48 protein-coding genes and 2 tRNA genes (1 of these 50 cut by a window edge) are annotated in these 57671 nt (G+C 60.3%); 25 read left to right on the forward strand and 25 right to left on the reverse strand.

What is annotated here, in order from left to right; genetic code table 11:
• Nucleotides 1–4: 4 nt before the first annotated feature.
• Nucleotides 5–79 (forward strand) — tRNA-Gly (locus JK202_RS05540).
• A gap of 164 nt (nucleotides 80–243) precedes the next feature.
• Nucleotides 244–1620 (forward strand): FAD/NAD(P)-binding protein, encoded by a 1377-nt coding sequence (locus tag JK202_RS05545; RefSeq protein WP_211559009.1) that lies wholly within the window; start codon nucleotides 244–246, stop codon nucleotides 1618–1620.
• Nucleotides 1621–1629: 9 nt separating this feature from the next.
• Here the strand turns inward: JK202_RS05545 and JK202_RS05550 are convergent, their stop codons facing one another.
• The 4 genes from JK202_RS05550 to JK202_RS05565 all read right to left on the reverse strand — a co-directional run bounded on the left by JK202_RS05550 (nucleotide 1630) and on the right by JK202_RS05565 (nucleotide 6916).
• On the reverse strand, nucleotides 1630–3081 hold the full coding sequence (locus JK202_RS05550) for a carbohydrate porin (protein WP_408872143.1): 1452 nt from the start codon (nucleotides 3079–3081) through the stop codon (nucleotides 1630–1632).
• Between the two features lie 376 nt (nucleotides 3082–3457).
• Nucleotides 3458–3979: an inorganic diphosphatase gene (gene ppa / locus JK202_RS05555; protein WP_062030065.1), complete on the reverse strand. Its 522-nt coding sequence runs from the start codon at nucleotides 3977–3979 to the stop codon at nucleotides 3458–3460.
• A gap of 173 nt (nucleotides 3980–4152) precedes the next feature.
• Nucleotides 4153–4554 carry an alcohol dehydrogenase subunit III gene (adhS, locus tag JK202_RS05560; RefSeq protein WP_211559014.1) on the reverse strand — a complete coding sequence of 134 codons (402 nt, stop codon included), beginning with the start codon at nucleotides 4552–4554 and terminating at the stop codon, nucleotides 4153–4155.
• A 142-nt stretch (nucleotides 4555–4696) separates the two neighbouring features.
• On the reverse strand, nucleotides 4697–6916 hold the full coding sequence (locus tag JK202_RS05565; protein ID WP_249199693.1) for an FUSC family protein: 2220 nt from the start codon (nucleotides 6914–6916) through the stop codon (nucleotides 4697–4699).
• A gap of 167 nt (nucleotides 6917–7083) precedes the next feature.
• Between JK202_RS05565 and JK202_RS05570 the strand changes: the two genes are divergently transcribed.
• From JK202_RS05570 to JK202_RS05585, 4 genes are all read left to right on the forward strand, one after another.
• Nucleotides 7084–7157: transfer RNA gene (locus JK202_RS05570), tRNA-Ile, on the forward strand.
• Nucleotides 7158–7233: 76 nt separating this feature from the next.
• Nucleotides 7234–8913 (forward strand): energy-dependent translational throttle protein EttA, encoded by a 1680-nt coding sequence (ettA, locus tag JK202_RS05575; RefSeq protein ID WP_211559016.1) that lies wholly within the window; start codon nucleotides 7234–7236, stop codon nucleotides 8911–8913.
• 77 nt (nucleotides 8914–8990) lie between these two features.
• On the forward strand, nucleotides 8991–9488 hold the full coding sequence (locus tag JK202_RS05580; RefSeq protein ID WP_211559018.1) for a GNAT family N-acetyltransferase: 498 nt from the start codon (nucleotides 8991–8993) through the stop codon (nucleotides 9486–9488).
• Nucleotides 9489–9588: 100 nt separating this feature from the next.
• Entirely contained in the window at nucleotides 9589–9930 is a 342-nt protein-coding gene (locus JK202_RS05585; protein ID WP_349291827.1) for a pilus assembly protein N-terminal domain-containing protein, read from the forward strand.
• Nucleotides 9931–9975: 45 nt separating this feature from the next.
• On the opposite strand, the gene JK202_RS05590 is transcribed toward JK202_RS05585, so the two are convergent.
• Together JK202_RS05590 and JK202_RS05595 are read right to left on the reverse strand one after the other, a co-directional pair.
• Nucleotides 9976–10569, reverse strand: a complete 594-nt coding sequence (locus JK202_RS05590; RefSeq protein ID WP_211559020.1) for a phospholipid-binding protein MlaC — start codon at nucleotides 10567–10569, stop codon at nucleotides 9976–9978.
• A gap of 10 nt (nucleotides 10570–10579) precedes the next feature.
• The gene (locus tag JK202_RS05595) at nucleotides 10580–11398 is read right to left on the reverse strand and encodes a VacJ family lipoprotein (RefSeq protein ID WP_211559022.1); all 819 of its coding nucleotides are present in this window, start codon (nucleotides 11396–11398) and stop codon (nucleotides 10580–10582) included.
• 316 nt (nucleotides 11399–11714) lie between these two features.
• Between JK202_RS05595 and JK202_RS05600 the strand changes: the two genes are divergently transcribed.
• Nucleotides 11715–12875 (forward strand): aldose epimerase family protein, encoded by a 1161-nt coding sequence (locus JK202_RS05600; RefSeq protein WP_211559024.1) that lies wholly within the window; start codon nucleotides 11715–11717, stop codon nucleotides 12873–12875.
• A 58-nt stretch (nucleotides 12876–12933) separates the two neighbouring features.
• Here JK202_RS05600 and cysE read toward each other — a convergent pair whose 3' ends face one another.
• From cysE to JK202_RS05615, 3 genes are read right to left on the reverse strand one after another with little or no spacing between them, the layout of a single operon-like run.
• Complete coding sequence (gene cysE, locus JK202_RS05605; RefSeq protein ID WP_211559026.1) at nucleotides 12934–13686, reverse strand: serine O-acetyltransferase; 753 nt, start codon at nucleotides 13684–13686, stop codon at nucleotides 12934–12936.
• Between the two features lie 26 nt (nucleotides 13687–13712).
• Nucleotides 13713–14930, reverse strand: a complete 1218-nt coding sequence (locus tag JK202_RS05610) for a UbiH/UbiF/VisC/COQ6 family ubiquinone biosynthesis hydroxylase (protein WP_211559028.1) — start codon at nucleotides 14928–14930, stop codon at nucleotides 13713–13715.
• A 54-nt stretch (nucleotides 14931–14984) separates the two neighbouring features.
• Nucleotides 14985–15662: a hypothetical protein gene (locus tag JK202_RS05615; protein WP_211559030.1), complete on the reverse strand. Its 678-nt coding sequence runs from the start codon at nucleotides 15660–15662 to the stop codon at nucleotides 14985–14987.
• Nucleotides 15663–15953: 291 nt separating this feature from the next.
• Here JK202_RS05615 and JK202_RS05620 point away from each other — a divergent pair, with 291 nt between their 5' ends.
• The 4 genes from JK202_RS05620 (at nucleotide 15954) to JK202_RS05635 (ending at nucleotide 19628) form a co-directional block, all read left to right on the forward strand.
• Complete coding sequence (locus JK202_RS05620) at nucleotides 15954–17189, forward strand: mechanosensitive ion channel family protein (RefSeq protein ID WP_249199694.1); 1236 nt, start codon at nucleotides 15954–15956, stop codon at nucleotides 17187–17189.
• Between the two features lie 147 nt (nucleotides 17190–17336).
• Nucleotides 17337–17675 carry a P-II family nitrogen regulator gene (locus JK202_RS05625; RefSeq protein ID WP_024716650.1) on the forward strand — a complete coding sequence of 113 codons (339 nt, stop codon included), beginning with the start codon at nucleotides 17337–17339 and terminating at the stop codon, nucleotides 17673–17675.
• Complete coding sequence (locus JK202_RS05630; protein WP_283091780.1) at nucleotides 17675–19033, forward strand: ammonium transporter; 1359 nt, start codon at nucleotides 17675–17677, stop codon at nucleotides 19031–19033. Before JK202_RS05625 ends, JK202_RS05630 begins: the two co-directional genes overlap by 1 nt.
• A gap of 73 nt (nucleotides 19034–19106) precedes the next feature.
• On the forward strand, nucleotides 19107–19628 hold the full coding sequence (locus JK202_RS05635; RefSeq protein WP_211559032.1) for a hypothetical protein: 522 nt from the start codon (nucleotides 19107–19109) through the stop codon (nucleotides 19626–19628).
• Nucleotides 19629–19753: 125 nt separating this feature from the next.
• Here JK202_RS05635 and JK202_RS05640 read toward each other — a convergent pair whose 3' ends face one another.
• The 3 genes from JK202_RS05640 to JK202_RS05650 form a co-directional block, all read right to left on the reverse strand.
• Entirely contained in the window at nucleotides 19754–21622 is a 1869-nt protein-coding gene (locus JK202_RS05640) for a DUF6119 family protein (protein WP_211559034.1), read from the reverse strand.
• Nucleotides 21623–21872: 250 nt separating this feature from the next.
• Complete coding sequence (locus JK202_RS05645; RefSeq protein WP_349291828.1) at nucleotides 21873–22787, reverse strand: retroviral-like aspartic protease family protein; 915 nt, start codon at nucleotides 22785–22787, stop codon at nucleotides 21873–21875.
• Nucleotides 22784–23737 carry a tyrosine recombinase XerC gene (locus JK202_RS05650; RefSeq protein WP_211559200.1) on the reverse strand — a complete coding sequence of 318 codons (954 nt, stop codon included), beginning with the start codon at nucleotides 23735–23737 and terminating at the stop codon, nucleotides 22784–22786. The genes JK202_RS05645 and JK202_RS05650 overlap by 4 nt, the downstream gene beginning before the upstream one ends.
• Before the next feature lie 48 nt (nucleotides 23738–23785).
• Between JK202_RS05650 and JK202_RS05655 the strand changes: the two genes are divergently transcribed.
• Nucleotides 23786–26026 carry a primosomal protein N' gene (locus JK202_RS05655; RefSeq protein WP_211559036.1) on the forward strand — a complete coding sequence of 747 codons (2241 nt, stop codon included), beginning with the start codon at nucleotides 23786–23788 and terminating at the stop codon, nucleotides 26024–26026.
• Between the two features lie 10 nt (nucleotides 26027–26036).
• Here JK202_RS05655 and JK202_RS05660 read toward each other — a convergent pair whose 3' ends face one another.
• The 3 genes from JK202_RS05660 to ykgO form a co-directional block, all read right to left on the reverse strand.
• The gene (locus tag JK202_RS05660) at nucleotides 26037–26279 is read right to left on the reverse strand and encodes a hypothetical protein (RefSeq protein WP_211559038.1); all 243 of its coding nucleotides are present in this window, start codon (nucleotides 26277–26279) and stop codon (nucleotides 26037–26039) included.
• 91 nt (nucleotides 26280–26370) lie between these two features.
• The gene (locus JK202_RS05665; protein ID WP_211559040.1) at nucleotides 26371–27033 is read right to left on the reverse strand and encodes a hypothetical protein; all 663 of its coding nucleotides are present in this window, start codon (nucleotides 27031–27033) and stop codon (nucleotides 26371–26373) included.
• Nucleotides 27034–27074: 41 nt separating this feature from the next.
• Nucleotides 27075–27200: a type B 50S ribosomal protein L36 gene (gene ykgO, locus JK202_RS05670; RefSeq protein WP_194253867.1), complete on the reverse strand. Its 126-nt coding sequence runs from the start codon at nucleotides 27198–27200 to the stop codon at nucleotides 27075–27077.
• Nucleotides 27201–27314: 114 nt separating this feature from the next.
• On the opposite strand from ykgO, the gene JK202_RS05675 reads away from it, so the two are divergent.
• The 4 genes from JK202_RS05675 (at nucleotide 27315) to JK202_RS05690 (ending at nucleotide 31212) form a co-directional block, all read left to right on the forward strand.
• A complete protein-coding gene (locus tag JK202_RS05675; RefSeq protein WP_249199696.1) occupies nucleotides 27315–27854 on the forward strand; it encodes a hypothetical protein in 540 nt (179 codons plus the stop codon).
• Between the two features lie 168 nt (nucleotides 27855–28022).
• On the forward strand, nucleotides 28023–30032 hold the full coding sequence (locus tag JK202_RS05680; RefSeq protein ID WP_211559042.1) for an FUSC family protein: 2010 nt from the start codon (nucleotides 28023–28025) through the stop codon (nucleotides 30030–30032).
• Nucleotides 30026–30226 carry a DUF1656 domain-containing protein gene (locus tag JK202_RS05685; RefSeq protein ID WP_211559044.1) on the forward strand — a complete coding sequence of 67 codons (201 nt, stop codon included), beginning with the start codon at nucleotides 30026–30028 and terminating at the stop codon, nucleotides 30224–30226. Before JK202_RS05680 ends, JK202_RS05685 begins: the two co-directional genes overlap by 7 nt.
• 35 nt (nucleotides 30227–30261) lie before the next feature.
• Nucleotides 30262–31212 carry an efflux RND transporter periplasmic adaptor subunit gene (locus JK202_RS05690; RefSeq protein WP_211559046.1) on the forward strand — a complete coding sequence of 317 codons (951 nt, stop codon included), beginning with the start codon at nucleotides 30262–30264 and terminating at the stop codon, nucleotides 31210–31212.
• Nucleotides 31213–31320: 108 nt separating this feature from the next.
• Here the strand turns inward: JK202_RS05690 and JK202_RS05695 are convergent, their stop codons facing one another.
• Nucleotides 31321–33432 carry a S9 family peptidase gene (locus JK202_RS05695; RefSeq protein ID WP_211559048.1) on the reverse strand — a complete coding sequence of 704 codons (2112 nt, stop codon included), beginning with the start codon at nucleotides 33430–33432 and terminating at the stop codon, nucleotides 31321–31323.
• Nucleotides 33433–33699: 267 nt separating this feature from the next.
• Here JK202_RS05695 and JK202_RS05700 point away from each other — a divergent pair, with 267 nt between their 5' ends.
• Nucleotides 33700–34194, forward strand: coding sequence for a DUF2501 domain-containing protein (locus JK202_RS05700; protein WP_211559050.1), 495 nt, complete (start codon nucleotides 33700–33702; stop codon nucleotides 34192–34194).
• Nucleotides 34195–34275: 81 nt separating this feature from the next.
• Here the strand turns inward: JK202_RS05700 and mdoH are convergent, their stop codons facing one another.
• From mdoH to JK202_RS05735, 7 genes are all read right to left on the reverse strand, one after another.
• Nucleotides 34276–36462, reverse strand: coding sequence for a glucans biosynthesis glucosyltransferase MdoH (gene mdoH, locus JK202_RS05705; RefSeq protein WP_211559053.1), 2187 nt, complete (start codon nucleotides 36460–36462; stop codon nucleotides 34276–34278).
• Nucleotides 36438–38006, reverse strand: a complete 1569-nt coding sequence (locus JK202_RS05710) for a glucan biosynthesis protein (protein WP_211559054.1) — start codon at nucleotides 38004–38006, stop codon at nucleotides 36438–36440. The genes mdoH and JK202_RS05710 overlap by 25 nt, the downstream gene beginning before the upstream one ends.
• A gap of 162 nt (nucleotides 38007–38168) precedes the next feature.
• On the reverse strand, nucleotides 38169–38834 hold the full coding sequence (gene bioD, locus JK202_RS05715; protein WP_249199698.1) for a dethiobiotin synthase: 666 nt from the start codon (nucleotides 38832–38834) through the stop codon (nucleotides 38169–38171).
• The gene (locus JK202_RS05720; RefSeq protein WP_211559057.1) at nucleotides 38831–39634 is read right to left on the reverse strand and encodes a methyltransferase domain-containing protein; all 804 of its coding nucleotides are present in this window, start codon (nucleotides 39632–39634) and stop codon (nucleotides 38831–38833) included. The genes bioD and JK202_RS05720 overlap by 4 nt, the downstream gene beginning before the upstream one ends.
• Nucleotides 39621–40247, reverse strand: coding sequence for a biotin synthase (locus JK202_RS05725; RefSeq protein WP_211559058.1), 627 nt, complete (start codon nucleotides 40245–40247; stop codon nucleotides 39621–39623). The genes JK202_RS05720 and JK202_RS05725 overlap by 14 nt, the downstream gene beginning before the upstream one ends.
• A complete protein-coding gene (locus JK202_RS05730) occupies nucleotides 40244–41422 on the reverse strand; it encodes an 8-amino-7-oxononanoate synthase (protein ID WP_211559060.1) in 1179 nt (392 codons plus the stop codon). Before JK202_RS05730 ends, JK202_RS05725 begins: the two co-directional genes overlap by 4 nt.
• Nucleotides 41419–42696 (reverse strand): adenosylmethionine--8-amino-7-oxononanoate transaminase, encoded by a 1278-nt coding sequence (locus JK202_RS05735; protein ID WP_211559062.1) that lies wholly within the window; start codon nucleotides 42694–42696, stop codon nucleotides 41419–41421. The genes JK202_RS05730 and JK202_RS05735 overlap by 4 nt, the downstream gene beginning before the upstream one ends.
• A 250-nt stretch (nucleotides 42697–42946) precedes the next feature.
• Here JK202_RS05735 and JK202_RS05740 point away from each other — a divergent pair, with 250 nt between their 5' ends.
• Nucleotides 42947–43153 (forward strand): hypothetical protein, encoded by a 207-nt coding sequence (locus JK202_RS05740; RefSeq protein ID WP_211559064.1) that lies wholly within the window; start codon nucleotides 42947–42949, stop codon nucleotides 43151–43153.
• 18 nt (nucleotides 43154–43171) lie between these two features.
• On the opposite strand, the gene JK202_RS05745 is transcribed toward JK202_RS05740, so the two are convergent.
• The gene (locus JK202_RS05745; RefSeq protein WP_211559066.1) at nucleotides 43172–44626 is read right to left on the reverse strand and encodes a YdiU family protein; all 1455 of its coding nucleotides are present in this window, start codon (nucleotides 44624–44626) and stop codon (nucleotides 43172–43174) included.
• 52 nt (nucleotides 44627–44678) lie between these two features.
• Nucleotides 44679–45599 carry a LysR family transcriptional regulator gene (locus JK202_RS05750; protein WP_211559068.1) on the reverse strand — a complete coding sequence of 307 codons (921 nt, stop codon included), beginning with the start codon at nucleotides 45597–45599 and terminating at the stop codon, nucleotides 44679–44681.
• Nucleotides 45600–45732: 133 nt separating this feature from the next.
• Between JK202_RS05750 and JK202_RS05755 the strand changes: the two genes are divergently transcribed.
• From JK202_RS05755 to JK202_RS05785, 7 genes are all read left to right on the forward strand, one after another.
• A complete protein-coding gene (locus tag JK202_RS05755) occupies nucleotides 45733–46506 on the forward strand; it encodes an SDR family oxidoreductase (RefSeq protein ID WP_211559070.1) in 774 nt (257 codons plus the stop codon).
• A gap of 421 nt (nucleotides 46507–46927) precedes the next feature.
• A complete protein-coding gene (locus JK202_RS05760; RefSeq protein ID WP_211559206.1) occupies nucleotides 46928–49078 on the forward strand; it encodes a peptidase domain-containing ABC transporter in 2151 nt (716 codons plus the stop codon).
• Nucleotides 49079–49080: 2 nt separating this feature from the next.
• Nucleotides 49081–50547: an HlyD family type I secretion periplasmic adaptor subunit gene (locus JK202_RS05765; RefSeq protein WP_211559072.1), complete on the forward strand. Its 1467-nt coding sequence runs from the start codon at nucleotides 49081–49083 to the stop codon at nucleotides 50545–50547.
• A 92-nt stretch (nucleotides 50548–50639) separates the two neighbouring features.
• The gene (locus JK202_RS05770; protein ID WP_211559073.1) at nucleotides 50640–52412 is read left to right on the forward strand and encodes a tetratricopeptide repeat protein; all 1773 of its coding nucleotides are present in this window, start codon (nucleotides 50640–50642) and stop codon (nucleotides 52410–52412) included.
• A gap of 107 nt (nucleotides 52413–52519) precedes the next feature.
• A complete protein-coding gene (locus JK202_RS05775) occupies nucleotides 52520–55375 on the forward strand; it encodes a glycosyltransferase (RefSeq protein ID WP_211559075.1) in 2856 nt (951 codons plus the stop codon).
• A gap of 167 nt (nucleotides 55376–55542) precedes the next feature.
• Nucleotides 55543–56532, forward strand: coding sequence for a hypothetical protein (locus tag JK202_RS05780; RefSeq protein ID WP_211559077.1), 990 nt, complete (start codon nucleotides 55543–55545; stop codon nucleotides 56530–56532).
• Between the two features lie 121 nt (nucleotides 56533–56653).
• Nucleotides 56654–57671, forward strand: the 5' portion of a protein-coding gene (locus JK202_RS05785; protein WP_211559208.1) for a glycosyltransferase family 4 protein. The gene runs 215 nt beyond the window's last position; only the first 1018 of its 1233 coding nucleotides appear in the window; it begins with the start codon at nucleotides 56654–56656; the stop codon falls past the right edge of the window.

Consider the following 57671-nt stretch of genomic DNA (forward strand, 5'->3'; position numbering starts at 1 on the left):
GAGTGCGGGCGTAGCTCAGGGGTAGAGCACAACCTTGCCAAGGTTGGGGTCGTGGGTTCGAATCCCATCGCCCGCTCCAGAAATTTTCCTAAAAGATGAGAAATTACTGTTCGTCGCCTGTTTCGGGCGATGGATTTCTGCGTTCGGTCAGCGCTTTCGAGAGCGTCTGTTACGAAACGTCCCGCTCAGTTGCCTGCGTTTCGGCCATGCTTCCCTGGCGATCCTGTGGAGAAAAACGGCAGCATGTCCCCTTCAGACCGGCCTCTCATTGCCATTATCGGAGGCGGGGCCAGCGGAACGTTGCTCGCCTGGAACCTGAGCCGGCTGCAGGCTCAGGCGCGGGTCGTCGTCATCGATCCTGCCGACCGTCCTGCGGTCGGGTTGGCCTATTCCACGCTGTCTCCGTGCCATTTCCTGAATGTTCCTGCGGCCGGCATGAGTGCGGATGCCAATGATCCGGAGCATTTCCTGCGCTGGCTCCGCGTGCATCATGATCCGGAAGTCACGCCCGCTCAGTTCATGCCCCGCGCCGTGTTCGGGCAGTATCTGTCCAGCCTCTGGGCCGAGATGCGCCCGGAATGGCGACAGACACGGGTTCTGTCGTACCAGCGTGTCGCCGGACGGCTGGAACTTGCGCTTGGGGACGGAGACATTCTGCGGGCGGATCAGGTTGTGCTGGCCACCGGGAATTTCGGACCTGCGCCAGTGGCCCCTGTGACGCCGGCCCTTGTTTCAAGCGGGCGGTATCATCCGTCGGGCTGGGATAACGGGTTTTATGATGCGATCACGCCCGAGGAGTCTGTTATCCTGATTGGAACGGGGCTGACCTCCCTCGATGTCCTGATGCGATTGCGGGAAAATGGCCATCGCGGGAACGTTGTGGCGCTGTCCCGTCATGGCTGGTGTCCGGAGCGTCATGCGTCGTCCGTTCCCGCGAAAACGGAAATCATTCCAGTCGGCACGCCTGCGACGGCGCGGGCATATTTTAGGGCGTTCCGGGACAGTCTGGCTGATGGAACAGACTGGCGCAGTGCAGTCGATGCGCTGCGTCCGCGGATCAATCCATTATGGCAGGCGCTGGATCTGGCGGAGAAGAAGCGCTTCCGGCGGCATCTTCAGAGACGCTGGGATATCGTGCGGCATCGCATAGCGCCTGAAGTGGCGGATTTCATGGTGGCAGAACTGGAAAGCGGGACGCTGGACTGCCGGCGGGGGCAGGTGACGCGTCTGAGGCTGCATGACGGCCAGGTGAGGCTTGAAGCGCGCACGAAAGCCGGATTGTTCGCTCTGTCGGCGGATCATGTGGTGAACTGCACGGGACCGAGCCGGGCCTATCGGCAGATGCAGGATGCCCTTCCCCGCAGACTTCTCGAAGACGGGGAGGTGCGGGAGACCGCACTGGGTGGTCTGCACTGCCTTGAGGATGGGTCCCTGACGGACGCGTCCGGGCATTGCTCCGGAGATCTGTTCGCGATTGGGCCCATGCGCTGGGGCACATTGTTCGAAACGACGGCTATTCCGGAAATCCGGAAGCAGGCGGCGGATCTGGCTGTTTTGTTGAGAGATCGCTGCATCCGTGATGTCCGGGAAGCCTCGTGTAAAACGGCGCTTCCCGGATAACGGCAGGGCTTAGAAGAACTGGATGTGGCTCTTGAAGCCGAGCATCGCCGCGTCTTTCAGGGCCTTCTGCGCGCCTGGGCGGAAGAAGTACTGGAAGTCAGGCGCGAAGGTGATGCCGCGCATCACATGGATGCGGTAGGTCGCTTCGAGTACCTCACCAAATGTCTGCGGCGTCAGCGAGCTGGCCATGAGAGGAAGTCCATACATGGCCTGCAGACGTTCCGTTGCCGTGGCGTTCTTGGCGACGCGGACATAGGTAAAGTTGACACCAATCGTATCCAGCGGACGCGCTGCCCAGAATCCGCTGTCGATCAGACCTGCGGAATACTGCTGCGCTCTGAGCTGGGTGCGGGGGCTGTTGGCATACATACCTCCCAGCAGGATCAGGCCTGCATCGGCATTGCCCTTGACGTGATGGCGCAGAACCATCTGATCCGCCAGAGCCCAGGCCGACCAGGAATAGTTTACGGTACGGGCAGCCAGACCGCTGATGGCGTAGGGCTGACCATTTACATCGTAGTAGTTGTCCTTGTGGGGCGCATTGTCGATCGCATAACCGACCTTATAGTGGCCGGGCAGCTTGTCTTTGCCGAACAGCGGTTCCCAGCCTGCTTCCACGGGAATGGCTTCGCCATGGATGTCCGCGCCGTTGAACTTGAAGCCCGTACGGTACTGTGTGTTGGCGTAAATGCCGGCCTGCGAGAAATAGACGCCCGTCTGGATGTAGGTGCTGGTGGTCGGGCGTGTTCGCACGCGGAAAGCCCAGCTTGCATCCGGATAGGATGAATGGGTGATATTGTCGGAAGATGCTTTCGGGTTTCCGCAGAACGCGTTGTTCTGGAAGGTGCAGTACAGCGGGCTGGCCGAGAAATCGTTCAGCAGTGGAATACGACCGCCCGCCAGATCCACGCGGCCTTTGGCAATCGTCTCTTCCGCATAGACATAGACGAGATGGACGACCACGTTGCCACCGGCGCCGTAGATTTCGGAGCTCGGGTTGAGGTTGTCACCGAACATGCGGCTGCCGGGGATGCCGTACCGGCCTACGACGAGTGCATGGGTCGAGAAGCCGCGCACATTGGCAAGCTTTTCCCAGTCGATATCGTTCTCAAGGCTGTACTGGCCAGCATTGCTGCTGCCCTGACGCAGGCCATAGCCCTTGGTCGGGCTGGTGATGGCGCCCGAGAACTCGTTGGTCGTATCCATCATGATGGCCACCCCCCGGTCCCGCAGCCAGGTGTTCCAGCCGAACGGATCGGTCAGGATAGCTTCGGGGTGCGGCAGGGGTGGGACCCATTCATTGCCGAAATAGATCTGGTTCAGGGGCGTGTTGACGCGCTCGCTGGGGAGTTCCGAGTTTTCGGAAGGCCAGACGACTGGCGGATTGGCCTGCTGGGGTGCGGTGACCTGGATCTGCGTGACCTTCTTGGCTGGACTATAGGTCTGGGCCGTTGTGGGCATCAGGCTCACACTTGAACCGGTGCCGGAGGTTGATGAGGTCCGTGCGGTGCTCTCCTGAGCTGTGGTGCTTGTGGCTCCAAGGCTCTGGGCAAGTGCGCAGGAGGGAAGAACTGTGGCCAGGCAGAAAACTGCGTGGAGGTGGACTCGAGACAAGCCGCTGATTCCTTGGAAAGCAGGTTAGCATTGTCGAGATAACACGCATTTAGCGTTAAAGATCATGAAATAATGTTACTTGTATCATTAAATCTGACAAATATATGTGATATTGAACGAGGAAACCCCTGTTTCCGTGGGGAAACAGGGGTTTTCTGAAGCGAGCCATCAGGACTTCGGCCAGAGCAGGCGCGAAAGGGCGCCTCTAGACCGGGGCCGGGGCTTACTTTGCGGCGGCGACGGATGCCATGATGACTTCGCCAGCTGCAGCCTTGTCAGCCCAGCCCGTGACCTTGACCCACTTGTTGGGTTCCAGATCCTTGTAGCGCTCGAAGAAATGCGTGATCGCCTTCTTCGTGATTTCCGGCAGGTCGTCCACGGAATGGACGTTGGTGAACTGCGGATGCACCTTGTCGTGCGGGACGCAGATGATCTTCTCGTCCTGTCCGCTTTCGTCTTCCATCTTCAGCATACCGATCGGACGGGCACGGATCACGGCACCCGGGACGACAGCGGACGGCGTCAGGACAAGGGCGTCAGCCGGGTCGCCATCGGCGGCCAGCGTGCCCGGAATGAAGCCGTAGGCAGCCGGATAGGCCATCGGCGTGAAGAGGAAACGGTCAACGACGAGGGCGCCGCTGTCCTTGTCCACTTCGTACTTCACCTGCGAACCCTGCGGGATTTCGATGACGACATTGATGTCGTTGGGCAGGTCCTTGCCGGGCGAGATCTTGGAAACGTCCATGATGTTCATGTCCTGAACTGTTTGGAGAGGCGGGGATATTACCGGCGCCCGGGGGCTCTGCCCAGTGCGGAAAGGCAGAAGTGCGGTCCGGCGATATATGGTGGCCATAAAAAAGCTCCCCATACCGTCGGGTATGGGGAGCCTCTGAAGCTCCGTGTCCTGTAAACCAGGACTCAGAGCATCGGCTGTGCGGCCTTGACGGCGGCGTGACAGGCAGCACGGCGGTCGTCTTCATTCGTGTAGGCCACGAGGTAGTAGCGCTTGCCGTTGCTGTCAAAATAGCCAGCGCTGCCAAGGGCATAGTCGGGACTGCCGACCGTCTGCTCGGTGGCCTTGTACTTATCGCTCAACCCGTAAAGGACAGGGTTGCCTTCATCGTAGGACACATACTGCAGTTCGATGCAGTAGTTCATGATGCCTGCAAGGTTGGCGGGCGAAACGCCCGTGAAGTCCTTGCCGGGCGTACCCTGCACGGCCGGCGGGGGCGGGGGGGACTGTTCCTGTGCCATGGCAGCCTGGGAAGCCAGACCCAGCCCGAGGGCGAGGCCGAGGACGGGCACGATACGACGAAACATCACGGTATCCTTAGTTCTGAAACCCTGTCGTCCGCGGTCACCCGCGGCTGAAAACGAACAATTCCTCCGTTTCCCGCAAAAGGGAAGTGTGTTGCAGAACATTTCTTCGTGATCAGTTCGTGAGGATTGTGTCAGGTGGGGTTTATCCGGTGGATTCAATCTCGGCAGACTGCACGGAAGGATCGAAATACGGGCTGCTGGCGTCAAAGAAGATGCGGTTTGTGTCCAGCTCCGTGGCGATGACGTCCAGACTGGTCAGGGCGGCGATCAGCACGAAGCGCTCGCGGGGGCGGTCTTCGTCGCGTTCACAGGTCCGCAGCCGCAGAATCGCGAGTTTCGTGGCCCGGAGCGTGCGGCCGTAATGTCCGTGATAGCGGCCGCTGAAATGGCTCATGCGGCCCATGACGAGTGCAAGCGCCTGTCTGGCATCGACGCCCAGTCGCGTGTCACGGCGAATGGCCTGAAGGCGCAACAGATTGAGCATCACGCGCATCCCCGACAGGATGCCGGTCAGATAGGCCTGAATGACGGGTGACGGCGTCGAGCCGGAATTGGTCATAAGGCGGACGAAGCGGTCCACGTTTCGCGACACCACACTATCTACTGTTTCCTGCGCCTGTCCGTTTGCGATGCGATGCAGGTCCCGCAGGATGTTCTCGCGCATGGTCCAGCGCTGATGGGCCGGATCGTAGGGCAGGAACACCCGGTACATCCACGAAGCGTAAAGCAGACCCAGAACCAGCGGCAGGGCCGTGTTGAAATAGACGATTTCGTCGGTTTTCGCCTGATTGGACGGGCCGATCAGGATGGGCAGGAACAGGTTGTAGGACACGGCCGGAAGCGTCAGGGGCGGATAGGCAAAGGCCAGACCGCCGATCATCATCGCAAGGCCCGACCACATGCCGAGCATCTCGAAAGTGGTGGATTTGCCCATCAGGGCCAGATTCAGGATGCCCGCCGCGACGACTGCACAGCATGCGCCGCGCAGGAACGCCTGTGTGGCCAGCGCCGGGCGTTCCAGTGTGGAGAACAGGCTGCACACGATGCAGACGAACATGATGAAGGTCAGTCCGCTGGGCCAGGCGGTGCAGATCCAGATCAGTCCGGCGCCAAAAACCGTGACGGAAGAGCGCAGGCTGTTGGTGATGGCCTGCTGCCAGTCGCGGTAGGAGCGGATCGGCGCATGGAAATGGTCGTGCGGCTGCGGGTGGCGGCTGGCTTCGAACTGGGTCAGGGCCATGCGGAGGGCGTCGATCAGTTCGACGAGGGCCTGCTGGAGCATCCCGTGGCGCAGGACGGCTTCGCGCGCGGCGTCGTCCGGCTGGATGGTGCTGAAATCGAGGACCACTTTCTGGCGGCACTGACGGCGCAGGGCCAGCAGATCGGCCAGAATGGCGCTCATGCTCTCCGTCCCTTCCAGCCGGGCCGGAAGTTTCACGAACACATCGCGAATGGCTTCCGCTTCGCGATGGAACATGTCGTCCTGACTGAGGGGCAGGCGCATAAGGGTCGCGAGATCGAGCGCGCGGGCCAGAAGGACCGCGATGTCTGCCAGTGCGGCACGGGCATGGTCTCCGGCATGGTCACGGCGGCCAAGTTCGACTTCGGCGAACTCCACCTGATCGCCGAGTGTCGTGATCTGGGTGAAGATGGTCTGCACGTTCTGCATCGCCCCTTCCTTGCCGACAAGGATACCGGCAATGGCGGTCAGGGCAGGTTTGAGCGTGTCTTCAAATGTGCTGGCGAGCTGATGGCGCGTGCGTTTGGTCAGGCCGAGCTGGAACAGTCCGGAAATCGAGGCTTCGAGCACGATCCCCAGCAGGATATACGTGGCGCGGGACATCGCGATGGCGAAGATGTGGTGCGGGTCCGCGATGCCGTCGAGCGAGACAATGGCGTAGGTGAAGCCTGAGGCCCGCATGCCGTGGATGCGGTAGTTCGTCATCGACGCCGGGCCCGGCATGAACGTGCCGATCATGCAGAACGCGCCGATCCCCCCTGCGAGCAGGAGGATGAACATGAGCGGCGCCTGCGGAAAGGCTGCGACCAGTGTAATGCCGCTGATGACGCCGACCACCATGCCGAACAGATGCCACTTGGCTTTCGCAAGGCTGCGTCCGCGGGTGCCCTGCGCGACCATCCAGACGGTCAGGGCGGCCCATTGCGGGCTGCCCAGTTCCATCCACAGGGCAATGCCAAGCGCAAGGAGAGAGGTGCAGGTGGTCCGGAGCGCATATCCGGCCATGACCGGATCGGGAGCGTAGAGCCATCGCAGTTTGCGAATAAGCGCGACCGGCCCGGCCAGTATCATGTCAGATGGGTACTGCTGGGTATTTTCGCGGTATGTGCAGGCATCGGACATCCCTTCGGGCAATACGGACCAGTGAGGCCATCTCGCAACGGCAGCAAAGGTCGCCTGAACGGCCTTTAGGGAACGGGAAGGCGTGACACACTAACTTAAAAAGACACATTCCACCATGTCGGCCCTTGCAAAAAGACCCGAGTTGGGCGATTTCGGACTGCACCCGCGCGCCTGTAGCTCAATTGGTTAGAGCCGGCCGCTCATAACGGCTTGGTTGGGGGTTCGAGTCCCTCCGGGCGCACGGTGTGCCAATCTGATTTCTGCGGGACATCTGTTCTGCTTCTTCCCCGCCCATCCACCGATTGAGGAGACCTCCCATGGCCGCCTACCAGTACGTCTATGTCATGAAGGACCTTACCAAATCCTATCCGGGTGGGCGTGAAGTCTTCAAGGGCATTACCCTGTCCTTCCTGCCGGGTGTGAAGATCGGTGTGCTGGGTGTGAACGGCGCGGGTAAGTCCACGCTGCTCAAGATCATGGCCGGCATCGAGAAGGAATATGGCGGTGAAGCCTGGGCCGCCGAAGGCGCGCGCATTGGCTATCTCGAACAGGAGCCCAAGCTCGACGAGACCCTGACGGTCGGCGAGAACGTGGCTCTGGGTTTCGGTGAGCTGAAGAGGGCCGTGGACCGCTTCAACGAGATCTCGATGAAGTTCGCCGAGCCGATGTCCGACGACGAGATGACGGCCCTTCTGGCCGAGCAGGCCGATCTTCAGGAGAAGATCGATGCCGGCGACGGCTGGGAGCTGGACCGCAAGCTCGAAATCGCGCTCGACGCCCTGCGCTGCCCGTCCGCCGACAGCCCGGTGACGAACCTCTCGGGTGGTGAAAAGCGCCGCGTGGCCCTGTGCCGCCTGCTGCTTGAAAAGCCTGAAATTCTGCTGCTTGATGAGCCGACCAACCATCTCGACGCCGAGAGTGTGAGCTGGCTCGAAAAGACGCTGCGTGACTACGCCGGGACCGTCATGGTCATCACCCATGATCGTTACTTCCTGGACAACGTCACCAACTGGATCCTCGAAATCGAGCGTGGCCGTGGCTATCCGTTCGAAGGCAACTACTCGTCCTGGCTGACCCAGAAGCGCAAGCGTCTGGCCCAGGAAGAGAAGGAAGAAAGCTCCCGCCAGCGTGCCCTCGCGGCCGAGCAGGAGTGGATTTCCAGCTCGCCCAAGGCACGTCAGGCCAAGAGCAAGGCCCGTATCACGAAGTATGAGGAAATGCTGGCCGCCAATGCCGAGCGCGCAGGCGGCACGGCGGATATCGTCATTACGCCGGGCCCGCGTCTGGGTGGCACGGTCATTGAAGCCGAGAACCTCAGCAAGGGGTATGGCGATCGTCTGCTGATCGACAACCTGAACTTCAAGCTGCCGCCAGGTGGCATCGTGGGCGTCATCGGGCCGAACGGCGCGGGTAAGTCCACGCTGTTCAAGATGATCACGGGCGATGACACGCCTGATGGCGGCTCGCTCAAGATCGGCGAGACGGTGAAGCTGGGTTACGTTGACCAGTCCCGCAACACGCTCGATGACAACAAGACCGTCTGGGAAGAAATTTCCGGCGGTACGGACGTCATCCAGCTTGGCAAGCGCACGGTTCCGTCCCGCGCTTATGTGGGCGCGTTCAACTTCAAGGGCTCCGACCAGCAGAAGCGCGTTGGCATCCTGTCGGGTGGTGAGCGTAACCGCGTCCATCTGGCCAAGATGCTCAAGAAAGACAGCAACGTCATTCTGCTCGATGAGCCGACCAACGATCTTGACGTCGATACGCTGCGTGCCCTCGAAGACGCTCTGGCGGATTTCGCAGGCTGCGCCGTGATCATCACCCATGATCGCTGGTTCCTTGACCGTCTGGCCACGCATATCCTCGCGTTCGAGGGTGACAGCCATGTCGAGTGGTTCGAAGGCAACTTTCAGGATTACGAAGCCGACAAGCGCCGTCGTCTGGGCCCGGATGCCACCGAACCCGGCCGCATCAAGTACCGCCCGCTGGCCCGCTGATCCGGCCTTTTCCGTTCAGCGGACGGGTATAATGCCCGCCTGCTGAACGCGTGTGCTGAAGGCCCGGGGAGAGCTGCGTGCTGGGGCGTGAAATCCGAACCGCCCGGCTTGTCCTGACTCCGGTCAACTGGCCGGACCTTGAAGACATGATTTCGCTCAAGGGCGATGCAGGTGCGTTTGCCAAAATGCTTGGCGGCGTGCGCAACCGGACCACGACCGAACAGGAAATGGCGGAAGACGTCAGCTTCTGGGCCCGGCGTGGCGTGGGTATTTTTGCCATCCGTGAAAATGGCCGCTTTGTCGGCATAACCGGCGTTCACGATCGTCCCGACGGGCGCGGCCTTGGGCTGCGCTTTTCCATTTTCCCCTGGGCTGCCGGGCGCGGAATCGCCCGTGAAGCAGCTGCGGCCGCTCTGCGCTATGTTCTGGATACGGGCGAGAAGCGGATCGTAGCCGTTGCGCGGGAAGACAATCTGGCATCCCGTACGGTTCTGGGCAGCATTGGCCTGCATCCTGCTGAGACGTTCCAGCGGGATGGCGATACGATGCTTCTGTACGAGATCACTGCTGACTGACGCGCGCCCGCGGATGCCCCTTACGGTTGTCTTCGCGGAATTGCGCGACTATTCCTGACAAATCGAAACGGTATGTCATAATCAGGACAGGGAATTTCTCGTGAAGCTTGCGAATATCTGCTCATGCGCTTTAGGGCTGGGCGTCCTGATTTCGGCGCCCCAGGCTTCGGCCGAGATTTCAAAGCCTGTGGAAAGTGTTGTCAACGGCATGCATGTCGTGGACAGGATGATCGTGCTTCAGGTTGGGGGCAGCGAAATCGCGGCACTTCCGCCGAATGTGCAGTCAGCTTCCACATCCGTTCCAGATGTTCTGAGCATCAACCTCGTTTCCCATCAGGTGGCAGAGATCATGGCTCGGAAGGAAGGGCGAACGGACGTTCTGTTCAGTGGCCGCGACACCATTTACCGGTATCACGTTACGGTCCAGCGCCCACAACACTGATGGAAGACGCAGGACCGGCGTGACCGGCGGTCCTGCGTTCTGGATTTACTGGTGGTGGTTGAGCTGACGCTCGAGTGCCGCGTTCAGTGCGTCCACATCACCGTTATGACGGGCGAGGTAGGAGCTGTAATCGCCGCGCTGGTTCATGCGCAGGCTGGCTCCTTCGCCATACATGTCCACGACCTTGGGCGGGTTGCCGCCGATGATCAGCTGCATGTTGACTTCCGGCTGGCCCGGACGGTCGATCAGCGCATTGACGCGCTCGCCTTCCGGCGTGGCCGTCGTCGTCGTGACGCGGAAGCTCACACCCTGATAGTTGCCGATCTGGTCCGTGATGGTGTTCACCAGCACCTGATCGAACAGGGAGATGTACTTGTCACGCTGGGCCTGGGTTGCCGTCCGCCAGTACTTGCCGAGGCAGTAGCGGCCGATCCCGGTGATGTCGACATTCTCCTTGAGCAGCGGGAGAACCTCTTTTTTCTTTTCGTCCAGCGACTTGCCCGAGTTGACGACGCCGGCCAGACGCCCACCGAAGGAGTTCACGAAATCCGTCGCCGTGCTGGCGTGAGCGGCCCCTGTTGCAACGGCGAGGGAGACGACGGCACCAAGAACAGTGCGGCGCGAAAATACGTTGAACATGTCGTTGTCCTCAGTTGTACCAGTCGGGAGTGGTTGCGCGGTCATCGCCCTTGATGGTGTCGATCTGGCTCTGACGGTTCTGCTGCCACGCGCTCCGGATATAGGAGTACGGGTCCAGACTGTCCTGTTCAAGATGGTCGATCTGGTCGATGGAGCTGGCGTAGCCTTCCATGGTCCCGGCCACGTTGTAAGCCCAGTTGAAGGTTAGCAGATCATAGCCGCGGGGCACATAGTTGATCGGCGTCAGACCCTGGCTGATGCCGTAACCGATGCCATCGCGGATATTGGTCGGCCCGACGAACGGCACGAACAGGTAGGGACCACCCGCCACGCCCCAGGTGCCCAGCGTCAGGCCCGGATCGGTTTCATGCTGCTTGTAGCCCACGAGGCCGGCTACATCGAAGAAGCCACCCACACCAGCGCTCATGTTGATGGCAAAGCGCATGAAGGCGTCTCCGGCGCGGCGCGGCTTGCCCGCACCGACATCGGAAAAGAACACCGCAGGCTCGCGCCAGGTTTCATTCACGTTCGCAATGGAATGACGCACGGGCTTGGGAACGGCCCAGATCCAGGCCTTGCCCACCGGGCGCAGAACCTTGTGATAGGCCCACATCTGGATGTTGTACATCTTGCGGTTTGCGGGCTCGTAGGGGTCGTTGGCGGCTTTGTAATCCGCTAGGTCGTCCGGATCTGTCGGGGGAGGATTGCGCAGCGAACCGCAGGCTCCCAGCGTCAGCAGGGCAAGCGCGCCTGCGAGAGCCCGGCCACGCCGTGACACACGACGCGTGCGCGTCTCCCGGATTTCGTTGTCGTCCTGCCGAAAGTCCATAACCATCCCCAAAATACCCTCCCCGGCCCAGTGCTCACGAAGAAGTCACCGGAAAACGGAAATTTTCGTAATCCGTTCCCTGCAGGACTCCATGAACCCCAATTGGCCACGCGCCATCCGTCGCGGAAAACTGCGGAGGGGCGTAGTCATAACGTATCCTCCGATAGCGTGCATCCCTGTATGTCTGCAAATGCTGGCCGTTTGAAGAGGACGTGCGCTTTAACGATCCAGTTGGTCTTCCGCCGCTTTCCGGGCTTTGACCCCTTGGGATTTTTGGGATCAGTGTGGCCTCAACTCAACACCCGGGAGGTTTTCAATGTCCAGATTCTTCGGTTCAAGGAGCGCTCTTCTCGCGACTGTCGCAGCACTTTCCGTAAGCGCTGGCGTGGCACAGGCGCATCCCACTGTTGCAAGCCAGCCCTGGGGCAGCACGCCGGACGGCAAACCCGTGCGGATCGTAACCCTGAAAAACGGTCTCGGCACGACGGCCCGCGTCATCACCTATGGCGGCATCATCCAGTCCGTCGAGACGCCGGACCGTGAGGGGCATGTCCAGGACGTGGTTCTCGGGTTCGACAACCTGAAGGGCTACACGGTCGATAGCGCGAAGGGTGGTTTGTTCTTTGGCGCCATTATCGGCCGCTATGCCAACCGTCTGGCGGCCGGGACTTTCCCCGTTGAAGGCAAGACGTACCATACGGACATCACTGCCCCGCCCAACGCGCTGCATGGTGGCAAGAAGGGCTTCGACAAGAACGCCTGGACGATCGAAAAGACCGGCACCAACGCCAATGGCGCGTATCTGACGCTCAAGCTCGTCAGTCATGACGGTGATCAGGGCTTCCCCGGCACGCTGACGACGCATGTGACCTACACGCTGGGTACGGATAATGCCCTGTCGCTGCATTATGTCGCCACGACCGATGCGCCGACGGTTCTGAACCTGACGAATCACAGCTACTGGAACCTGAACGGTGAGGGTTCGGGCTCCATCGAGCCGGAAATCCTTCAGATCAACGCTGATGGCTTCACGCCGGCCGACGCCACGTCCATCCCGACCGGCCAGATCGCCCCTGTCGCCGGCACGCCGCTGGACTTCAGCAAGCCGACCGTTATCGGGGATCGTCTGCGCAGCAACGATCAGCAGATGATGTATGCGCGTGGCTATGACATGAACTGGGTCGTCAACGGGCCGTATGGTCAGACGCCGCGTCTGGCTGGCAAGGTCTATGATCCGCGTTCGGGCCGCAGCATGGAGATCCTGACGAACCAGCCGGGGCTTCAGGTCTATACGTCCAATTCGCTGGATGGTGGGTATGCCGGGGTGTCCGGTCATGCCTATCGTCAGGGCGATGCGATTGCGTTCGAGGCCGAGCACTACCCCGACAGCCCGAACCACCCGTCTTTCCCGACGACCGAGCTCAAGCCGGGCCAGACGTTCGATTACACAACGACGTTCAAGTTTTCGAACAAGTAAGACACAACAGGGTCCAGGGCGTAGGCCCCGGACCCTGTTTTTTCTTTAAGCCAGGCCTTCAGGCTGGCCGGGGCGTGCTGCCCACAATCCGTGCCGGATTGCCGACCGCTGTGGAATAGGCCGGGATGTCTTCCAGCACTACAGAGGCCGCGCCGATCCGGGCATATTCCCCAATGACGAGACGCCCGAGGATGCGTGCGCCTGCGCCGATCATGGCGCCGCGACGCACGATGGGGTGACGGTTGCCGCTCAGCTTGCCCGTACCACCCAGCGTAACATCCTGAAACAGCGAAACATCGTCTTCGACGATGCTGGTTTCGCCAATGACGATGCCTGTTCCATGATCAATGCTCAGCCGCCGTCCCAGACGGGCCGCGGGGTGAATGTCGATGGCGAACAGCTCGTTGATCCGGCTCTGGAAATGATGGGCCAGATGCTGGCGACCCTTCGTCCAGAGATGGTGCGAAATCCGGTAGGCCTGAAGCGCCTGCCATCCCTTGAAGAACAGGAAGGGTGTGACGAGGTCCGGACAGGCCGGGTCGCGGTCATAGGTCGCGAGAATGTCCGCCGCCGCTGCTTCCGCAATGTCGGGATCGGCACTCAGGATCGAGGCGACGAGACGGGTAATGCTGGTCGCCGGGATGGAGCGGTCCGCGAGTTTGGTGCCCAGCAGGGACGCCAGCGCGGACGGGAAGTCCGGATGATCACCGATATTGGTGGAAAAGACGTCCTGGATCAGCGGGTCATGGCAACTGCAGGCCTGGGACTGCATGTCCTTCCAGAAGGCTGTGAGATCCGACGTTCGGTCCATTCTGGATATCTCTTCGGCTACTCCTGTCATACGCCCATGGCCTTCTGCACAAACGCCCGGCGCAGGGCAGGGAAACGCTGAACGCCCGCGATACCGATATCGCGCAAGCGGCGCAGAATGGGATTGTCGTTTCCGAACAGGCGCTCAAGTGCATCCGTTGCGGCGAGCATGGCCATGTTGCCGGGGCGGGTGTTGCGCTGATAGCGGACCAGAAGCTCGCGGCTTCCCATGTCCCTGCGATTGCGATGGGCCTCGATCAGCAGCTCGGCGAGTGAAATCACGTCCCGGAAGCCGATGTTCAGGCCTTGCCCTGCGATCGGATGAATGCCGTGTGCTGCATCGCCTGCGAGCGCTAAGCGCGGGCCGATATAGCTCTGGGCGTACTGGGCTGAGAGCGGATAGATCCAGCGACGGCCGGTCGGGGTGATCTCGCCCAGATCCTCGTCCGCCATGCGGGCCTTGATTTCGCGGGCAAAAATTTCGTCCGGGAGGTCATGGAAGCGCTGCGCGCGGCCTTCGCCTTCGGCCCAGACGATGGCGGAGCGATGCGGGTGTTCGGCCGTGCCGGGCATGGGCAGGCGCGCGAACGGACCTTCGGGCAGGAAGTGCTCGAGGGCCACGCCGTGATGCGGCTTTTCATGCGCGATCGTCGCGACGATGCCGTATTCATTATAGGGGATTTTGGTCAGGCCGATCCGTGCCTGACGGCGCAGTGGGGAACGACGTCCTTCCGCGGCCACGGCGAGCTTTGCCGTAACGGTTTTGCCCGAGGCCAGACGGATGGAGACATGATCCGGATGGAACGTAAAATTCCCCAGATCCGGTGCCAGCACATCGAGGCTGTCATACTGCCTCAGCGTCTGGTTAATCGCCAGCCGAAGGTCCCGCGCTTCGACCATCCAGCCGAAGCTCTGGCCTTCGGGGGCGTCTTCTGGGCCGAAATGCAGTGTCAGCGGGGAGGGCGCTTCATGGGGGCGTCCGTCCGCAACCCGGATCTCATGGATCGGCTGGGCCACGTTGGGCAGATTGTCCCAGATTCCGGCGTCGGCCAGCATCCGTCGGGAGCCTTCCGCAATGGCATAGGCCCGGCCGTCCAGAGCGGGATCTTCCATGCCGGGCAGGGCGCTGCGGTCGATGAGCAGGACGCGCACGCCCTCTGCCGCCAGACGACACGCCAGCGTGGCGCCCACAGGGCCGGCGCCGTTGATGCAGAGGTCGTAATGGGTTTTTTTCATCGTACTCATCTCCCTGCCCCTGTCCTACTCCCGCGGCGGTGTGAGCGGAAGGGGGCGCGCGCGTTACGATCCGCAGCGCGCCTGCCGCAACTGAACCAGCGCCAGAGCGGCCCGATGAAACAGCCGGTCCGGATGGTCCTGGCAATATTGCACAAGAAAAATCTGATCTTCCCTGACGAATTCTGGTGTCAGGGAAAACGTCATGACCGGCTTGCCGTCCTGGTATCGGACGGCATTTATGGCTGTGACCAGCCCAAGATACCACTGGTAGAACATGAGCCCATCCTGCGTTCCAGAAGCCGCCATGGCCTTCGTGAAGTTTGCGCAGGGATTGCAGCCAATGCCGTAGGCCACTGCTCCCGGCTGGGGAGCAGGGCCGCTTTCGTCTACGACCAGCTTCCCATGTTCATCCAGATCATAACGTTCGCCGTTGTCGCCTATGACGATTGCGTTCAGCTTGCGGCTGATCTGGACCATTTTGAGCATCTGGTGTTCGTCCGGATACTTGTAGATGATGTTGCCACCGCACCACGAGAAAAACGTCCCATGCGGGGCCTTTTCAGGGTGGGGATGGGCCAGCCATTCGCCGTCACAGGAGGGGTACTTCCGGGGATCTGCCGAGGGGACGAAACAGAGCTCGTCATCGCGCTGGATGACGTCAAACCATTCCTCCAGCGTCAGGCCGCGGCCTGGACGTCCTGTCCAGACGGAATCTCGGGTAATACTGAGGTCATAGCCCATGAATGCTCCTGAAGTCCGCAAACTATAGCGTTAAAGAAAGACAAGGAGATGCGTGTCCCCCAAAGTCAATCGAGATACTGAAAACGTTCCTGGCTGGAAAATTTCACTCAGGCTGCCATCGTTGTGCTTTACTGTCATCCGTCGAAAGAGAATTTTCTTTCGATAATTTCGTATGACTGCCGGATGGCAGGGAACAATTCATTCCCGGTGATGTTCTGTCCTGCGTCATCGTGATCATCCGCGGGAAAAGGCGGATTCTGAATACGCAGGGGAAAGGGAACCGCAGGCCGTATGATTGAACATTCCTACGTCAATTCCATGAGCCGGGTCGGGCATCTGCTGGACTGGCTGCCCGCGCCGCTGGGCTCGATCCTGCTGCTGATGCTGGCTGCCGGGATTGCGATGCTGTTCAGCCGGGTCATTACGGACGCCCTGCCGCGCCTGCCGGGTCTGCGCCGCATCCAGTTCATTCACGCCATCATCGCGCGCCTGCGCACGACCATCCGCAATTTCCTGATCATCATTGCCGTCAGTGCCGCCCTTCAGGCCACGACCGGCTTTACCGATGCGACGACTGCCTTTCTCGAACAGATGTTCCTGTGCCTGTTCATTCTCAATCTTGGCTTCGGCATCATCAAGACGTTCCGTCTGCTGACGGACCAGTACCTCAACCGGATCAGCGCCAAGGAACATACGGACGACATCACCGCCCGCTCCCATCAGACGCAGATCCGCGTCCTGCGTCGCCTGATCGAGATTTCGTTCGGTGTGCTGACGGTCGCATCCTCCCTGATGGTGTTCCATTCGGTCCAGAAATTCGGCGTCTCGCTGTTTGCTTCGGCCGGTGCGGCCTCCCTGATCGTTGGTCTGTCCGCACGACCGGCTCTGACGAACCTTCTGGCCGGCATCCAGATCGCCGTCACCCAGCCGATCCGCATGGAGGACATGCTGATCCTGAACGGCGACTGGGCGTGGGTTGAGGAAATCAATGCGACCTATGTTGTCCTTCGCACATGGGATCGCCGCCGCTACATCGTGCCGATCTCGTACTTCCTCGAGAACCCGTTCCAGAACTGGACGCACAGTTCGCCGTCCCTGATCTGTTCGCTGTTCCTGTGGCTGGATTACCAGACGCCGGTCGAGCGTCTGCGGGAGATCTATTTCGAGGAACTGGCCAAGTGCCCCGACTGGGATCAGGACAAGACCTCCATCGGCTGTCAGATTGCGGACAGCAATGCGCAGGTCATTTCCATCCGTCTGATCGCGGGTGCCGCGGATGCGAACGGGATGTGGAATCTGGGCTGCGACATCCGCGAGCGCATGCTGCGCCGTCTGCGCACCGAAATGCCGGAATGTCTGCCGCGTGGCCGTACCGCCATCGTCTCCGGCACGCCGGACCAGAATCCCTGGCCGGACAACCTGGTCTCGCCGCCGGTCAATCGCCCGCAGGATGGTCCCTATCGCGGCCCGGATATGCCTGCGACCCCACCCGCTGTCCCTCCCGGCGGGATGCCCGGGCGTCCCTGAGACGAAGCGTTTGGGCAACAGCCCCGTTCGTTCAGGGAAATTTCAGTGAAAACGGCACGAACGGACTGCCAATATCATTATGAGACTGGCATGATCTGGGGCATACTCTGATACAGATTGCCAGACCGCAACGAGGATATGCCGTTCGTGAAGCTCGTTACTGCCATCATCAAACCGTTCAAGCTTGATGACGTCCGCGAAGCCCTGACCCCGCTTGGGGTGCAGGGTCTGACTGTTACCGAGGTCAAGGGTTTTGGCCGCCAGAAAGGCCAGACCGAGATCTATCGTGGCGCCGAGTATCACGTCAGCTTCCTGCCCAAGCTCAAGATCGAGGTCGCCGTTTCCGACACGATCGCCGAGGACGTGATCGAAGCCATCATGACCGCAGCCCGCACCGGCAAGATCGGTGACGGCAAGATCATGGTGTCCAGCCTCGATCAGCTCATCCGTATCCGTACGGGAGAAACCGGCGAGGGCGCTCTCTGATGGCCGGCTGTGCGCTGAAGCGCTCCGCATTTTCCATCGCAGCGGGCACCGCCATCCTCCCTGCAATCGCCCACGCCGCACCTGCCGCTGCCCCCATCGATACGGGCGATACGGCCTGGATGCTCGTCAGCACGGCTTTCGTGCTGATGATGACCATCCCGGGTCTGGCGCTGTTCTATGGCGGCATGGTCCGCAAGAAGAACGTGCTGGCGACGCTGATCCAGTCTTTCATGATCTGCTGCATCGGCAGTCTGGTCTGGATGATCGCCGGATACAGTCTGGCGTTCTCGACCGGTTCGCCGTGGATCGGGGACCTGTCGCGCGCCATGCTGCGTGGTGTTGCGGACAATTTCCATGAGGGTGTCGATTCCGCCTTCACGCTCGGTGCAGGCACGCCTGCCGCCGTGCCGATGACGATCCCCGAGAGCGTCTACATGATGTTCCAGATGACGTTCGCCGTCATCACTCCTGCCCTCATCACGGGTGCCTATGCCGAGCGCATGAAGTTCTCTTCCATGTGCCTCTTTACGGTAGCCTGGCTGCTGCTCGTCTATGCCCCGGTTGCACACTGGGTCTGGAGCCCGACCGGCTGGGTCGCGGGGCTTGGCGCGGTGGATTTTGCGGGTGGTACGGTCGTGCACATCAATTCCGGTGTGGCCGGTCTGGTCTGCGCGATCATTCTCGGTCGGCGCAAAGGCGTTGGCACGGAAGACCTGTCTCCGTTCAATCTGACCTACGCCATTATTGGCGCATCGCTGCTCTGGGTTGGCTGGTTTGGCTTCAATGCCGGGTCCGCGCTGGGCGCCAATGGCCGCGCGGGCATGGCCATGTTGACGACGCAGGTGGCAGCCGCCGCGGGCGGCGTGGCTTGGATGGTTGTCGAATGGGCCCGTACGGGCAAGCCGACGGCTCTGGGCATCATTTCGGGTGCGGTGGCCGGTCTGGTCGCCATCACGCCGGCCGCAGGTTTTGTCCTGCCGGGCAGCGCCGTTCTCATCGGCCTGATCGCCGGTGCGGGATGCTTCTGGAGCGCCACCTGGCTCAAGCATCGCTTCGGGTATGACGACAGCCTCGATGCGTTCGGCGTTCACGGAACGGGCGGCATCATCGGTGCGATCCTGACCGGCGCATTCGCCTATGGTCCGCTTTCGGCGACAGCGTCCAACCCGGCCGGGACGGTCGCCAGTGTCCATCAGGTCGTGGCGCAGGCCGAGGCCGTGGGTGTGACGGTGGTCTGGTGTGTTATCATGACGACGGTGATTCTGAAGGTTCTGGATCTGGTGATGGGCCTGCGGGTCTCGCCGGAAGAGGAACTTGAAGGTCTCGATACGGTTCTGCACGGTGAGCGCATCAACTGAGTGCGCGTATCCGGCGGTCAAGCTGCGGGGGGCTGTCATCTCCCGCCGATTTCAGAATGAAGGTTCTTTCTGCATGACGTTTACAAAAGCCTTTTCGGGCCTTTCCCTCGCGGCACTTCTGGCCGCCGGTCTGAGCGTTGCTCCCGCCCATGCCATGACCGCCAAGGAATGCCATGCCGCGTTCAAGACGGCCAAGCAGAACGGCTCCCTGAACGGCCAGTCCTACAAGTCGTTCAAGGCCGCGAGCTGTGGTGACACGTCCAACGCTGCTGCCCCGGCGGCCGCATCCGGCGCAACCCCGACGACCACGGCAACGCCTGCGGCTCCCGCAACGGCCGCAGGACCGGATTCCTCTCCGGCCGGGACAAAGGCGCCGATCGCTCCGAAGGCTTCCGTTGCGTCTTCAGGCAACGTCGTGTTCCCGACGGCCATCTCGCCGGAGTTCAGCAAGCTCTCCGCCGGCAAGGCCCGTCAGAAGACCTGCGTAGCCCAGTACAACGCTAACAAGGCCAATGGCGGAAACGGTTCGCTGAAATGGATCCAGAAGGGCGGCGGCTACTGGTCGCAGTGCAATTCACGTCTCAAGGGTGAATGAGCATCGCTTTTCAGAAAAGGCTCCTTCCTTCGGGAAGGGGCCTTTTTTATTTGATCATTTTTCCTGCAGGCATGATTATTTTTGCAGTAACCACAATTTTCTGTCGCTTGAAAATTAATAGTTTCTTAATCAACACGTTCGCACGGCCAAGTATGATGTGAAGAGAGAGAGTCGTCAGATATATTTAGTCTTAGGCGGTAACGCGTGCCTACGGCGCTCTCTTTAATGGTCTTTGGGCATCGTTTGATCGGTACAGTCGTATTCAATCCTTGGCCTGGGCAAGCCTTGACTTCGTTTCCGTGGGCACCAGCGTGTACCTCGACCAGATATTGTTGATGCTTATCGTGACCGCCTTTCTCCAGACTTTGATCGGGAATAAAGGTGAGTGCACAAGGCACACGCATCATGTCTAGGCGTTGCATATTGCGCATCAGGCTAATCTTTGAAAACAAGGGGAGATTGTCCGAGTGCGCTGCAGGGTTTTTATGGGTTATGATCCCGAAAACGACCCTAAAATCATAATGGTCAAACGGTTTATGATAGATTGCCTGATCGTTCGCACCCAGCCGATCGGTCACAAGCTGCTTCATTTTGTTGCGTGATGTTTCCTCCAATTTGATTAGCTCAATGGAATTCACGCCTCGATTGAACAAATGGCTCAAATGAGAGGAGCGTGTTGAAATTTTGATATGGTATAGTGAGGCCCGATAATCGCTCATCGCCTCCACGTCGACTGAGACGCTGTAGAGATCGCACGGTTCGATATTCGTGCTACCCGCAGGGTTAATATCTGTCTGATCGAGACAGATAAAGCGGCTTTGCCAGCTAGGAACTGCTGCATTGTAGTTGCCCTCGCTATAAACTGCTTTTCTGTCTTTCACTCCGTCATGGTTATATGAACAAAGATCAGTAGCTTCACACTTCGCATCTAGATAAGTCTTGAGTCGCTCGACGAAGCTAATCTGGGCTTTGAACCAGTCTCCTTCGTTGAAATGGTAAAGCACCTGCATATCGCTTGGGTGTACATCGAAAATAAGGCTGCGATAGAAGCCATAGGAACGTCCGAGCACGCCTTCTACATCGGTTAGCACCATGCGGAAAGATTTCAACTGCTCTAGTGTGAGTGCTTCGAAATCGAAGTCATCGCCAAGGTAATCGTAGAACGCCTGCAGTGAGATGTCAGGGTAAATGTCACTTTGTCCTACAGGTCCATTAAACATACAGCAAGTGTTGTCTCGATAATCGACGATATCGGGAACTGCTAGCGTCGTGTTTCCATCGCGTTTTTTAATCGAATCCAGAAGCAGCGCATCAAGCTTATCTATCTCCGTTGGATCCTTTATCGGCACAATATTTTGAATATTTGGAAATGAAGACTTGTAGTCGTCGCTCTCATAAAGCGCCAGAAGCGTCTCACAACGTGTCGTCAGTTCACTTGGAGCGATCTTCATACTGATCTTCAGGCTCGCTGAGCCAGTAGCTGTAGTGAAAAGTTCTTTGTACTCCTTCCGCACCTTGCCTGTCAGACTCTTGATGATTTCGCTGTTACCGTCGAAATCTAGATAGGTTAGCTCGGTGGATATCGGTACTTGTGTGCGCTTGCGACGTGCTGGCCCCGGTTCGATCATGTCCGCGCTTTTTAATTCTTGAGGATCAAGACTGTTCAGCGTTACGCGCAGCCCAAAGTCATACTCGTAGGCTTCATCTTTTAGGTAATGGAATACGTGCCCAAACGATAAAGCGAAGCAACGCTCTTCGACAGGCAGGAAGAGCAAGGCACCCTTGAACTGTTGCCACAGATCTTCTTGCACACCGAAATAATCACGCCACCAAGGCTGTTTGCGCTGTGCGTCTAGAATGTACAGTTTTGATCCTACAGGCAGCTTTGTCGCCCCGTCTGCCTCTATCAGATTGTGACTGTCCGTCAAAGCATTCGTGCAATCGAAATTCTCCTTTAGCAAATAGATGGAGAACGAGCGTGTCTTCTCACTCATAAATCCTCTTTTGTCGACTTTTGCAAAATTCAATGGGTAGTATGTACGAAATCAAATGTTTTGATTGGAAAGTGACATTAGCATTCAATAGGTGTTTCGACCATTTTTTTGAATTGAAAATTATTTCCGTTTCATTTGAATTGGTTAGGGTTCAGTATGCCCCTTAAAAATTTCAAATGAAACGTCTGTCTAACTCTTGGAAGATGGGCGATACCAGTCGTGTTTGCGGTCAGCATGGTCTCTCCTGCACCTAACGGAAGAAAAGCTGCTTCGTGGCGTAGGACAGCCAGATTTCGTGATGGGCGAACCAGTCCGAGCCCAGAAGCATGTCGGCCTGATCGTGGACCGGGGCGACAGTCAGGACGGGGCGGGTCCAAGCCGTGCCACCCAGTTCAAAGCGTTTGAAATGATGCCAGTGATACTGGCGCTCCCGCAGATCCACGCCTGAGGTCATGCCGCCCGGATCGAGGGCAAGCTCGTCGTCCGTCAGGCCGAGGCGATGGGCGAAATCCGTGCTGACGATATGCGAGCGCGCGCCGCTGTCCAGCAGGGCCGTGCCGCTCAGCCCGTCCAGCGTGAAGGGCACGGTCAGGCGGCCTGAGATCCGGTGGACCGGGATGGTCGTCCAGTGCCCGATCCAAGCGGGTGGCTGCTGGCATACGTGGGAGCCCAGATGGACGTGCCACAAGATCAGGCGCTGGTGCGGGACGTCGAATTCCAGATCGTAATCCGCCAGCACATCTGCCCCGAGCAGACCGAAAACGGGCGGTGTGATCATGGGCGAGCCGGGCAGAACCCCGACAGCCATTGTTCCTGCGCCGAGCGGGAGTTTGCCCAAGTGATGCGTACCGAGCCTCAGGTCCTGAATCCGGATGTTTGGCACAAGCCGCGGGCTGCCGTTGGGGCCCTGCATCATCGTCCGGTGTTCGGGGTCGGGTGGCAGGTGCAGGGCTGCGACGCCGCCCGGTGTCATGAGGCTGCCTTCGGAGCCCGTATCCACGATCATGGATGCGTTCTGGCCGTTCACCGTCACCGGCACGCTCAGATAGCCGCCATCATCGCGCAGTGGCAGCACGACCGCACGGGTCATTTCGCAGACGGGCGCTGCATGGAGCATGGGTGTGCAAAGGCCCAGAATCAGGGCTGCGACGAGGGCGCGCTTCACGAGCCCTGATCCGCGCGGGGATGGGCCTTGCGCCACACATCCAGCAGGTGCTTTTCGTCGGCCAGCGTATAGGCCTGTGTCGTCGAGAGGCTGGCGTGGCCCATGAGTTCCTGAATAGTGCGCAAATCCGCCCCGCCTTCCATCAGATGAGTGGCGAAGGAATGGCGCAGGGCATGGGGCGTGGCGGAATCGGGCAGGCCTTCGCCTTTGCGCCAGTTCCGCATGGCGCGCTGGGCCACGCCGGGATTGAGCCGACCGCCCCGCACGCCGCAGAACAGGGGCGCATCGGGCGCGGGGGAGGGATGGGCCGCCTTCCAGCTTTCCAGAGCCGTAATGACCGCCGGAAGCAGGGGCACGAGCCGCTCCTTGCCACCTTTGCCAACCACGCGAAGCATGTCCTGCCCTGCATTCGTTAGGTCCCGGATGTCGAGCGAGAGCGCCTCGCCTATCCGCAGTCCTGTGCCGTAAAGCAGGGTGAACAGTGCCCGGTCGCGCAGGGCCGCCTGACTGGTTTCCGCGTCGTCGGAAATGCCATCGGCCGCGGCCAGCGCCGCTTCCTGCCCCAGAGGACGTGGCAAGCGCTTTTTCATGCGCGGCGTGGCGAGTAATGAGGGAGCGGGATTGGACAGATCATGCCGCAGCGCCAGATACCGGAAGAACGACCGGAGCGCGGAGACATGCCGCGCCCGGGAGCATGCCCGCGAGTCGGCGCTGGTGGCGCGACGGGTTGGCTTTTCGCTGCGGGCCGTTTCATGGGCGAGCCAGGCGCGCAGGTCGGCAAGCGACAGCTTTCCCAGATCGGCCAGCGTGACTTCCCCGCCCAGATGCTGCTGAAAGAACGTGAGCGCCAGAAGGATGTCGTGCCGATACGCCTCGACCGTGCGCAGGCTGGAGCGCCGTTCATGCGTCAGCCATTCGGTCCAGTCGCGCAGAGCGTCGATCGCCATCAGTGATGATGCGGTCATGGCATTTCGGAGCGGGGGAGGTTAGACACGGTCATGGCATCCAGCAGCCTATCCAAGCCTGATCCCCGGCGAAAGCCACCTTCCACCGGAACGCGCGTTTCGGTGCTTGTGCCGCTGCCGTTTCCGGGGCCGCTCGACTATCTGGCCCCCGAACCGCTTCAGCCGGGAGACCTCGTGACGGTCCCGCTGGGACGCCGAGAAACCGTGGGCTGCGTTTGGGAAACCGATCGCACGCTGCCTGCCGATTTTGCTTTGCCGGTGGGGCGTGAACTTCCGCTTGAACGTCTGCGGCCCGTTGTCGGAAAAATGGACGTGCGCCCGCTCCCGCAGAGCCTGCGCCGTTTCATCGACTGGGTCGCGGCCTATACGCTCACGCCGCCGGGTCTGGTGCTGGCGATGGCGACGCGCATCCATCTGAAGGATGCGCCCAAACCCACTCTGGGCTGGGTGCGGACGGCAGAGCCCGAAGGGGATCTGCGCATCACGCCTGCCCGTCGCTCGGTGCTGAATTTTGCGTCTTCCACGCCCATGAGCACTGCCGAACTTGGAGATCGCAGCGGGGCGAGTGCCGCCGTCATCCGAGGCCTTGCCACGGTCGGTCTGCTGCGTGAGGCCGTTATCGCCCCCGCCGCCCCGTTCGGACTGCCGGACCCAACGCATGGTGCGCCAAAGCTCTCCGAAGAACAGGCCGAAGTCGCGCAGGAACTCTGCGGGCCTGTTGAGGCCGGGCGGTTTCAGGTCACGCTGCTGGAAGGCGTGACCGGATCGGGCAAGACGGAAGTCTATTTTGAGGCCGTGGCGGCCTGTCTGGCCAAGGGAAAGCAGGTTCTGGTTCTGCTGCCGGAAATTGCGCTTTCCGCTCAGTGGACGGACCGTTTCATCCGGCGCTTTGGAGCTGAACCCGCCATCTGGCATTCCGATCTCGGGGCCAAGCGCCGACGTGAGACATGGCGCGCGGTGGCAGAAGGCAGCGCCCGCGTTGTGGTCGGCGCCCGCTCGGCGCTGTTCCTGCCATTTGCCAATCTGGGCCTCGTCGTGGTGGACGAGGAGCATGAGAGCGCCTTCAAGCAGGAAGAGGGCGTCATGTATCATGGCCGCGACATGGCAGTTGTTCGCGCCCGTCTGGCGGATGCGCCCGCGATTCTTGTCTCCGCCACACCGTCGCTCGAAACGCTCGCGAATGTGGAGAGCGGCCGCTACCGGCATGAACTCCTGACCGCGCGGCATGGCGGGGCAACCCTGCCGGATGTTTCACTGGTGGATATGCGGGCCGATCCGCCGGAGCGGGGGCTGTTTCTCTCGCCCAAACTCTGTACCGCCATTGATGAGACGCTGGAGAAAGAGGAGCAGGCCATGCTGTTCCTCAACCGGCGCGGCTATGCGCCCCTGACGCTGTGTCGGGCGTGCGGGCACCGGATGCAGTGTCCCAACTGTTCGGCCTGGCTGGTGGAGCATCGGGCGCGGGGCATCCTGACCTGTCATCACTGCGGGCATAACGAGCGGATTCCCAAGGACTGCCCGGAATGTCATGCCGAGAACTCGCTCGTGCCAATCGGGCCGGGAATTGAGCGCATTACGGAAGAGGCGAAGCTGCGTTTTCCGGACGCGAAACTGCTGGTGATGTCCTCCGATACGCTCGGCTCCCCGGCCGCTACGGCGGAGGCGGTCCGGAAGATTTCGGACGGGGAGGTCAACCTCATCATCGGCACGCAGATCGTCGCCAAGGGCTGGCATTTCCCGAAACTGACGCTCGTGGGTGTTGTGGATGCCGATCTGGGTCTGGGCGGCGGCGATCTGCGCGCTGCGGAGCGGACCGTGCAGCTTCTGCATCAGGTCGCGGGGCGTGCGGGTCGTGCGGAACATCGGGGCCGCGTGCTGCTTCAGAGCTATGTGGGGGAGCATCCGGTGATGACGGCGCTGGTCTCCAACGATTTCCAGACCTTCATGGAGCAGGAAGCCGAGCAGAGGCGCCCGTCATTCTGGCCGCCTTATGGACGGCTGGCCGCACTGATCGTGAGCGCGCCGAGTGCGGACGCCGCGGATGCGCTGGCGCGGGAGATTGCGCTCTCCGCGCCGGAGCGGGAAGGGGTGCAGGTTCTGGGGCCTGCCCCGGCACCGCTTGCCGTCCTGCGCGGACGGCACCGGCGCAGACTGCTGCTACGGACCATGCGGGGCATCGCCGTGCAGCCGATTCTGCGTCAGTGGCTTAGGGATATCAAGCCTGTGGGTGGAGCAAAGGTCGATATTGATATCGACCCTATTTCCTTCCTTTAGGGCTGGAAAATCAGCCCTTGCGCTTGCGGAAGAACTCGACCGAAGCGGTCACGACCGCGATGACGGCCAGAATCTGCTGGAAATACGGACGGAAGCGCTTGGGTCCGAACGTCGCCATGGCGGTCATGCCGGCGAGGCCGATTTCACGGGCGCGCGTGGCTTTCTGACAGCAGGTCTTCATCTTGGAGCAGCAGCTCTTCTTGGCGTCAGCTTCGGGAAGAGCGGTTGCATGGGCGGGGGACTGCTTTGTCATATGAAATCTCCTGAAAAAGGGAATCAGGGGATCAACACACGACATTACAAGGGGTTGCCGGAGCAACAGGGAAGAGGCGCTGTTGGTAGCGTCAGTCCTGCTGGCCGTCGCGGGCCTGTTCCAGCGTTTTGAGCTGTTTGTCGGAATCGGGCGATTTCGGATTCAGCAGCAGCATCTGATGGAAGGCCTGAAGGGCGGCTTCGGGTTCATGCCGATCATGTTCGGCGTCCGCGAGCATGCCCCAGGCCATCGGATCGCCGGGATCGGCCTGGAGTTCGACGCCCAGATCGGCAATCGCGCCATTGCTGTCGCCCGCAGCCAGCCGGATGGCGGCGCGCTGGCGATAGAGCACGGACTGGTCGGGCTGGATCGTGATGGCGGCGGTCAGATCGTCCTGCGCCTGTTGGAAATCATGTTTCTCCAGCGAATCATGCGAATCGCTGATGAGCATCTGCACGCTGCCGGTCAAAGCGCGGCTGCGGAGACCTTCCGCGCGGTCGGAAATCTCGCCAGCCTGCTTTTCATTACCCGCCTTGGCGAGCGCTTTTTCCGCCTCCACGAGGCGATCATGGAGCGTTTTGCGTGGCGGATGGGGGGAAGATGCAGGGGGCGTGGCCTTCGCGGGTCCCGCAGGGGAGCCGGGCAAGGCAGGCGGTGTAACAGACGTGGCAGCCGAAGGGGCTGCAGGGCCGGGCGCGGCCTGAACTGGCAGAAAAGTCAGGGCCGGGCTACAAAGCAGAACGGCGCCAGCCATCAGCCAGCGCCGCCCGTCCGTCATCCGGCAGACCAAGGGGTTCAGCCCTGGCGAGCCTTCATGCGCGGGTTCTTCTTGTTGATGATGTAGACGCGGCCGCGACGGCGGACAACGCGGCAATCCTTGTCACGAAGCTTGGCGGACTTCAGGCTGTTGCGGATCTTCATGGTGATCAGGCTCTCGACGGGTAAGGCCCTTGCGGACCGGACAGCGGGCCGGAACGCCCGCGAAAGAATGGCCCCGATTACCCATCCCGCCTTCCAGAGTCAAGCTGACAAGCCATGCAGACGGCGGAATTCCTTGCGGATGTCTATTTGCAACAACCTGCAACAGTCTCGTTCAGGGTCTTTGTCAGGGTGGCGTTTTCTCCTAACCTGTATTTCATGATCAAGCGCCATTCCCGTCCCGCCCTGCTGCTGGCCCTTCTTCCTCTCGCCGTCGCTCTGGCCGCGCCTGTCACGGCCTGGTCCGATGATGGCCAAGCCAAGACCAATGACGACGATCCCACGATCAATCAGCAGGGTTTCGCCATCAATAAAATTCTTCGGGTCCTGCAGATCAACCCGGATGCCGCGAGCGACTCCTGCATCAGTTCGCTCAAGGAGATGCATCAGGCCCAGACGGCCTTGGGCAAGGAAGAAGGTGGGGACCCCGAGCACAATCAGGATATTGGTGTCGCGCGTGACGTGGTGTCTTCTGCAATGGAGGATGTCACGAATATGTGTGGTGCCGATGCGCGGACATACTGCCGCAAGGCAACGGCACATCCGGATCCCAAGTTCACTGCGGCCTGTAACGGCCTGCCCGCAGAAGAAGACTAGCCCTCAGACAGACACATCCGTGCATGGATGTGTCTGTCAAAACATGTCCAGATGATTCGAGGACTAACTTTTCAGGACAAGCGCTCCTAAGGTTTGAAGTCTGATTCTGGTAACGAGGGCCGTGGGACTGTTTCTGATGAAGTCTGTGCCGGACGGGGAGCATTGCTCTTGACCGCAGCACTACAGTCAGTCTTTCGCCCGGGGTGGCTCCAGTTCAGTCTCAGGACATGGTTTGCACTTGTCCTGGCATTGGGAACAGCCTTCTGGTCGCAGCTTGATTCGCCAGCGAGCGCGGGCGTGACTGTCATGATCCTTGCGCAGCCTCTGCGCGGTCAGGCGCTGTCCAAGGCGTTCTATCGCCTTGCCGGGACCGTGCTTGGCGTAAGTGTCTCCATTATTCTCGTGGCGATGTTCAATGAAGAACGTGCCCTCTCCCTCGGCGGTGCGGCGCTCTGGATTGCAGCCTGCGCCTTTGTGGGCTCGCTGGAGCGAGACTTCCGCTCCTATGGCGCGCTTCTGGCGGGCTATACGGTTGCGCTCGTGGCCATTCCCACCATGGATGATCCGCAGAACATCTATCCCGTCAGTATCGCGCGCGCCTCCGACATTGCGATCGGCGTGGCATCCATTGCTGTCGTCAATATTCTGTCCGGGTCTCCCGAAGCCTGGCGCAAGCTGTCCAAGGCGATGGAAACATTGTCCCATCGCGTGCGGCAGACCGGCAAGTCCGCCATCATGGGTGAGCCGATCGCAACGCCGGAGCAGATGATCGGGCTGAGCGGTGAAATCCTCGCGCTCATGACCCAGATTTCTTACGCACGGACAGAAGTCGAGCGCGGGCGTCTGCGGATGGCGGGCGCGCGGCTGGGCATCATCGGCATGCTTACGGTCCTGACCACAAGCCGTGCGATTGCGTGGCTGCTGGAAACCGGTGGTATTTCCGACGTCCTGATCCGTCACATCCGCGCCTGGCATGAACGGTCCGAGGACGGCACGACCCGTCTCGAGACAATGGATACGATTCTGGATGAAATCCGCATGGAAGACCCGGATTTCGTCCCCTCAGCGCGGGAAGCCTGGTTTCTGGAGCGCTGTGCGACATTGCTCAGCAACCGCCTGCATATCCGCACCGGGATGAATACGCTTCTGCGTGCGACACCGGCGGGCGATGCGCTCAAACTGGCGCAGCTTGAGAGTAATCCGGACTATGTGACGGCGTTCATCAACGCGATGCGCGTTCTGCTGGGATTCAGTGTGGCGGCGGCATTATGCCTGGGGTCCAGCATTCCGGCATCCGTCACGGCTCTGTCCCAAACGGCCCTTGTCCTGACGCTGGCGTCCACAGCCATCGATACCGCACAGTTCGGCAAGGGCGCCATCATAGGCATGCCGGCTGGCATTCTCGTGGCGGCATGGCTGGATTTCATGATCCTGCCGCATGTGGAAAGCATGCTGAGCCTCGCCCTTGTGCTCCTGCCGCAGACCGTCATTTCCTGTCTGCTGCTGATGAACCCGAAAACCAGCGCTATCGGGTTCAATTACGGCGTGTTCTTTCTGGTGTTCATTGGGCTCGGCAATCACCACAACTACGATCCGCTGGCCTTCATCACGCGCAATACGTTCTATGCGATGGCGGCCGTGCTGTCCTTTGTGCTGCTGGTGCTTCTCTGGCCACCTACGGCGCGGCGGCACCGGTTCCGGCTGGCCGTGTCCATTGCCTATGATCTGGAAACCCAGCTTGCCGGGCATGGTGAGCGGATGGGGCCGCCGCTTCTCAGCCGGAAATACGAGCGCCTCAGCCAGTTTCTGATGTGGACGGAACGACTGCATGATCCGGGCCTGCGTTCGCGACGGGTTTTTAACCGTTTCGTGGCGCTGGAGGATTTTTCCAGTACGATCGCACGCGTGCGGCACTATCTCGATCAGGCCGGGCATCTTCAGGGTCTCAGACCCATGGTGCGCCATGTGCGGCGTCTGCTGGCCCATGACAGGCTTGGTCTGCTGGAAGCCGAAATCCCCGAGCTTCAGGCCATGTTTTTCGAACGGCTTTCCGAAGGAATCCGCGAAGAACAGTCCATGATCATCAACTGTATCGGCGGTCTGGAAGCAGTCCGCACCATGGTGCGGCTGAACCGTTCCGCCGTGCATCACTACGGAATAGGACGCAAGCGATGGTGATGACACAGGTCGTGGACCTTGATGGCGTGCTGGTGTCGGCATTCGTCATCAATCTGGCACTGGCTCTGGTCACGCTCGGCATCCTGCGCTGGATGATGGGCTGGTTCGATTTGTGGCGCTTTGTCTGGGATCCGCCCCTGGCGCAGTTTGGCATCCTGATTTGCCTCATCGGCCTCTACACCCTGATTCTCTGAGCTTTTTCCCTATCTGAACCCAAGGTGACCGTCCCGTGCTTTCCAGTGCCCATCGCCTGATCCGCTTTACCATCACGCTCTGCATTCTCGTGGTGGCGGCTCTCGTGGTCGTCATCCTGTGGGATTACTACACAGCCTCTCCCTGGACCCGGAACGGGCAGGTGCGTGCGCAGGTCGCCAATATCGCCCCTCGTGTATCGGGACAGATCCTCGAAGTGCGCGTGAAGGATAACCAGTTCGTCCATAAGGGGGACGTGCTCTATGTCATCGATCCATTCGACTTCAAGGTAGCGCTCGATACGGCCAAGGCCCGTGTGGCGGAGCGCAAGGCCGATCTGGAATTCCGTGTCGTTCAGGCTCAGTGGCGCAAGGCCATCCCCGGCACCGCCGTCTCAGTCGAAGAAAAGCGGCAGTATGAAGCTCTCTCACAACAGATGCAGGCCCAGTACGATGCGGCGCAGGCCGCTGAACGTCAGGCTGCGATCAACCTTGAGCGAACGGAAGTCCGCAGTTCCATCGACGGTATCGTGACCAACCTCATCATGCGGCCCGGCGACTTTGCAACAGCTGGTGTGGTCAACATCCACATCATCGATACCAGTTCCTACTGGGTGGACGGCTATTTCGAGGAAACCAAGGTCCATGATCTCGATGAGGGTGATCTCGTTCGCATGGATCTGATGGGCTATCACGACCCGCTGTTCGGGCATGTTGAAAGCATCACCCGGGGTATCGCCAGCAACAACGCGCAGGTGAACAAGCAGGGTCTGCCGGAAGTGGATCCGGTTTATACCTGGGTGCGTCTGGCACAGCGCATCCCGGTGCGCGTGAAGATCGACAAGATCCCCGATGATCTGACGCTGGCTGCGGGCATGACGGCAACCGTGACCGTCGTGTCAGAAGAAGGCAACCGCCGTCACCGCTCTACCCACGCCGCCTTCCAGCACTTTGGCGACGACATCCGGCATCTGTTCGGGCATCGATAAGGATTTTGGAATAAAAGTTTTTGGTGAAGCTTTTTTCAAAAAGCTTCGGCGTTCTCCGCCTTTTTGAAAAAAGGCGGAACCCAAAAACTTTTATTCACTGGTTCTTTTTCAAGTCCGGTCGATGGCCCAGATGGCGAAGGCCTGTACCAGAGCGACTTCTTCCAGTCTTTTGAAGCGGCCGGATGAGCCGCCGTGGCCGGCTTCCATGTTGATGCGGCACAGGAATGGGCCGCCGGACGTGACTTCGCGCAGTTTGGCGATCCATTTCGCGGGCTCCCAGTAGGTCACACGCGGGTCGGACAGGCCGCCCATTGCCAGAACCGGGGGATAGGTTTTGGCGGCGATGTTGTCATAGGGTGAGTAGCTGGCGATCAGGTCATAAGCGGCGGGGTCTTCTAGCGGGTTGCCCCATTCCGGCCATTCGGGCGGTGTCAGCGGCAAGGAGACGTCCGACATGGTGTTAAGCATGTCCACGAACGGCACCTGCGCGGCAATGCCCGCGAAAAGCTCGGGCGCCATGTTCGTGATCGCGCCCATCAGCAGACCACCGGCCGAACCGCCCTGCGCGACGATGCGCCCGGCCGAACCGTAGCCTTCGGACACGAGATGTCGGGCGCAGGCGATGAAATCAATGAAGGTGTTGGGCTTCTTCGTCCCGCGGCCGTCCAGAAACCAGTTCCAGCCCTTTTCGGAGCCACCGCGCACATGGGCGACGGCATGGATCCAGCCCCGGTCCACCAGACTGAACACGGTCGTGGAGAAATCGGCGTCCATTGCGATGCCGTAGGAGCCATATCCATACAGAAGCAGCGGCGCAGAGCCGTCCAGAACCTGACCTTTTCGCATCAGAACCGTGATGGGCACCTGTGCACCATCGGGGGATGTCGCAAACAGACGGCGTGTCTCATAGCGGCTCGCATCATGGCCGGACGGGACTTCGCGGATTTTGCGCAGAACGCGCTCGCCGCTCGCCATATCGTAATCGTACCAGTGTGCCGGGTTGGTGGGTGACTGGTAGATGTAACGCAGGACCGGAGCGTCATATTCCAGCGTGCCCAGCATCGTCAGGTCATAGGCCGCTTCGTCCATGCCGATGGCCTTGGCCTGCGTGCGGATATCGCCTTGCGTGCCTTCGGGAACCACGAGAATATGGATGTTCCCGTCCCGCCGCTCGGCCCAGGCGAGATGCCCGCGCGAAGCGCTGGCCCCCAGCAGGTAATGCCCTTCCCGGTACGGCACGAAGGGCGTCCAGTTCTCGCGTCCCATGGCCGTGTCCGGCGTTTGCATGAGCTGGAAATCCACCGCGCCGCCAGCATTGGTCAGGATGATGAAGCGGTCGTTCCAGTGCGTCAGGGAGTAGCGCTCGCCCCGTACCAGAGGTGCCGCCACGACAGGCAGGGCCGTGGGATCTGAGGCCGGGATGAGCAGCGTCTCGTTGGTATCATGGTCGCCGCGTTCGATGACAATCCATTTGCGGGATGCGCTGACACCGATGCTCAGGAAGAACCCCGGATCGGTCTCGTCGAACACCAGAACATCTTCGCCTCCCGTCAGCGGACGGCGATAGATCTTCGACGGGCGGCCATTATCGTCGCGGTAAATCCAGAACAGCCACTGGCTGTCCGGAGAAATAGCGAAGCTGCCTGTGGTGCTGGGGACCGGTTCGGCACAGAGAGTGCCTGTTTCCAGATCCTCGACCTGAATGCGATAGACCTCGGAGCCCTGAATGTCCTCCGCATAGACGAAATAGCGGTGGTCGGGCGAGTGGTCCGTCTGCGAGAGCGCGTAATAGTCATGCTGCTTGGCCAGCGCATCGGCATCGAGCAGAACCTGCTCCGCTCCGCCGCCACGTGGGGAACGGACCCGCAGCGGATGTTGGGCACCATCCTCGAAGCGGACGTAATACTCCCACGGCCCATCCGGAACCGGCACTGAGGATTCCGCTGGTGGAACGCGGCCGATCATTTCCTGAAGCAGCGTTTCGCGCAGCGGCTCCATGCCTGCCAGCACGGCCTCCGCATAGGCGTTCTCCGCTTTCAGGTGCGTGGCGATGTCTTCGCGCAGGGCAGACGGGTCCCGCAGGACCTGCTGCCAGTTCTCGTCCTTCATCCAGGCGTAGGAATCCGTGCGCGTGCGGCCCAGCTGCGTGGTGGTCAGCGGCTCGCGGCGGGCGACGGGAGGAACGGGTACGGCGGAGGGGGCATCGGGGCTTTGTGACATGGGCAAACTGTGACGCAGAAACTGCTGCCGTTCAATCCGCTCTTCTGCGGAAACGCATTGCTCTGGCAGGCACGTTAAAACGTGATGATCCAAGAGTTCCCGCATGCCCGCTATGAGGAAAAAGGACCCCTTCCAAGAAACCGCGTCTGATTTCAAGTGTTACTCAAGGCAACGGAGCATCCTTCAAGATGTTCCAGACCGGATGATTTCTGCTCGGCCTTTCAAACAGATCGCGCAGAGCATCCTGTATACGGAAAGAAGAGTGCCATGATTTCGAATAAATATTTCGCTGTTCTTGCTGCTGCCGCTCTGACCATTTCGGGCGCGGCTGTTGCGCAGACGGTACCCCCCATCCCGCAGAGCAGCCCCGTCCCGACGATTCCGGCTGGTACGCAGGCCACTCTGCCGTCCGCCAATCTTCAGGCGGTCTCTGGCGGAAAGAGCATCCTGACGGCCGCAGCGCCAGGCACGCTGGGTGCGGATGGCGTTCCGTCCATTGAGAACGCACAGGCAGGGAACGTCGCCGGACTGACCTACTACTGTGTGCATCACAAGCTGGTGCTCGGCACGTCGCCGATCGTGGCGTCCCGGAAGCTGGCCAAACGTCCCGACGTGCAGAGTGATCAGTTCTATTCGCTCGGTGGCAAGGGCCTGCTCCAGACGGCTGGTGGGAACGTTTTCGATATCAGCACGCTGCCCAAGGACAAGCGCGTCATGACGTGTAACGACCTCGTCAAGAAGGCCCAGTCGCTCGGCCACTAAGCCGTCACTGACGTCTGAAACAAAAAACGCCCCGGCTGTCATGGCCGGGGCGTTTTTTTATGCTTGGAAGCTGCGAGGCTTTCAGGTCCGGAGCTGTTCCATAAGCTGAATACCTTCGGGATTTCCCAGAACAGCGGCCTTTTCCTGCCGGGAGAGGCGTTCCAGCGCAACCTGAAGAGAGGGCGCCTCCCTCAGTTTGACCAGCCCGACAAGAAGATGGGCATCGATCGGGCTGCCGGCCTTTCGCACCGGGGGTAAGGCGCCTTCATGCGCGGCACGCAGCGCAGGGCTCAGACGGAGTGCGGCAAAAGCCTCTTCCGGCGGCGCATCGGGGGCATGAGCAGCACGCTCGCGTGCGGCATCATTGGCAGCGGCCAATTTGAGGATCGGAGGTGGTGCGGTTTCTTCTTCGATCAGCAGAAGCCCGGCCCGACGCAGACCCAGCCCGACGTCCCGGCTTGCTGCCAGCGCAGCCAGCGGAATGGCAAGGATCAGACCCAGCAGCACCGGCGTCATCCACAGGAACAGTGCCTGTGAGACCGACCATGCCGCAATGGTCAGAAGAATCCCGAATACGGTGTAAATCCAGTAACCGTGCGCCACTTCCTTGAGCGAGACGCGGCCGTCGTCGCGGTTCTGTGCGTTCCATCCGGAATCCCGCCCAAGCAGGATGGAAATGACGCCGGAGGTCTGGATCAGCATCGCGATCGGCGCGATCAGGCCGCCGATAAGCGTTTCCAGCAGGATGGAGACTGCCAGCCGGAATGCGCCGCCCGAACCCTTCAGGGCCGCGCGGTCGAACATCATGGCTATGAAAGCGAGCGCTTTCGGAGCCAGCAGGATTCCCATTGTCCCGATGAAGACGAGCTTGGCCTGTACGGGATCGACGCGCGGCCAGTGCGGATAGAGCGTCGGCTTCGAGCCGAAATATTCGGGGTGATAGAAATGCGACTGGAGCGAGATCAGGATGCCGAACAGAAGGAACAGCAGCCACAGCGGCGACATGACATAAGAGCCGATGCCCGTCAGCATATGGACGCGACTGACCCAGTGCATGCCCTTCGTGCCGAGGATCTTGCTGTGTTGCAGGTTCCCCTGACACCAGCGGCGGTCGCGAATGGCGACATCCGTCAGCGACGGCGGGCTTTCTTCATAGGAGCCGAACAGGCCGGGCACCATGTGAATGGCCCAGCCGCCGCGGCGCATGAGCGCGGCTTCCACGAAGTCATGGCTCAGGATATGGCCGCCAAATGGTGCACGACCCTTCAGGTGCGGCAGACCGGCCTGTTCGGCAAAGGCCTGCGTGCGGATGATGGCGTTATGGCCCCAGTAATTACCTTCCGAACCGTGCCACCAGGCAATGCCATGCGCGATCAGCGGTCCGTACACTCGGCCTGCGAACTGCTGCATCCGGGCAAAAAGCGTGCGGCCACCAACAATGACTGGAAGGGTCTGGATCAGGCCCACGCCGTCATGCTGTTCCATGGCTGCCGTGATACGGACGATCAGGCTGCCATCCATGACGCTGTCGGCATCGAGCGTCAGCATCTGCTGATAGGATGAGCCAAAACGCGTCACCCAGTCGCCCAGATTGCCGGCTTTGCGGTCTGTATTCTTATGGCGTCGGCGATAGAAGACGCGTTTTTCGCCGTTCGTCGCCTTCCGGAATTCCAGAAAGGCCCGCTCTTCCTGTACCCAGACGTCCGGATTGGTCGTATCGGACAGAATGAAGAAATCGAAGGCGTCGATCTGTCCCGTGGCCAGAATGCTGTCATGAATGGCGCGTAGACCTGCGAGAACGCGCGTCGGGTCCTCGTTGTAGGTCGGCATCAGGACGGCCGTGCGGTTTTTCAGTTCCGGCAGCGGCCCGGACCGTTGAATGCCCAGTCCCAGACCGCCCCGCAGCATCAGCGAGAAGAAGCCGCCAAGGCAGGACATGAAAGACAGGGCGATCCAGAAAGCGAGAATGGCGAACAGGATCAGGATGATGACGCCAAGCGCGGAGACGCCGAGCGAGTTAAAGACCTGATTGATCCTGTAGATGCCATAGCCCGTCAGCAGCATCGCGCCGCCGAAGACGAACAGGCGCCGCATCCACAGGAATGAGGGCGTGGTGGGCAGGGAATAAAAAGGCCTGCCGTGCCGGTCCGGCTGCTGATGAAGGTTCTGTGGCTTCATCTCCAGCGGCGCCTCGTGTGGCAGGAACGGGGCGGAGGCCGGATCAGCGGAAGGGGAGATTTCGGTCACGGCGTCCAACGATACATCCATTTTTCTGAAATCGGACCCTGATCGCCGGCAAGCTGGGCCTGAAGTTCACACATCTTGGCATCACCGGGCACGAATTCGAACGTCGTGCGCCAGCCCTGGATTTCGGGGTTCGGCTCGACGACGACGTTGCGGATCGTCCCCGGCGAGGACTGCGAAATCAGATGGAAATTCGTGCCCTGCGGCACGCTCTGGAACGGCGCGCCCGTAAAATCGATCGCGAAGAACCGTGCATCCGGATGGTCGGTCGCCCCGCCAATCCGCGTTGCGGCAACGCGGGCCAGCTGCGTCGGCCAAGGCGTGTCCCAGCCCCAGTACATCCGGTAGATATAGCTGTATTCCTGCCCGCCCTTCATGGGCTGCCGCGGCCGCCAGAAGGAAACGATGTTGTCGTTCACCTCGTTGGGCGTCGGAATTTCCACTAGATCGACGGCACCATCGCCCCAGTTGCCGATGGGCTCGATCCAGAGCGACGGTCGCTTCTGGTAATTGAGCGCCAGATCCTCGTAGTCGTGGAAGGACCGCTTGCGCTGCATCAGGCCGAAACCATGCGGGCTGCTGTCCTCGAACGCCGAGAACTGGAGGTCGGTCGGGTTGATGAGCGGGCGATAAAGCTGTTGTCCCGCACCCGTCCAGATCTGAAGCGCCTCACTGTCATGTGCGGCAGGACGCCAGTCATCGACGTGATTGCGCTCGTTTGCGTCGAAATAGAACATGCCCGTCAGCGGAGCGATGCCCGATTCCGTAATGTCCTGACGTGGGAACAGCGAGGACTGGACGTCGAAGACGGTTGTGTCGCCCGGACGGATGGTGAAGCGGAATGAGCCGGTCAGGGACGGGCTGTCGAGCAGCGCGTGAATGACGATCGATTCTACGCCTGGCTCCGGCTTTTCAAGCCAGAACTCCCGGAACAGCGCAAATTCCTCGCCCTTCGGATTGCCGGTACCATCTGCAAAGGCACGGGCGGACAGTCCGTAATTCTGCCCTTTGGCCACGGCGCGGAAATAGGATGCGCCGAGGAAAACCGCGCATTCTTCCATCACACCCGGCGTGTTGATCGCATAGCGCAGGCGCAGGCCGGAAAAGCCGAGATCGTCCGTAACGCGCAGAACGGGGTTGGAATAGGTGAAGACGTCGGGATCGTATGCAATGGGCGTGGACTGTCCGCCCGTGACCTCGTTCATGCCGATCCGCGGCTTGTACAGGAAGCCACGCGGGAAAAACTCTACGTCGAATGCCAGGTTCTGACCGTGCCACAGGGCCTTCTCGGGATTGAAGGCAATGCTGCGGAACTGGTCGAAATCCATGTTCGCAATGGCACTGGGCAGCGTCGGAGACGGCGGGGAATAAGGCTTTTTCGACAGACGCTGCGCCAGAATCCGGACCGTGCCGTCATCAAAGGGCGTTGGTTGCGGAGCAGGGGTCGCAGCGGGTGGAGACGCAGCTGCGGGTGTGGCTGTGGACTGGGCATGGGCCATACGGGAGGCTGTTCCCATAAGGGTCAGTCCGGCCCCAAGCTTGACCAGATCACGGCGCAGGATACTCATACTTTTCCCAATATCCCAGTTTCTGTCGGCGTCTCCGAAACGAAGACCGAGTTTCCAGCGATACGCCGGAAGCCTTTCGTTGCGAAGAGCCCTTCTATGATGAGGATGCCATTTCACAAGGGCTGACGCGGCCTTTTTATGGCACGCGTCCCAGATGACACATTATTGTGAAATCTGTTGCTGCAAGACATCAAGTAACGGAACGTTACCGGATAATCCGGAGACAACAGTTTCCGTTATCTCGTCAAGCTGAGGAACCCGGAACAGGATACGCGTTTTGCCAAAGCGTGCGATGTCGCGTTCGTTGCCGGGATTTGGCGGCCCAACGGGTACGATGCCGAGCACAGGAATGCCGCGCCGCCGCAGAGCTTCGAGGCTCAGAAGCGTGTGGTTGATCGTGCCAAGTCCGCTGCGTGTCACCAGAACAACCGGCAGGCCGAGAGTTTCGATCAGGTCCACGATCATCACGTCATCGCGGACCGGCACCATCAGCCCGCCCGCGCCTTCCACGACGAGCGGTCCGCCAACCTGCGGCAGGACGAGCCGCCCCGGATTGACGGTTACGTTTTCCAGATTGCCCGCTGCTAGAGGAGCAAGCGGTGCCTGAAAAGCATAGGCTGGGGGAATGATCCGCGAGGGCGCGAGGCCAGCGAGCGTCCTGACTGTGGGCGTATCGCCATCCTCATCCGCAAGACCGGTCTGAAGGGGCTTCCAGTAGGTGGCGGTCCACGCACGGCACAGAATGGCGCTGACCAGCGTCTTGCCGATTCCGGTATCCGTTCCCGTGACGAAAACGCCGCGTTGCCCGTGTGTCGAGATGTCTCTCATGACCGTGTTCCTTCTCCGGATTTCACAAACGTCCCGATGCCGATCTGGTAGGTCACGCTGGAATGTGTCCGGTCAAAATGCTGCATGGACCGGCGCAGAGCCGCAGTGCTGGCGGGTGTGCTGTCGTGCCGCGGCAGGGACGCCCCGATCTGCCGCAGACCCCGCAGGAATGCGCGCGCGCTGTCCACGGGATCGTGCAGGGTCAGCACTTCCCACGACCCCACGCCGCTCATGGGCCACTCGGTTTCCACGGTCTGAGCAGACGGATAATCCGGCACGCCGCAGGGAGCATTTTCTGCCAGACAGGCTTGCTTCCATTCTTCCAGACTGCCTTGCAGCAGCGTCGTGACCATGAGCCGCCCCTGTGGTGCCAGCAGGTTGCAGAGTCGTTTCAATCCGTCGCGTCGGCTGGAAAACCATTGCAGGCACAGGCTGGATGCAATCAGGTCAAACGGACCGGAGATATCCGGATGTTCGGCGTCCATGACGTGAAAGCGGATGGCCTTTTCGGCAAGGTGCTGCTTTGCACGCCCAATCATGCCCGGTGCCAGATCGGTCGCGAGCAGGCTGGCCTCCGGGAAATGATCCGCCAGCCGTGCTGTCAGAAAGCCTGTGCCGCAGCCAAACTCCAGAATGGATGCGGGCGGATGGTCTGCCGTGGCGGTGCGGATGCGCTCCATCAGTGCCGTGGCGCAGCGGCGCTGGATATGGGCGGCCGCGTCATAGCTTTCTGCGGCGTCAAAGCGCGTGGCGATGCTGTTCCGGCGCAGGATGTTTTCGGGGGCGTCAGCTCCGGTCATCAAGCCTCCGCCGGATAAAGGCCGCACAGAGCTCGGGCTGGGTCAGCGGCAGAAGATGGCCACCTTCAACCTTTTCTCCGGGGGGCGCAAAACCCGCCTTAGTCGCACCGAACGGATCATCCGTGCCCGTTATCCAGTGCAGCCTGTCGCTCCACTCCGTAGCCTGCGCGCGATGGTCCAAAGTCTGAAGCGCCTCCATCCCCCGGTCCAGTAGGTCCACATCCGGCGTGCCGGGTAGAGGGGCACTCGTTCCGCAAAGGGCACGGAAATCGTGCAGAACGGCGGCCGGATAACGCTTCAGGCGCGCCCGCATCCGGGTCAGGACCCGCTCGGGCGTGCCATCCGGAAAGTCTGGGGCAGCTGTAAAACGTGGGAAGCCGTTGAAAAAGATCAGCCCCTCACATCCCGGCAGGTCCTGCCCGAGCAGGGCCAGCGATCCGGCCGAATGTCCGACGGCCAGATAAGGCGTCTGCGGCAGTGCCGGGCGATGTTCCGGGCCGAAATATCCGCACTCCACGACCTGCGCGCTCACATCCGGCAGATGCGCCAGCATCAGTGCCCAGAAGGACGCATCGAACCCCCAGCCATGCACAAGATAGAGCGCCCGTGTCATGCGATATCTCTTGTCAGGCTGATGACTGCCTGTCCCAGACGATCAATCTCCGCATCGCTCAGCCCAGCATGGAGCGCCAGACGCAGCCGCGCGGTTCCGGTTGGCACCGTGGGTGGGCGGATGGCGACCGTCAGGAAGCCAGCCTCCTCAAGCCCGGCCGCTACGGACATGGCGCGTTCGGATTCCCCGATCAGGACAGGGACGATCTGCGTTGTGGAGTCCGCCGTGGACAGCCCGGCGCCGTGCAGCATGGTCCGGAGCCGTTCCGCCTGTCCGAGTAGCCGGGTGCGCTCTGCGTCCAGACCGGGGACGACATCCAGCGCCGCATCAATCGCACCCAGAACCGCAGGGGGCAGGGCCGTGCTGTAGATGAAGCCCGATGCATGGTTCACCAGATAGTCGCAGAGGGGTTTCGAGCCCGCGATATACGCGCCCATCCCGCCCAGCGCCTTGCTGCACGTTCCCATCGTTAGATCGGCCATTCCGCAGGACAGGCCGCGACCTTTTGGTCCCAGCACGCCGGTCGCATGGGCCTCGTCAATATAAAGGAACGCGCCCGCCCGGTCCGCCAGCGCCCTTAGGGCCGGAACGTCCGCCCGGTCTCCGTCCATGGAGAACACGCTCTCCGTTACGATCATCCGCAGGCCGGGTTTTTCGGCCTCGCGGGACAGCAGGGTTTCCAGATGGGACAGATCATTGTGCCGGAAGCGGATCTGCCGGACGCCTGCTGCCGCGCAGCCATGATGCAGGCTGGCATGGTTCAGACGGTCCGAAAACACCAGCATCGGCGCGCCCGTCCGGGCCACGGACAGCGCACACAAAGCGGGCATGACGGACGCATTGGCCTGCCAGCCCGACGCAAACAGGATCGCGTCCTCACAGCCCTTGAAGGCGGCCATTTTCGTCTCGACCTGCCTGTGCAGGTCCAGCGTTCCGCTAACCAGCCGTGAGGCCCGCGCACCCGTCCCGAAGCGCAGCGCCCAGTCAGCAGCGTGTTCGCGCAGCATTGGGTGATCCGCCAGCCCCAGATAGTCGTTGGACGACACATCCAGCATCCGCCGCCCGTCGCGGACGATCATTCCGTCCTGCCGGACCACAGGGCGCAGGCTCCGGCGCGTTCCGGCGGTTTCACGTTCGGTCAGGGCGGCTGTGAAATGGCTGTCGAACAGGCTCATGCGCCCTCCTGCAACACGTTTGTGATGGCCGTTGTCAGGCGTGTGAGCTCTTCGGGCGTGATCGTGAAGGCGGGCGTCAGATAGACGATGTTGCGGAAGGGCCGGATCCAGACGCCACGTTCCACGAAGGCACGGCGCAGGGCGTCCGGATTGTCCAGCGTCTCAAGCTCCACCACGCCGATCGCGCCGAGGACGCGCACATCCTTCACGCCGGGCAGCGTGCGGCAGGGCTCCAGTTCCCGCGCAAGCTGGGCCGAGATCGCCGCGACCTGCTCCAGTCGCGGCTCGGATTCAAACAGGTCCAGCGACGCATTGGCGACCGCGCAGGCCAGCGGATTGGCCATGAAAGTCGGCCCGTGCATCAGGGCGTGACCGGCGCTGTCGGACAGGAACGCCTCGAAGACATGCCGCCGGGCCACGGTGGCGGCCAAGGCCATGGTGCCGCCCGTCAGGGCTTTGGAAAGGGCCACGATATCCGGCACGATCCCGGCCTGCTCGCAGGCGAACATCGTGCCGGTGCGTCCGAAGCCTGTGAAGATTTCGTCCAGGATCAGCAGGATGCCATGATGGTCGCACAATTCGCGCAGGCGGCGCAGAACCTTCGGGTCATGGAACAGCATCCCGCCCGCGCCCTGAACCAGAGGCTCCGTGACCATGGCTGCGATGCTGTCGCCGCGTTCCGACAGCAGGGCTTCAAGCCGCGCCAGACTGTCCGCATCCACGGGCAGATCGGCCAGAACCTGTTCGGGCAGGACGCCTGCGAACAGGCTGTGCATGCCCTCCTCAGGGTCACAGATGGACATCATGCCCAGCGTATCTCCGTGATATCCGCCCCGGAAGGACAGGATTTTTGTCCGGCCTTCAGTGCCCCGGTTGATGTGGTACTGCACTGCCATCTTGATCGCGACTTCCATCGCGACCGACCCGGAATCGGTGAAGAACACGCGCTCCAGATCCCCCGGCAGCATCGCCGCCAGCCGCGCGGCCAGACGGATGGCGGGTTCATGTACCATCCCGCCGAACATCACATGCGGCATCTGACCGGCCTGACGGACCAGTGCTTCATGGATGTGCGGATGGCTGTAGCCGTGACACGCCGTCCACCAGGCCGCTACCCCGTCCACAAGCTCGCGGCCGTCCGCAAGCGTGATCCGGCTGCCGGAGGTGCTGACGGCTTCTATGGGAAAAGACGCGGTCTGCATCTGGGTGTAGGGCAGCCACAGATGGGCCAGGTCAGCGGCAGTGTGGGGGGCGGAGGGAGCGTTGCGAGACATGATTTGCGTTTTCCCGCATGGCTGGGGGTGAGTCCATCCCCCGCCCCTTATGGAGCCTCGGGGAAGGGGCAGGATCGTTCCGCAGACGGCACGCCGTATCATAAAAAGGTCACGTTTTGTCAGGCAACGATGTGGCATCACCCCCGTTAGTGGAGCGTTCCTGACTAGTGGAACCCTGAGCCGGGGTAAGTGTGGAACGTGGAAACATTTTGAGCTCCCGACGCGGGAGCCATAACGAGGTTGAAGACCAATGCTGAGTTCCAAGGTCATTCATGTTGATGGCGTCTTTCTGGGAACGGCCATCATGAGTGGAAGCCTGAACACCCTGCGTTTCTATGCCACCCATGAAAGCGTCCGTGCCCTGCACAATGCCTGCATGCCCGATTTCGGTGCGCTTTATGCTCAGGTGAGAAGCCTGTTCAATCGCAGCCGCCTGCTGACGCCGCAGGTCGCCTGATTTTTTCTTTGCGGCGCGTCAGGTGCCGCAGAATGTGTTCATCACCTTTTCATGGGGCGCCGGTGGTGCCTCCAGCCCGTCCGCGGCGTCCTCAAATGGATGCGAAAGCGCCTCGGTCAGCCGATGGAACGGGGCGTAGTCGCCTGCCACTGCCGACTGGATCATCTCTTCGATTCGGTGATTGCGTGGAATGAGGCGTGGATTCGTGGCCTGCATGTCCGTGTAACAGGCCTCCACAGATCGCTCTTCCCGGCCCAGCCGCGTCTGCCAGTCTCCGATCCAGCCTTCAATTTTTGAGTCTGGCCCGAACAGCGACACGAGATTTTCCGTTCGTCCCGTGCGAACCACTTCTCCAAGCTGGCGGAATGTCAGCGTGAAATCAGCCTCTCCCCGCTGCATGGCCGTCAGCAGCCGCCCTGCCAGTCGGGCATCTCCGTCTTCTTCCAGCGCCAGACCCAGCTTGCGGCGCCAGCCCCCGAGATAGGCCACGTTGAACACGTCATCGAAGCGCATCAGCGCGCTCTTGGCCTGTGCGACCGCCTTCTCGCGATCAGTATCGAGCAGTGGCAGCAGCGTTTCGGCCAGCCGTCCGAGGTTCCACAGAGCCATATCGGGCTGGTTCCCGTAGGCGTAGCGCCCGTTCTGGTCGATGAAGCTGAAGACCTTTGCCGGATCATAGGTGTCCAGAAATGCACAGGGACCGAAATCGATGGTCTCGCCCGCGATGGACATGTTGTCCGTGTTCATGACGCCGTGAATGAACCCGACCAGCATCCAGCGCGCCACCAGATCAGCCTGTCGGGTTGTGACGGCTTGCAGCAGGGCCAGATAGGGATTTTCGGCATCCGCCACTTCCGGATACAGCCGCCCGATTACATGATCCGCAAGAATGCGGACCCCTTCAATATCGCCTTGTGCCGCGAAATACTGGAACGTCCCGACCCGTACATGACTGGAGGCGACCCGCACGATGACGCCACCGGGCTGCATCGTCTCGCGGGCGACGCTCTCGCCTGTCGTCAGGGCGGCAAGGGCGCGCGTTGTGGGAATCCCAAGTGCATGCATGGCTTCACTGACCACATATTCGCGCAGGACCGGTCCCAGAGCCGCGCGCCCGTCTCCACGCCGGGAAAATGGCGTCGGCCCGGAGCCCTTGAGATGAATGTCCCGCAAACGTCCCGACTGGTCCGTCAATTCACCCACCAGCATCGCGCGTCCGTCCCCGAGGCTCGGGACGAAATGCCCGAACTGATGCCCCGCATAGGCCATGGCGACGGGTGCGGATCCGTCCGGTCGGGTGCCCTGACTCAGGAACGCGATCCCCGCCGGGCTGCGCAGCCAGTCCGGGTCCATCCCCAGTTCACGTGCCAGAGGCTCGTTCAGCGCGACGATCTGGGGATCGCGAAATGGTGCCGGGGTGAGGGGGGCGAAGAAACGCCCGGGCAGGGACGCGTAGATGCGGGAGAGCTGCATCGGAGATCCAATCAGGACTGAAGAGGTCTCCCTTCAGATGGGCCATTGGCTTTCAAAAGGGAAGGGCATCATTGGGAAAGCAGTGTTCGTTCAGCAGATCCGTCAGCCAGTCCGTAAAGACTTCCAGCCGCCGGGAAAGATGCTTGCGGTGGGGATAGAGCAGCGTCATGGGAAGCGAAGCCGGACGCCATTGCGGCAGAACGTTCACAAGCTCGCCAGTGCGGATATGGGGCAATACGTCATAAGCGGGAAGCTGTGCCAGTCCCAGCCCCGCAAGGCAGCATGCGACCGCGCCTTCCGCGCTATTGACCGTAACCCGTCCCGAAAGTGGCAGGTTTTCCTCTCGTCCATCCACGTTCCATTCCCATTCCTCGATCCTTCCCGTGGAAGGAGACGCATAGAGAACAGCCTGATGGGCCGCGAGGTCCTCCAGCGTCCGGGGCATACCATGCCGCTCCAGATAGGCCGGACTGGCCACATTGAGAACCGGAAGTACCCCCAGTCTGCGCCCGATCAGGCTGGAATCGCGTAGCGGACCGACGCGCAGCACACAGTCTGTGCCTTCTTCAGCCAGATTGATGCTGCGATCAGTCATACCAAGCTCGATATCCAGCCCCGGATGTCGTGTCAGAAATTCCGGCAGGGCTGGCGCTACGATTAATCGACCGATTCTTCCTGGCAGATTAACCTTCACATGGCCTTGCGTTTCTTCCCGCCGAAGACGGAACTGGTTTTCGGCGTCTTCAAAATCGGCCAGAAGGCGCAGCGCATTCTGATGGAATAGCCTCCCGTCCTCCGTAAGCCGCACGGAACGTGTCGTGCGGGTCAGGAGCTGGGTGCCCAGCCGGTTTTCCAGCTCCTGCACGGCGGTCGAGACAGTGGAGCGCGGCATCTGAAGCGTATCAGCGGCGTGCGTGAAGCTGCCGCTTTCCGCGACCCGTACGAAAACGCGGAACAGGTCTATGCGGTCCATCAGGCCTCCGAAATCAGCAGATCCGGTTTGTTCGGATTTCCTGACAGATAATATCAGAACTTCGCTCTTTTTGCAGATTTTTTGACAAATCATAGTTGTGGTCGTCATCCATCAGCGCAAGGAGGTCACCCTCATGGCCGATCACAGCATCAAGGGAAAAACCGTTCTCATCACAGGGGGCGCCAAGAATCTCGGTGGCCTGATCGCCCGCGATCTCGCATCACAGGGCGCGGTGGCCATCGCCATCCACTACAACAGCGCCGCAACACAGGCCGATGCGGATGCGACGGTCTCCGCTCTGAAAATGCAGGGCGTCAAAGCACAGGCCTTTCAGGGAGACCTGACGAGTGCCGCTGCCAATACCAGACTCTTCGAAGAGGTCGTGGCAGTCTTTGGGAAGCCGGACATCGCCATCAATACGGTGGGAAAGGTTCTCAAGAAGCCAATCCTCGAAACCTCCGAGGAAGAATATGACGGGATGTTCGCGGTCAACGCGAAGGCTGCCTATTTTTTCATCAAGGAAGCTGGCCGGCATCTGAATGACAACGGCAAGATCCTGACCATCGTCACATCCCTGCTGGGCGCTTATACGCCCTTCTATTCAACCTATGCGGGTTCAAAGGCTGCCGTGGAGCATGTAACGCGTGCGGCCTCCAGGGAATTCGGTGCGCGCGGTATTTCCGTCAATGCAATCGGCCCAGGTCCGATGGACACGCCGTTCTTCTATGGTCAGGAAGCGCCGGAAGCCGTGGCCTATCACAAGACCGCCGCTGCTCTTTCAGCGTTTAGCCGTACGGGTCTTACCGATATCGAGGACATCGTACCCGTTGTGCGTTGCCTGGTGTCAGATGGCTGGTGGACGACCGGACAGACCATTCTGGTTAATGGTGGCTATACAACAAAGTAGTGGTTTTCGGGGGTTTGCGAAAGGAAAGCCAACCCTCTCCAAAAGCAGCAAACGGCATGATGGAAGCAGCAGAGACAAAAAATCCTGCTCAGGAATAACCCGATACGGGATATGATTTTTCTGTTCATATCCCGTATTTTCAAGAAAACGGCCCTGTGATGAAGGTGTCTATGCTTGAAGCCGTTAATGAGTTTTTGATCACTCGGAACTATGCTGGCGTCAGGTATTTTTCAGTTCTCGCCTGCAGAGGTGGTGACGGAAAAGAGAGTCTTCTCTATTCATGAGAAAATAAACTGGCGTTCCTACCTTTGGTGCCGCCTGCGCGCGACAACAGCATAGAGGACATTTCGTGGAGCATACCCAGAGCTTGTCAGGCCCGGACGGAAGAGTCAGTCCGACTGTCATTCGACTTTATGCTGTCCTGGCCGCAGCCCGCTATCATGGCCTTGAGCTGGATATCCGCGATTTTGCGGCAGAGCCAGGTGAGGATTCGCCGTCTCCCGCAACCCTCGCAAGATGGCTGAACGAGCAGGGGGGGGTGGCCAAGGGCATGCGCCTTCGGTGGCGTTACCTCGTCAAGATCCGCAATGCGCCGCCTGTTGTCCTGATGTTCAAGGACGGGTCGGCCGGTCTGATGGTGCGTGCCGATGCCGAAAAAGGCGTGGTATGGCTTCGTGATCCCATGGGCGGCGAAGGGGACGCTCCCGTTCCGGTGGACGAGCTGCGCCTCATGCAGGTCTGGACCGGAGATGTTCTGCTGGTCAAACGTCGTCGCGACGAATCCGAGGCAGACGCGAAGTTCGATCTGCTCTGGTTCGCGAAAATGGTGCTTCGCGAAAAAAAGGTGCTGCGGGATATCGCCTTTGCGTCGCTGATCCTGAGTGTATTGCAGATTTTCCCTGCGCTGATCGTCATGCAGGTCATCGACCGGGTGGTGAACTACCATTCAATGGCAACGCTGATCTCATTGAGTGGCTTTGTCGTCATTCTCTCTTTTTACGAGATCCTGCTGACCTATGCCCGTCGTGAGCTTTCACTGATCCTGTCCACCCGTCTGGATGCCCGGATTTCGCTCCACGCCTTCAATAGGCTTCTCGCTCTGCCGCTGGAATTCTATGAGCGTGAACAGACAGGCGAAGTCCTGGGGCGTTTCATGGCCGTCTTCAAGGTCCGGGACTTTCTGACCGGCCAGCTGATGAGCACCATGCTGGATCTCTTCACGCTCGTTGTGGTGCTCCCGGTACTGTTCATACTGAGCTCAACCCTTGCATGGATGACGCTGGCCGGAGCGGGTTGCATCGGTCTTATCGTGGTACTCTTTCTGCCCCCGGTCACCCGTGTCATCGGCCAGCAGGTTGTTGCGGAGATGAAGCGTGGCTCCGTTCTTTATGAAACGGTTGCCGGGATCAGAACGGTCAAGACGCTTGCTCTGGAAGCGACGCGCCGGGAGATCTGGGACGAGCGGACGGCAGAAGTGGTGCGGTGGAAGCTCGCGGCCGGACGGATGGTCAACTGGCCCCAGACGCTGGTCATGCCGTTTGAAATCTTCATCAATCGCGGCATTATCCTGGTAGGTGCTTACCTGATCCTGACGAACAGCAGTTCCATGCAGCCGGGTGCTCTTATGGGTTTCATGATGCTCGGTGGACGTGTCGCCGGTCCGCTTGTCAACCTTGCCAAGCTGATGGAAGCCTTCAACGAAGTCAGTGTCTCTCTGAGTGAAGCGGGCAGGGTTCTGAACCAGCCCACGGAAACCAAGGCTCTGACCACTGGAATGCGTCCTGTGGTCAAGGGTGCGCTGTCTTTCGTCAATGTCGATTTCTGTTATCCCGGCTCGACGACCAAGGCTCTGAATGACGTTACGTTTGAGATTCCGGCGGGAACAATGCTGGGTCTTGTCGGCCGGTCCGGGTCGGGTAAATCGACAGTAACGCGTCTTCTTCAGGGTGTGAGCCGTAATTATACGGGCTATCTGCGTCTGGACGGTGTGGATCTGCGTGAAATCAATCTTACCCATCTGCGCCGTTCTTTCGGTGTGGTGCTTCAGGACAACTTCCTGTTTCGTGGGACTATTCGCGACAACATTACAGCTGGCCGTCCTGGCCTGACGATTGACGATGCAATCCGGGCTGCGCGCCTGGCCGGTGCAGAAGAATTCATCGAGCGTATGCCAGCAGGTTACGATACCTGGATTGAAGAGGGCTCAACCAACATCTCGGGTGGGCAGCGTCAGCGCCTCGCGATCGCGCGTGCGGTTATCAGTGATCCAAAGCTGATGATTCTGGATGAGGCGACATCGGCTCTCGATCCGGAGTCCGAAGCTCTGGTGAACGCCAATCTGCAGCGTATTGGCAAGGGCCGGACGATGGTGATTGTTTCCCATCGTCTGTCGTCTCTGGTAAACTGTCACCAGATCGCGGTCATGGACCAGGGCAAGCTGATCGATATTGCGCCCCACAGAGTTCTGCTGGAACGGTGTGAGATCTACCGTATGCTGTGGTTGCAGCAGAACCGGCACATGACAGATAAAGATGTTCCCCGCGACGCCGGGCAACTGACGGAAGGAGAGTAATCATGAGCTCTTCCGACATGATTCCTCAGGACGACAATTCGCCACCTCAGTCCGATGAAGATTTCACCCAGCATGTTCCGCGGACTGCTACGGATCCTTTCGCACCCAATGACATGCCATTGGCCCTGCTTGAGTTCCACTCGCCCACGGCGGGGCTTGTCAATCTTCCGGCAACTCCATCTGCCCGGTACATCACCTGGCTGATCGGTGGCCTGTTTCTGGCCTGCGTGGCTGCAATGGCGCTTTTCCCGATCAATCGCGTTGTTTCGACGCCGGGCCGGCTGATTTCCACGCAGCCAACCATCGTCGTGCAGCCGCTTGAGACAGCCATCATCCGCTCAATTGACGTCCGGGTTGGCGACTTCGTGAAAAAGGGTGATGTCCTCGCGCATCTCGACCCGACAATCACGGAAGCTGACATCACGAATATGCGTGTGCAGCGGGATGCCTACCAGGCGGAATATGATCGTCTGAAAGCCGAGGCCGCGGGGCAGGATTATCATGTCAATCTGAATGATCCGGCATCAGTGGAACAGGGAGCGGCTTTCCTGCGCCGCAAGACTGAATATCAGGCTCATGTCGAGAATTACGCCCAGCAGATCGCTGGTCTTGAAAGCGACATCCAGGGCTACCGGGCAAACGCAGCCATGTATGGCAGCAAGATGCGTGTTGCTTCCGAAGTCCTGCAGATGCGGCAGCGTGAGCAGGCCGATCAGGTTGGTTCGCGTCTTTCGACCCTTGGTGCCCAGACCGAACTGATGGAAGCCGAGCGGGCAGAAATCTCTTCTCAGCAGAGTGCAAACTCTGCCGAGAAGAAGCTGGCTGCCATGAAGGCCGAGCGTGATGGGTATGTTGGGAACTGGCAAGCCAAGATCTATTCGGAACTGACCGAAGCCGGGCATCATGTCGCGGAATATCGCAGTTCTTTTGAAAAGGCGCAGCTTCGTCAGGACCTTGTTCTGCTGCGGGCGCCTGAAGACGGTGTCGTCCTGACCATTGCACAAGGATCTGTCGGATCTGTTCTTCAGTCTGCCGGGCAGTTCATCACGCTTGTTCCTACGGGTTTTGGACTTGAAATGGAGGCCGTCATGCGTTCGCAGGACGTTGGCTTCGTTCAGGTGGGAGACCATGCGCTCCTGAAATTCGCTACCTTCCCTTACGATCAGTATGGGGGTGCTGAAGCGACAGTTCGCGTCATCAGTGCGGACGCCTTCACGCCTTCTTCGCAGGGTGGGGGCGCAAATGGAGGAGGAAGCGGCGGTGCGACTTCTGAGGACACGGCTTCAACTGGCATCTATCGTGTCCGTCTGCGGATCGATCGTTACACGCTCCACGGTCAGCCCTCTTTCTTCCATCCAATGCCGGGTATGTCTGTGACTGCCGATGTTGATGTCGGAAAACGGACTGTCCTGCAGTACCTGTTTAACAAGCTGACCCCTGCGCTCACCGATGGCATGAGGGAGCCATAACAGAAATACGGAGCGTCCTTGGAACGCTCAAAGGAACGCCCGGCAAAGTCCGGGCGTTTTCATGTGACAGTCATTGAGGACCCAACCTGCTCATGTCGGTTAAACATCGTCTTGCCGCTCTTTTTTCTTCGCGTGGAAAGCTGGAATATGCGATCCAGCTTACGGAAACAGGCAAGGCTGTTCAGGGGTTTGCGCTTCTCAGCCGCCTTGCAGCAGCAGGGGATACAGAGGCGGCTTTTCGGGTTGGCCGGGCCTATCTGGACGGACTTGGCGTTCCGCCCAGTCTGGAAGATGGCGCCAGATGGATTTTTCTTGCCGCCGAAGCAGGGCATATCGAAGCGGCCTTTGTCCTGGCGACACTTTATACGATAGGTCTGCCAGAAGGCTTCGAGATAAGGGCTTCCGGCAAAGCACTGGATCTTTCACATACTCCCGCAGCAGGCCCAAGACATCCGGATTTCCATCTGGGAATTCATTGGGCGAGGATTGCGGCCGAAGGTGGATCTCCGGATGGGCAGGCCCTTCTGGGATATATCCTGACGAGCGGCCCCGAAGACCTGCGTGATCCGCTACAGGCCCGGTCCTGGTATGACCGGTCTGCCGCAGCAGGGTGTTCACAGGGTCATCTCGGGGTGGCGCTCTCTATCCTTCAGAATGCTAACACAGGCGAAGAACTCGCGTCTGCGGCCAGACATCTGACGGAAGCGACGAAAGGTGGTCTGGGTACTGCGTTCGACATTCTGGGGCGTATGTATGAATCCGGGTCGGGTGTTCCTCGAGATCTTGGAAAAGCGGCTGGTTATTTCCGTGAAGCTGCAGAGCGGAATGTTGTAACGGCACAGGCCCGGTATGGCGTGATGCTGCTGGAAGGAATCGGCACGCCCCGCCATTATGGGCGTGCGGAAACCTGGCTGAAGCGGGCTGCGACGAATGGCGATACCCAATCGGCGGCACTGATCGGGGATCTGTGTGCCAATGGTGGAGATCTGCCGCCAAATCTTATGGAGGCGGCCAAATGGTACCGGCTTGCGGCAGAGCAGAAACATGCCGGGGCGGCCCGTGCTCTGGGTCTGCTTTATCTGACCGGGAACGGTGTCCATCAGGATCCGGATGTCGCAGCACACTGGTTCAAGGTAGCATCGGAAGCGGGCGATGCTCATGCAGACGCCGATTTTGGCAACCTGATTCTTGCGGGTGCCTCGGCTACTCCAGATGAAAAGCAGGCTCTGCACGCGCGTTTTGAAAAAGCGGCGGAAAAGGGTGATCTGGTTGGAGCCTATAATCTTGGCGTATGTTTTGCCGAAGGCGTGACGGGCGCGCAGAACGGGCGTGAAGCGGCCCGCTGGATGCAAAAGGCCGCTGATGGCGTCGTCAACGCCCAGTATCACTATGGCAAAATGCTGCTTGAGGGACGGGGTGTGCAGCCTGACCCCACTCAGGCCCTGTACTGGATGGAAAAGGCGGCAGACGCAGGCATGGCCGATGCTCAGGTGGCTGTGGCTGGTCTGCTTGTTGATGGACGAATCAATGGTCGCCGGGATCATGAAAAAGCCCTGACGTTCTATCGGAACGCTGCCGAGAGTGGAAATGTCGATGCCATGTTCTCGCTGGCTGCGATGTATGGCGGGGGACATGACGTGCCTGAAAACCGTCCGCAGGCACAGTTGTGGTTCCGCAAGGCTGCCCAACGCGGAAACGGCCTCGCCCAGATGATGCTGGGGCGCTACCTCATTCGTGGACTGGGAGGTGTCACGGATCCGGTAGAGGGACGTATCTGGCTGGAACGGGCGAAAGCACAGAATATCAAGGATGCTGACGCGGAACTGTCTCTTCTGAATGAAGCACAGCCGGATGACGATGATTGACCTCTGTGTCCTCTGACCGTTCTTCCAGGCCCGTAAAATCCAGCGCGGCGTTTGCGGGCTTTGGCCGGGCTGTGAGCGATGAAGACCGCGCCCGCTGGCGAGATGCCATGAGCCGCAGGGCCCAGGAAGCGTTTTCCAGAGGGCAGGCTGCTCTTCAAAACGGCAACGCCAGTTTGGGCCTCTTCTGGCTTGAGCGCGCGGAACGGATGTCCCGGCATAATCCCAACCTGAAATGGTCAGTCGGATTGGCCTGTCTTTCTGTCGGACGGATTACGGACTGTCTGCTCCGTATGGAAACCCTGCGGCGGGATTTCGGCCTCCGGGAAGCCGCATTTCTTGAAGTGATCTGCCTGGTGCGGCTCCAGCGCATGGAAGAGGCTACAAGCCGGATGCAGGCTGCCCTTGCGCGCTTTCACGCAACACCGGAAACATATCGTCTGGCTGAGCAGATTGCAGCCGCTGCCGGGCTGCCCGGGTGGATGACCGCGTCCAATGCAGGCACTGTTTTTGTCGGGGCATCCTCCGGTCTGCCCCGGCTGTTTCTGGACGGGCAGGAAATCGCGCGCAGCACGACGCATGACGGTGTCTATGGGCTTCCGAAAGGCTGGCGCGCGGCTCGCAAGCTGGAGGTCCGTGTTGGGAGACGGCATGTTCTGGGCAGTCCAATGGATCTTGCCGCTCTCACCCGATGTGAATCCTTTGTTGAAGCAACCACCGATGGGTTGAAAGGCTGGATCTGGACCCCGGCCGAACCAGAACACACACCTCTGCTCACCCTGTGGGACGGCTCCTCTTTTCGCGTTGAGGCCTTTGCCGAGGACGTGGATAGTGACGTGCCGCTGGCGCGAAACCGGACATTTCACGTGCCTGCCACGCGCTGTCCGGAAGGCGACACAGGCCCTGTTGCTCTGTGGGACGAAAACGGGCGTCTTCTGACCGGAGCTCCGGTCGATCCCATGGTTGGAAGGCTGTTTTCAGGACGCGTTCGGGCGCTACCGGCACGATTGCGTCCCGTGAGGGTCAAAGCCGGAGACAGACGTCCGCATCATTCACGCATAAGCCCCGGCTGCGCGGTTGTTATCCCGGTCTATGCCGACCGCATCCGGACAATGGCCTGCCTCAGGACGGTACTGGCGACATGTCCGACGGATATTCCGGTAATTGTCGTGGATGATGCGACCCCTGAACCGCTTCTGGCTCAGGCGCTCGATCAACTGGTGGAAGCGGGTCGTATTACCCTGATCCGCCATGAGCAGAACCGGGGTTTTCCGGTTTCCGCCAATGCCGGCATGCGCGCGGCAGAAGGCTTGGATATCCTGCTGCTCAACAGTGACACGCTTGTCCCTGCGGGGTGGGTTGAACGGTTGCGGGCCAGACTCGCTTTTTCGGATGTCGGCACGGTAACGCCGCTTTCAAATGACGCGACCATCCTGTCCTATCCGTCTACGCAAACGCCCAATCCGGTTCCGTCACTCGCAGAAATGCGGGCACTGGACCGTCTGTGCCGGGAGACTGCGGAGACGGGTATTCGTGACGAGATCGATCTGCCAACTGCCCATGGCTTCTGCATGGCGATCTCCGCAGATTGCCTGACAGAGATCGGCCTGTTCCGGGAAGACCTGTTTGCACAGGGCTATGGAGAGGAAAACGATTTCTGTCTCAGGGCTTCGGCAAGAGGCTTCCGGCATCTGGCAGCATCGGAGCTTTTTGTGGCCCATGTGGGATCTGCGTCTTTCGGAACAGCGCGGAAGTCCCTTGGTGTGCGGAATCTGGAAATTCTCAATGCCATGCATCCGGGTTACGATCTGCTTGTAAGGCGCTTCATTGATGCTGATCCGTTGCATGCGACCCGGCGCAGGCTGGATGCCGCAGCCCTGACCCGGCTGGCTGCAGGCAGGCCGGCCATTCTGATGGTCCAGCATGATGCTGGCGGCGGCGTCGGGCGTGTGGTGCGCGAACGCTCGGAGGCGCTCGAAGCTGACGGGGTTTTTGCACTTGCACTTCGTCCGCATGAGCGTGGATGCCAGCTAGAATACGCCCTGAACAGCAAGCGTTTTCCCAATCTCACATTCCGCCTTCCTGACGAGCTGCCCTTTCTGCTCGATCTGCTCAAAGGTCTTCGGGTGGATGCGGTGGAATGGCATCATCTGATCGGTCATGCGCCCTGCATCCGGACGCTACATGAGGCACTTGGTGTTCCGTATGACGTCTTTATTCATGACCATGTCTGGTTCTGCCCGCGAATCTCGCTCTGTGACGGGGAGGGGCGTTACTGCGGCGAACCTGACCCGGCGGGGTGTGAACTTTGTATTACACGCTGGGGAAGTTATCTTGGTGAAGACCTTTCGGTCTCCGAACTTCTGGTGCGCTCTGATCGGGAGCTGTCAGGTGCACGCCGCCTCATGGCGCCTTCGGACGACACGGTACGGCGGATCCGGAGGCATTTTCCTGGCCTGACAATCGATGCGGTCGCCCTAGAGAACGATGCTGCGCTTTGCGAAGCCATTCGCCCCGGCCGGCATGCAGCATATGGGCAGCCATTGCGGGTCTGCGTTGTGGGAGGGATCAGCCAGTGGAAGGGCTATGATGTCCTGCTGGCTCTGGCGGCTGAAATCCAGACCCATCGCCTTCCGATCGAACTGTCACTGGTGGGGCACACACATGACGATGACGCCCTGATCTCACTGGGAGTCCGGGTCACGGGAGAATACCGGGAAGAAGAAGTTCTGACCCTGATCCGGCAGCAGCAGCCGGATGTCGGGCTGATTCCGTCCATTGCGCCTGAAACATGGTGTTATGCCCTGGGGCAGATCTGGCGCAGCGGTCTGGAGGCTGTCTGTTTTGATCTGGGCGCGCAGGGAGAGCGGGTGAGAAGAAGCATGACAGGGCTGGCAGTGCCCCTTGGGGCCCCGCCTTATCAGCTTGCGACGCTTCTGCTGCGGCGATGGGGTGCACCCGGGTGAATAGCGGTTTACCTTTTCCATTGAAAGAGGCCACTATTATGCGAAAACAGAAGCCTGTTTTAACACATCGTCGGGATGCCGCTCATAACTGTGATGACCACTCGTGACAGTTCATGAAACATGCCAGTATTATTGCCAGCAAGAACAGACGCAATTGGGAGTAGGGAATGTCTAACGCCGCCGAAGCACCGCGACAGAACCGGGTCATCGACCTCAAGGCTGGTGCACATATGATGGTGCTGGATGCAGGGATTTTCTGTATTTTCCATGCTGCTGGTCAGGCTCCCGCTGGCCCGACCGGACTGCCGGGCGTCAGGATTTCCTGTGCGCCTGGGACGCCGCCGGGGATCGTGACGGTCAGCACGTTCGAGGAAGATGGCTGGATTGGCGGCTCCAACGGAGCTGCGCTGGTTCGGATCATGCGGGGACCAGCCGCTGTTCTGGTGACGACGTATCAGGAACCTGACAGCCCCCACGCCGCGCCGCGTCTTCAGGTTGCCCAGCTTGCAGGCCCTGTGACCACAGCGCCCGCCCAGTCCCCCGTTCCAGCGGCCGCGCCGGCACCTGCTCCGGCTTCAGCCGCAGCGGTCGAGGCGGCTGAAGCTGCAGTGGAGACTGCTGCAGAAAAGATTTCGAAAGATATCTCTGCTCATATCCAGCGTCGTGGCGACGTCACCACAGGGGTCGGACACTGGATGGGCGTTCCGGGAAGCCAGAGCTGGATTGAAGGCTTCAGCATCGCCCCCCAAACGGGCGTTCCTGCTTCGGACATCGAGTATCAGGCTGTTCTCGGCAAGGGCTGGCTCTCTCCCTGGGCTGAAGGCGGGCAGTATTGCGGCTCCCGTGGCATGGCACTCCCTATCCTGGGACTTCGCGTCCGGCTGAAAGGCGAGTCTGCGAAGACACACAAGGTGCGGCTGACGGCAACATTCACGGATGGGACGCGCCTTGGCCCTGTGGACGGCTCCGAGGCCCTTGAAGCAGAAAGCCTGGCTCCGCTGGAAGCTTTCCTGCTGGAAGTTGTCCCCGAGGGAGAGGAAACCCCGGTTTCCAAGCCTGCGTCGAAGCCCGCGGCAAAGCCCCGTGCGGCAAAGTCGTCTGAAACGCCTGCCAAGCCGCTTTCTCCCAGAAAGCGCAAATCCACCCCAGCCTCCTGAATAAGTAACTGGAGAAGGAGTTTTCCTTCTCCAGACTTTTTCTGATTTTACCTGCCGTCCGCTGTCCTCTCCGTGCGCGAACAGGAAACCGCGGAGGCTTCCAGCCGCTCCGGAGATGATGTTGCGCTACCTATTCGTTCACCAGAATTTTCCAGGACAGTTTCTGCATTTTGTTCGCCATCTTCAGGAGCAGGGTCATGAAATTGTCTTCATCTCCGAAGCGAACAACAATCATATTCCCGGTGTCCGGCGTGCCATCTATCGCGTACCGCGTCTGCCTTCGATGGACACCCACCGTAATCTGAGAGAATTCGAATACGGCCTTCTCCGCGCTGAAGCAGTCGCAACAGCGGCTCGGACGCTCAAGGGCCTTGGGTATGAGCCTGACATCATTGTCGGTCATCACGGATGGGGCGAACTGCTTAATCTGGGCGATGTGTTTCCGGAGTGCCCGATCCTCGGATATTTCGAGTTCTTTTATCATGCCGAACAGAATGACGTTGGTTTCGACCCTGAATTCCCGCCATCTCCGGAACTTGCCGCTGCCGTCAGGGTCAAGAACGCGATCAATCTGCAGGCGCTCTGCCTGACAAATGGATATGGCCAGAGCCCTACGCAATTCCAGCTCGGAACATATCCGGTCTGGGCGCAGGAGAAAATTTCCCTGCTGAGGGAAGGTGTCAATCTTGAGTTCTGCTGTCCGGAGCCGCAGGCCCGGCGGCGTAATCTCGTCATCAAGGACGTCAGGATTACACCCAAGCAGCCGCTCATTACCTATGTTGCCCGCGATCTCGAGCCATATCGCGGATTTCACGTCCTCATGCGGGCGCTTCCCCGCATCCTTTCCAAACGCAAGGATGCGCATGTCATTATTGTTGGCGGAGACAAGGTCAGCTACGGAACACTGCCTCCAGACGGAGGGAGCTGGCGAGAGGTTATGCTGCGCGAAGTCGGGGACAGGCTCGATCTCGATCGGGTGCATTTCGTTGGCAAGATCGAATACGATGATTTTCGGGCTCTTCTGCGCCGGTCAGATGCCCATCTGTACCTGACCTACCCCTTCGTGGCGTCCTGGTCCCTGCGCGAAGCGATGGCAACGGGATGTCCGATTGTCGGAAGCGATACGGCCCCGGTCAGGG

Source organism: Gluconobacter sp. Dm-62 (genome assembly GCF_018256155.1).
GTDB lineage: Bacteria > Pseudomonadota > Alphaproteobacteria > Acetobacterales > Acetobacteraceae > Gluconobacter.

What these genes read in the sequence shown, in the direction of transcription:
- JK202_RS05545 (WP_211559009.1), top strand. Translation starts at nt 244, where the DNA reads ATGTCCCCTTCAGACCGGCCTCTCATTGCCATTATCGGAGGCGGGGCC.
- JK202_RS05550 (WP_408872143.1), bottom strand. Translation starts at nt 3,081, where the DNA reads ATGCCCACAACGGCCCAGACCTATAGTCCAGCCAAGAAGGTCACGCAG.
- ppa (WP_062030065.1), bottom strand. Translation starts at nt 3,979, where the DNA reads ATGGACGTTTCCAAGATCTCGCCCGGCAAGGACCTGCCCAACGACATC.
- adhS (WP_211559014.1), bottom strand. Translation starts at nt 4,554, where the DNA reads ATGTTTCGTCGTATCGTGCCCGTCCTCGGCCTCGCCCTCGGGCTGGGT.
- JK202_RS05565 (WP_249199693.1), bottom strand. Translation starts at nt 6,916, where the DNA reads ATGTCCGATGCCTGCACATACCGCGAAAATACCCAGCAGTACCCATCT.
- ettA (WP_211559016.1), top strand. Translation starts at nt 7,234, where the DNA reads ATGGCCGCCTACCAGTACGTCTATGTCATGAAGGACCTTACCAAATCC.
- JK202_RS05590 (WP_211559020.1), bottom strand. Translation starts at nt 10,569, where the DNA reads ATGTTCAACGTATTTTCGCGCCGCACTGTTCTTGGTGCCGTCGTCTCC.
- JK202_RS05595 (WP_211559022.1), bottom strand. Translation starts at nt 11,398, where the DNA reads ATGGACTTTCGGCAGGACGACAACGAAATCCGGGAGACGCGCACGCGT.
- JK202_RS05600 (WP_211559024.1), top strand. Translation starts at nt 11,715, where the DNA reads ATGTCCAGATTCTTCGGTTCAAGGAGCGCTCTTCTCGCGACTGTCGCA.
- cysE (WP_211559026.1), bottom strand. Translation starts at nt 13,686, where the DNA reads ATGGACCGAACGTCGGATCTCACAGCCTTCTGGAAGGACATGCAGTCC.
- JK202_RS05610 (WP_211559028.1), bottom strand. Translation starts at nt 14,930, where the DNA reads ATGAGTACGATGAAAAAAACCCATTACGACCTCTGCATCAACGGCGCC.
- JK202_RS05615 (WP_211559030.1), bottom strand. Translation starts at nt 15,662, where the DNA reads ATGGGCTATGACCTCAGTATTACCCGAGATTCCGTCTGGACAGGACGT.
- JK202_RS05620 (WP_249199694.1), top strand. Translation starts at nt 15,954, where the DNA reads ATGATTGAACATTCCTACGTCAATTCCATGAGCCGGGTCGGGCATCTG.
- JK202_RS05630 (WP_283091780.1), top strand. Translation starts at nt 17,675, where the DNA reads ATGGCCGGCTGTGCGCTGAAGCGCTCCGCATTTTCCATCGCAGCGGGC.
- JK202_RS05635 (WP_211559032.1), top strand. Translation starts at nt 19,107, where the DNA reads ATGACGTTTACAAAAGCCTTTTCGGGCCTTTCCCTCGCGGCACTTCTG.
- JK202_RS05640 (WP_211559034.1), bottom strand. Translation starts at nt 21,622, where the DNA reads ATGAGTGAGAAGACACGCTCGTTCTCCATCTATTTGCTAAAGGAGAAT.
- JK202_RS05655 (WP_211559036.1), top strand. Translation starts at nt 23,786, where the DNA reads ATGGCATCCAGCAGCCTATCCAAGCCTGATCCCCGGCGAAAGCCACCT.
- JK202_RS05660 (WP_211559038.1), bottom strand. Translation starts at nt 26,279, where the DNA reads ATGACAAAGCAGTCCCCCGCCCATGCAACCGCTCTTCCCGAAGCTGAC.
- JK202_RS05665 (WP_211559040.1), bottom strand. Translation starts at nt 27,033, where the DNA reads ATGGCTGGCGCCGTTCTGCTTTGTAGCCCGGCCCTGACTTTTCTGCCA.
- ykgO (WP_194253867.1), bottom strand. Translation starts at nt 27,200, where the DNA reads ATGAAGATCCGCAACAGCCTGAAGTCCGCCAAGCTTCGTGACAAGGAT.
- JK202_RS05675 (WP_249199696.1), top strand. Translation starts at nt 27,315, where the DNA reads ATGCAGACGGCGGAATTCCTTGCGGATGTCTATTTGCAACAACCTGCA.
- JK202_RS05685 (WP_211559044.1), top strand. Translation starts at nt 30,026, where the DNA reads ATGGTGATGACACAGGTCGTGGACCTTGATGGCGTGCTGGTGTCGGCA.
- JK202_RS05695 (WP_211559048.1), bottom strand. Translation starts at nt 33,432, where the DNA reads ATGTCACAAAGCCCCGATGCCCCCTCCGCCGTACCCGTTCCTCCCGTC.
- JK202_RS05700 (WP_211559050.1), top strand. Translation starts at nt 33,700, where the DNA reads ATGATTTCGAATAAATATTTCGCTGTTCTTGCTGCTGCCGCTCTGACC.
- mdoH (WP_211559053.1), bottom strand. Translation starts at nt 36,462, where the DNA reads ATGGATGTATCGTTGGACGCCGTGACCGAAATCTCCCCTTCCGCTGAT.
- JK202_RS05710 (WP_211559054.1), bottom strand. Translation starts at nt 38,006, where the DNA reads ATGAGTATCCTGCGCCGTGATCTGGTCAAGCTTGGGGCCGGACTGACC.
- bioD (WP_249199698.1), bottom strand. Translation starts at nt 38,834, where the DNA reads ATGAGAGACATCTCGACACACGGGCAACGCGGCGTTTTCGTCACGGGA.
- JK202_RS05720 (WP_211559057.1), bottom strand. Translation starts at nt 39,634, where the DNA reads ATGACCGGAGCTGACGCCCCCGAAAACATCCTGCGCCGGAACAGCATC.
- JK202_RS05725 (WP_211559058.1), bottom strand. Translation starts at nt 40,247, where the DNA reads ATGACACGGGCGCTCTATCTTGTGCATGGCTGGGGGTTCGATGCGTCC.
- JK202_RS05730 (WP_211559060.1), bottom strand. Translation starts at nt 41,422, where the DNA reads ATGAGCCTGTTCGACAGCCATTTCACAGCCGCCCTGACCGAACGTGAA.
- JK202_RS05735 (WP_211559062.1), bottom strand. Translation starts at nt 42,696, where the DNA reads ATGTCTCGCAACGCTCCCTCCGCCCCCCACACTGCCGCTGACCTGGCC.
- JK202_RS05740 (WP_211559064.1), top strand. Translation starts at nt 42,947, where the DNA reads ATGCTGAGTTCCAAGGTCATTCATGTTGATGGCGTCTTTCTGGGAACG.
- JK202_RS05745 (WP_211559066.1), bottom strand. Translation starts at nt 44,626, where the DNA reads ATGCAGCTCTCCCGCATCTACGCGTCCCTGCCCGGGCGTTTCTTCGCC.
- JK202_RS05750 (WP_211559068.1), bottom strand. Translation starts at nt 45,599, where the DNA reads ATGGACCGCATAGACCTGTTCCGCGTTTTCGTACGGGTCGCGGAAAGC.
- JK202_RS05755 (WP_211559070.1), top strand. Translation starts at nt 45,733, where the DNA reads ATGGCCGATCACAGCATCAAGGGAAAAACCGTTCTCATCACAGGGGGC.
- JK202_RS05765 (WP_211559072.1), top strand. Translation starts at nt 49,081, where the DNA reads ATGAGCTCTTCCGACATGATTCCTCAGGACGACAATTCGCCACCTCAG.
- JK202_RS05770 (WP_211559073.1), top strand. Translation starts at nt 50,640, where the DNA reads ATGTCGGTTAAACATCGTCTTGCCGCTCTTTTTTCTTCGCGTGGAAAG.
- JK202_RS05775 (WP_211559075.1), top strand. Translation starts at nt 52,520, where the DNA reads ATGAGCCGCAGGGCCCAGGAAGCGTTTTCCAGAGGGCAGGCTGCTCTT.
- JK202_RS05780 (WP_211559077.1), top strand. Translation starts at nt 55,543, where the DNA reads ATGTCTAACGCCGCCGAAGCACCGCGACAGAACCGGGTCATCGACCTC.